At 35.7% G+C, this 57,044-nt stretch carries 62 protein-coding genes, 1 other RNA gene and 1 pseudogene (1 of these 64 cut by a window edge); 33 read left to right on the top strand and 31 right to left on the bottom strand.

Annotated elements, in window-relative coordinates; all coding sequences use genetic code 11:
* From KBP46_RS19650 to KBP46_RS19665, 4 genes and pseudogenes are all read right to left on the bottom strand, one after another.
* A protein-coding gene (locus tag KBP46_RS19650) for an NAD(P)H-dependent oxidoreductase (protein WP_216443962.1) crosses the window boundary here: on the bottom strand, positions 1–358 show its 5' portion. It extends 233 nt beyond the left edge of the window; only the first 358 of its 591 coding nucleotides appear in the window; its start codon is at positions 356–358; its stop codon lies off the left edge, out of view.
* 75 nt (positions 359–433) lie between these two features.
* Positions 434–1,252, bottom strand: coding sequence for a helix-turn-helix domain-containing protein (locus KBP46_RS19655; protein ID WP_216443963.1), 819 nt, complete (start codon positions 1,250–1,252; stop codon positions 434–436).
* Positions 1,253–1,263: 11 nt separating this feature from the next.
* Positions 1,264–1,757, bottom strand: a pseudogene (locus KBP46_RS19660) (GNAT family N-acetyltransferase).
* On the bottom strand, positions 1,735–2,355 hold the full coding sequence (locus KBP46_RS19665; RefSeq protein ID WP_062673882.1) for a TetR/AcrR family transcriptional regulator: 621 nt from the start codon (positions 2,353–2,355) through the stop codon (positions 1,735–1,737). Before KBP46_RS19665 ends, KBP46_RS19660 begins: the two are co-directional and overlap by 23 nt.
* 99 nt (positions 2,356–2,454) lie before the next feature.
* On the opposite strand from KBP46_RS19665, the gene KBP46_RS24065 reads away from it, so the two are divergent.
* The 4 genes from KBP46_RS24065 (at position 2,455) to KBP46_RS19680 (ending at position 4,823) form a co-directional block, all read left to right on the top strand.
* Positions 2,455–2,589, top strand: coding sequence for a hypothetical protein (locus KBP46_RS24065; RefSeq protein ID WP_262486814.1), 135 nt, complete (start codon positions 2,455–2,457; stop codon positions 2,587–2,589).
* The gene (locus KBP46_RS19670; RefSeq protein ID WP_216443965.1) at positions 2,589–2,963 is read left to right on the top strand and encodes a hypothetical protein; all 375 of its coding nucleotides are present in this window, start codon (positions 2,589–2,591) and stop codon (positions 2,961–2,963) included. The genes KBP46_RS24065 and KBP46_RS19670 overlap by 1 nt, the downstream gene beginning before the upstream one ends.
* Before the next feature lie 205 nt (positions 2,964–3,168).
* Complete coding sequence (locus KBP46_RS19675; protein WP_216443966.1) at positions 3,169–3,744, top strand: Crp/Fnr family transcriptional regulator; 576 nt, start codon at positions 3,169–3,171, stop codon at positions 3,742–3,744.
* 59 nt (positions 3,745–3,803) lie between these two features.
* The gene (locus KBP46_RS19680; RefSeq protein ID WP_062673886.1) at positions 3,804–4,823 is read left to right on the top strand and encodes an NAD-dependent epimerase/dehydratase family protein; all 1,020 of its coding nucleotides are present in this window, start codon (positions 3,804–3,806) and stop codon (positions 4,821–4,823) included.
* A gap of 13 nt (positions 4,824–4,836) precedes the next feature.
* Here the strand turns inward: KBP46_RS19680 and KBP46_RS19685 are convergent, their stop codons facing one another.
* Positions 4,837–5,460 carry a hypothetical protein gene (locus KBP46_RS19685; RefSeq protein ID WP_216443967.1) on the bottom strand — a complete coding sequence of 208 codons (624 nt, stop codon included), beginning with the start codon at positions 5,458–5,460 and terminating at the stop codon, positions 4,837–4,839.
* A 93-nt stretch (positions 5,461–5,553) separates the two neighbouring features.
* Positions 5,554–5,934: a VOC family protein gene (locus KBP46_RS19690; RefSeq protein WP_216443968.1), complete on the bottom strand. Its 381-nt coding sequence runs from the start codon at positions 5,932–5,934 to the stop codon at positions 5,554–5,556.
* Positions 5,935–6,135: 201 nt separating this feature from the next.
* Here KBP46_RS19690 and KBP46_RS19695 point away from each other — a divergent pair, with 201 nt between their 5' ends.
* On the top strand, positions 6,136–6,681 hold the full coding sequence (locus tag KBP46_RS19695) for a TetR/AcrR family transcriptional regulator (protein ID WP_253297098.1): 546 nt from the start codon (positions 6,136–6,138) through the stop codon (positions 6,679–6,681).
* A 60-nt stretch (positions 6,682–6,741) separates the two neighbouring features.
* Positions 6,742–8,148, top strand: coding sequence for an MFS transporter (locus tag KBP46_RS19700; RefSeq protein WP_216443969.1), 1,407 nt, complete (start codon positions 6,742–6,744; stop codon positions 8,146–8,148).
* Between the two features lie 14 nt (positions 8,149–8,162).
* Here the strand turns inward: KBP46_RS19700 and KBP46_RS19705 are convergent, their stop codons facing one another.
* The 10 genes from KBP46_RS19705 to KBP46_RS19750 form a co-directional block, all read right to left on the bottom strand.
* The gene (locus KBP46_RS19705; protein ID WP_216443970.1) at positions 8,163–9,266 is read right to left on the bottom strand and encodes a serine hydrolase; all 1,104 of its coding nucleotides are present in this window, start codon (positions 9,264–9,266) and stop codon (positions 8,163–8,165) included.
* A 108-nt stretch (positions 9,267–9,374) separates the two neighbouring features.
* Complete coding sequence (locus KBP46_RS19710; RefSeq protein WP_216443971.1) at positions 9,375–10,106, bottom strand: bifunctional 2-polyprenyl-6-hydroxyphenol methylase/3-demethylubiquinol 3-O-methyltransferase UbiG; 732 nt, start codon at positions 10,104–10,106, stop codon at positions 9,375–9,377.
* Positions 10,107–10,358: 252 nt separating this feature from the next.
* The gene (locus KBP46_RS19715) at positions 10,359–10,772 is read right to left on the bottom strand and encodes an SRPBCC family protein (RefSeq protein WP_216443972.1); all 414 of its coding nucleotides are present in this window, start codon (positions 10,770–10,772) and stop codon (positions 10,359–10,361) included.
* Positions 10,773–10,774: 2 nt separating this feature from the next.
* The gene (locus KBP46_RS19720) at positions 10,775–11,278 is read right to left on the bottom strand and encodes an SRPBCC domain-containing protein (RefSeq protein WP_216443973.1); all 504 of its coding nucleotides are present in this window, start codon (positions 11,276–11,278) and stop codon (positions 10,775–10,777) included.
* Positions 11,279–11,314: 36 nt separating this feature from the next.
* The gene (locus tag KBP46_RS19725) at positions 11,315–11,635 is read right to left on the bottom strand and encodes a helix-turn-helix transcriptional regulator (protein ID WP_047378845.1); all 321 of its coding nucleotides are present in this window, start codon (positions 11,633–11,635) and stop codon (positions 11,315–11,317) included.
* Positions 11,636–11,796: 161 nt separating this feature from the next.
* Positions 11,797–11,997, bottom strand: coding sequence for a YqaE/Pmp3 family membrane protein (locus KBP46_RS19730; protein ID WP_216443974.1), 201 nt, complete (start codon positions 11,995–11,997; stop codon positions 11,797–11,799).
* Positions 11,998–12,024: 27 nt separating this feature from the next.
* Positions 12,025–12,408, bottom strand: a complete 384-nt coding sequence (locus tag KBP46_RS19735) for a tetratricopeptide repeat protein (RefSeq protein ID WP_216443975.1) — start codon at positions 12,406–12,408, stop codon at positions 12,025–12,027.
* 50 nt (positions 12,409–12,458) lie between these two features.
* Positions 12,459–12,878, bottom strand: coding sequence for a DUF1801 domain-containing protein (locus KBP46_RS19740; protein ID WP_216443976.1), 420 nt, complete (start codon positions 12,876–12,878; stop codon positions 12,459–12,461).
* A gap of 88 nt (positions 12,879–12,966) precedes the next feature.
* Entirely contained in the window at positions 12,967–13,383 is a 417-nt protein-coding gene (locus KBP46_RS19745) for a hypothetical protein (RefSeq protein WP_123279262.1), read from the bottom strand.
* Between the two features lie 13 nt (positions 13,384–13,396).
* Positions 13,397–15,445 carry a M3 family metallopeptidase gene (locus tag KBP46_RS19750; protein ID WP_216443977.1) on the bottom strand — a complete coding sequence of 683 codons (2,049 nt, stop codon included), beginning with the start codon at positions 15,443–15,445 and terminating at the stop codon, positions 13,397–13,399.
* A 213-nt stretch (positions 15,446–15,658) separates the two neighbouring features.
* On the opposite strand from KBP46_RS19750, the gene KBP46_RS19755 reads away from it, so the two are divergent.
* The 7 genes from KBP46_RS19755 (at position 15,659) to rimM (ending at position 19,908) form a co-directional block, all read left to right on the top strand.
* A complete protein-coding gene (locus tag KBP46_RS19755) occupies positions 15,659–16,189 on the top strand; it encodes an SRPBCC family protein (protein ID WP_062673913.1) in 531 nt (176 codons plus the stop codon).
* A gap of 148 nt (positions 16,190–16,337) precedes the next feature.
* On the top strand, positions 16,338–16,787 hold the full coding sequence (locus KBP46_RS19760; protein ID WP_120232098.1) for a hypothetical protein: 450 nt from the start codon (positions 16,338–16,340) through the stop codon (positions 16,785–16,787).
* A gap of 108 nt (positions 16,788–16,895) precedes the next feature.
* On the top strand, positions 16,896–17,531 hold the full coding sequence (locus KBP46_RS19765; protein WP_216443978.1) for a DoxX family membrane protein: 636 nt from the start codon (positions 16,896–16,898) through the stop codon (positions 17,529–17,531).
* Between the two features lie 44 nt (positions 17,532–17,575).
* The gene (locus KBP46_RS19770; RefSeq protein WP_216443979.1) at positions 17,576–18,085 is read left to right on the top strand and encodes a nitroreductase; all 510 of its coding nucleotides are present in this window, start codon (positions 17,576–17,578) and stop codon (positions 18,083–18,085) included.
* Positions 18,086–18,670, top strand: coding sequence for a hypothetical protein (locus KBP46_RS19775; RefSeq protein WP_120232095.1), 585 nt, complete (start codon positions 18,086–18,088; stop codon positions 18,668–18,670).
* A gap of 114 nt (positions 18,671–18,784) precedes the next feature.
* A complete protein-coding gene (locus KBP46_RS19780; protein ID WP_120232094.1) occupies positions 18,785–19,351 on the top strand; it encodes a 30S ribosomal protein S16 in 567 nt (188 codons plus the stop codon).
* Between the two features lie 14 nt (positions 19,352–19,365).
* A complete protein-coding gene (gene rimM / locus KBP46_RS19785) occupies positions 19,366–19,908 on the top strand; it encodes a ribosome maturation factor RimM (RefSeq protein WP_062673923.1) in 543 nt (180 codons plus the stop codon).
* 70 nt (positions 19,909–19,978) lie between these two features.
* Here the strand turns inward: rimM and KBP46_RS19790 are convergent, their stop codons facing one another.
* From KBP46_RS19790 to KBP46_RS19810, 5 genes are all read right to left on the bottom strand, one after another.
* Positions 19,979–21,634: a serine hydrolase gene (locus KBP46_RS19790; RefSeq protein ID WP_216443980.1), complete on the bottom strand. Its 1,656-nt coding sequence runs from the start codon at positions 21,632–21,634 to the stop codon at positions 19,979–19,981.
* A gap of 96 nt (positions 21,635–21,730) precedes the next feature.
* Entirely contained in the window at positions 21,731–22,645 is a 915-nt protein-coding gene (locus KBP46_RS19795) for an AraC family transcriptional regulator (protein ID WP_216443981.1), read from the bottom strand.
* Positions 22,646–22,812: 167 nt separating this feature from the next.
* The gene (locus KBP46_RS19800; RefSeq protein ID WP_216443982.1) at positions 22,813–23,652 is read right to left on the bottom strand and encodes an SDR family NAD(P)-dependent oxidoreductase; all 840 of its coding nucleotides are present in this window, start codon (positions 23,650–23,652) and stop codon (positions 22,813–22,815) included.
* Between the two features lie 246 nt (positions 23,653–23,898).
* Positions 23,899–24,705, bottom strand: coding sequence for an AraC family transcriptional regulator (locus KBP46_RS19805; RefSeq protein WP_216443983.1), 807 nt, complete (start codon positions 24,703–24,705; stop codon positions 23,899–23,901).
* Positions 24,702–25,631 carry a helix-turn-helix domain-containing protein gene (locus KBP46_RS19810; RefSeq protein ID WP_062673932.1) on the bottom strand — a complete coding sequence of 310 codons (930 nt, stop codon included), beginning with the start codon at positions 25,629–25,631 and terminating at the stop codon, positions 24,702–24,704. The genes KBP46_RS19805 and KBP46_RS19810 overlap by 4 nt, the downstream gene beginning before the upstream one ends.
* Before the next feature lie 190 nt (positions 25,632–25,821).
* Here KBP46_RS19810 and KBP46_RS19815 point away from each other — a divergent pair, with 190 nt between their 5' ends.
* From KBP46_RS19815 to rpoN, 6 genes are all read left to right on the top strand, one after another.
* The gene (locus KBP46_RS19815; protein ID WP_216443984.1) at positions 25,822–26,460 is read left to right on the top strand and encodes a hypothetical protein; all 639 of its coding nucleotides are present in this window, start codon (positions 25,822–25,824) and stop codon (positions 26,458–26,460) included.
* 2 nt (positions 26,461–26,462) lie between these two features.
* The gene (locus KBP46_RS19820; RefSeq protein ID WP_216443985.1) at positions 26,463–27,536 is read left to right on the top strand and encodes a fatty acid desaturase; all 1,074 of its coding nucleotides are present in this window, start codon (positions 26,463–26,465) and stop codon (positions 27,534–27,536) included.
* A 7-nt stretch (positions 27,537–27,543) separates the two neighbouring features.
* The gene (locus tag KBP46_RS19825; protein ID WP_062673939.1) at positions 27,544–28,185 is read left to right on the top strand and encodes a hypothetical protein; all 642 of its coding nucleotides are present in this window, start codon (positions 27,544–27,546) and stop codon (positions 28,183–28,185) included.
* A gap of 156 nt (positions 28,186–28,341) precedes the next feature.
* On the top strand, positions 28,342–30,084 hold the full coding sequence (locus tag KBP46_RS19830) for a helix-turn-helix domain-containing protein (RefSeq protein ID WP_216443986.1): 1,743 nt from the start codon (positions 28,342–28,344) through the stop codon (positions 30,082–30,084).
* Between the two features lie 750 nt (positions 30,085–30,834).
* The gene (asnS, locus tag KBP46_RS19835) at positions 30,835–32,283 is read left to right on the top strand and encodes an asparagine--tRNA ligase (protein ID WP_216443987.1); all 1,449 of its coding nucleotides are present in this window, start codon (positions 30,835–30,837) and stop codon (positions 32,281–32,283) included.
* A 159-nt stretch (positions 32,284–32,442) separates the two neighbouring features.
* Positions 32,443–33,906 carry an RNA polymerase factor sigma-54 gene (rpoN, locus tag KBP46_RS19840; protein ID WP_062673944.1) on the top strand — a complete coding sequence of 488 codons (1,464 nt, stop codon included), beginning with the start codon at positions 32,443–32,445 and terminating at the stop codon, positions 33,904–33,906.
* Positions 33,907–34,013: 107 nt separating this feature from the next.
* On the opposite strand, the gene KBP46_RS19845 is transcribed toward rpoN, so the two are convergent.
* The 3 genes from KBP46_RS19845 to KBP46_RS19855 are packed head-to-tail and all read right to left on the bottom strand — an operon-like array spanning position 34,014 to position 36,838.
* Positions 34,014–35,621: an AMP-binding protein gene (locus tag KBP46_RS19845; protein ID WP_062673947.1), complete on the bottom strand. Its 1,608-nt coding sequence runs from the start codon at positions 35,619–35,621 to the stop codon at positions 34,014–34,016.
* A 58-nt stretch (positions 35,622–35,679) separates the two neighbouring features.
* Positions 35,680–36,354 (bottom strand): beta-carotene 15,15'-monooxygenase, encoded by a 675-nt coding sequence (locus KBP46_RS19850; RefSeq protein WP_120232084.1) that lies wholly within the window; start codon positions 36,352–36,354, stop codon positions 35,680–35,682.
* Positions 36,347–36,838 carry an RNA polymerase sigma factor gene (locus KBP46_RS19855; protein ID WP_062673949.1) on the bottom strand — a complete coding sequence of 164 codons (492 nt, stop codon included), beginning with the start codon at positions 36,836–36,838 and terminating at the stop codon, positions 36,347–36,349. The genes KBP46_RS19850 and KBP46_RS19855 overlap by 8 nt, the downstream gene beginning before the upstream one ends.
* 252 nt (positions 36,839–37,090) lie before the next feature.
* On the opposite strand from KBP46_RS19855, the gene rnpB reads away from it, so the two are divergent.
* An RNA gene (gene rnpB / locus KBP46_RS19860) (RNase P RNA component class A) lies at positions 37,091–37,414 on the top strand.
* 96 nt (positions 37,415–37,510) lie between these two features.
* On the opposite strand, the gene KBP46_RS19865 is transcribed toward rnpB, so the two are convergent.
* Together KBP46_RS19865 and KBP46_RS19870 are read right to left on the bottom strand one after the other, a co-directional pair.
* The gene (locus KBP46_RS19865; RefSeq protein WP_062673951.1) at positions 37,511–38,380 is read right to left on the bottom strand and encodes a polyphosphate kinase 2 family protein; all 870 of its coding nucleotides are present in this window, start codon (positions 38,378–38,380) and stop codon (positions 37,511–37,513) included.
* 237 nt (positions 38,381–38,617) lie between these two features.
* Entirely contained in the window at positions 38,618–39,082 is a 465-nt protein-coding gene (locus KBP46_RS19870; RefSeq protein WP_034699021.1) for a DUF1573 domain-containing protein, read from the bottom strand.
* Positions 39,083–39,210: 128 nt separating this feature from the next.
* Here KBP46_RS19870 and KBP46_RS19875 point away from each other — a divergent pair, with 128 nt between their 5' ends.
* The 7 genes from KBP46_RS19875 (at position 39,211) to KBP46_RS19905 (ending at position 46,242) form a co-directional block, all read left to right on the top strand.
* Positions 39,211–41,823, top strand: a complete 2,613-nt coding sequence (locus KBP46_RS19875; RefSeq protein ID WP_216443988.1) for a valine--tRNA ligase — start codon at positions 39,211–39,213, stop codon at positions 41,821–41,823.
* Positions 41,824–41,883: 60 nt separating this feature from the next.
* A complete protein-coding gene (locus tag KBP46_RS19880; protein ID WP_216443989.1) occupies positions 41,884–42,249 on the top strand; it encodes a GIY-YIG nuclease family protein in 366 nt (121 codons plus the stop codon).
* 5 nt (positions 42,250–42,254) lie between these two features.
* Positions 42,255–42,890, top strand: coding sequence for a DUF4241 domain-containing protein (locus tag KBP46_RS19885; protein WP_062673956.1), 636 nt, complete (start codon positions 42,255–42,257; stop codon positions 42,888–42,890).
* Between the two features lie 67 nt (positions 42,891–42,957).
* On the top strand, positions 42,958–43,848 hold the full coding sequence (locus KBP46_RS19890) for a ribokinase (RefSeq protein WP_034699029.1): 891 nt from the start codon (positions 42,958–42,960) through the stop codon (positions 43,846–43,848).
* A gap of 91 nt (positions 43,849–43,939) precedes the next feature.
* Positions 43,940–44,785, top strand: coding sequence for an alpha/beta hydrolase (locus KBP46_RS19895; protein WP_062673958.1), 846 nt, complete (start codon positions 43,940–43,942; stop codon positions 44,783–44,785).
* Positions 44,782–45,426 carry an HD domain-containing protein gene (locus tag KBP46_RS19900; RefSeq protein WP_120232081.1) on the top strand — a complete coding sequence of 215 codons (645 nt, stop codon included), beginning with the start codon at positions 44,782–44,784 and terminating at the stop codon, positions 45,424–45,426. Before KBP46_RS19895 ends, KBP46_RS19900 begins: the two co-directional genes overlap by 4 nt.
* A gap of 222 nt (positions 45,427–45,648) precedes the next feature.
* Entirely contained in the window at positions 45,649–46,242 is a 594-nt protein-coding gene (locus KBP46_RS19905) for a hypothetical protein (protein WP_082798780.1), read from the top strand.
* A gap of 44 nt (positions 46,243–46,286) precedes the next feature.
* On the opposite strand, the gene KBP46_RS19910 is transcribed toward KBP46_RS19905, so the two are convergent.
* The 5 genes from KBP46_RS19910 to KBP46_RS19930 all read right to left on the bottom strand — a co-directional run bounded on the left by KBP46_RS19910 (position 46,287) and on the right by KBP46_RS19930 (position 50,791).
* Positions 46,287–46,517 carry a hypothetical protein gene (locus tag KBP46_RS19910; protein WP_062673962.1) on the bottom strand — a complete coding sequence of 77 codons (231 nt, stop codon included), beginning with the start codon at positions 46,515–46,517 and terminating at the stop codon, positions 46,287–46,289.
* Positions 46,518–46,658: 141 nt separating this feature from the next.
* Entirely contained in the window at positions 46,659–47,549 is an 891-nt protein-coding gene (locus KBP46_RS19915; RefSeq protein WP_120232080.1) for a DUF72 domain-containing protein, read from the bottom strand.
* 163 nt (positions 47,550–47,712) lie between these two features.
* Positions 47,713–49,371, bottom strand: coding sequence for a ribonucleoside-diphosphate reductase subunit alpha (locus tag KBP46_RS19920; RefSeq protein ID WP_062673967.1), 1,659 nt, complete (start codon positions 49,369–49,371; stop codon positions 47,713–47,715).
* Between the two features lie 55 nt (positions 49,372–49,426).
* The gene (locus KBP46_RS19925; RefSeq protein WP_062673969.1) at positions 49,427–49,717 is read right to left on the bottom strand and encodes a hypothetical protein; all 291 of its coding nucleotides are present in this window, start codon (positions 49,715–49,717) and stop codon (positions 49,427–49,429) included.
* 99 nt (positions 49,718–49,816) lie between these two features.
* Positions 49,817–50,791 (bottom strand): ribonucleotide-diphosphate reductase subunit beta, encoded by a 975-nt coding sequence (locus KBP46_RS19930; protein ID WP_062674779.1) that lies wholly within the window; start codon positions 50,789–50,791, stop codon positions 49,817–49,819.
* 424 nt (positions 50,792–51,215) lie between these two features.
* On the opposite strand from KBP46_RS19930, the gene KBP46_RS19935 reads away from it, so the two are divergent.
* The 6 genes from KBP46_RS19935 (at position 51,216) to KBP46_RS19960 (ending at position 57,024) form a co-directional block, all read left to right on the top strand.
* Positions 51,216–51,905, top strand: a complete 690-nt coding sequence (locus tag KBP46_RS19935; protein WP_062673972.1) for an ABC transporter ATP-binding protein — start codon at positions 51,216–51,218, stop codon at positions 51,903–51,905.
* Between the two features lie 98 nt (positions 51,906–52,003).
* Positions 52,004–52,360, top strand: coding sequence for a four helix bundle protein (locus KBP46_RS19940; protein ID WP_216443990.1), 357 nt, complete (start codon positions 52,004–52,006; stop codon positions 52,358–52,360).
* Positions 52,361–52,490: 130 nt separating this feature from the next.
* Positions 52,491–53,720 carry an ABC transporter permease gene (locus KBP46_RS19945; protein WP_216443991.1) on the top strand — a complete coding sequence of 410 codons (1,230 nt, stop codon included), beginning with the start codon at positions 52,491–52,493 and terminating at the stop codon, positions 53,718–53,720.
* Between the two features lie 85 nt (positions 53,721–53,805).
* The gene (locus KBP46_RS19950; RefSeq protein WP_062673979.1) at positions 53,806–55,077 is read left to right on the top strand and encodes an ABC transporter permease; all 1,272 of its coding nucleotides are present in this window, start codon (positions 53,806–53,808) and stop codon (positions 55,075–55,077) included.
* 43 nt (positions 55,078–55,120) lie between these two features.
* The gene (locus KBP46_RS19955; protein ID WP_062673981.1) at positions 55,121–56,332 is read left to right on the top strand and encodes an efflux RND transporter periplasmic adaptor subunit; all 1,212 of its coding nucleotides are present in this window, start codon (positions 55,121–55,123) and stop codon (positions 56,330–56,332) included.
* Between the two features lie 125 nt (positions 56,333–56,457).
* The gene (locus KBP46_RS19960) at positions 56,458–57,024 is read left to right on the top strand and encodes a hypothetical protein (RefSeq protein ID WP_216443992.1); all 567 of its coding nucleotides are present in this window, start codon (positions 56,458–56,460) and stop codon (positions 57,022–57,024) included.
* The last annotated feature ends 20 nt before the right edge of the window (positions 57,025–57,044 follow it).

A 57,044-nucleotide genomic window follows, 5' to 3' on the forward strand; every position in this document is an offset into this window, starting at 1 on the left:
CTTTCAGAAGACCTTTCTGTATGCCCTGGTCATATCGGTAAGCAAAACCATAACTGAACACACGGTCTATATATCCTTTCATCATTGCTGGAAGACCGGTCCACCAGATAGGATAAATAAAAGTAATTTGTTCTGCCCACGAAATATGATCCTGTTCGGTTTTTACATCATCTGATAGTTTTCCCATCCTTTGTCCTTGTACATCATTCAAAGAAAGAACAGGATTGAAACCGATGTCGTAAAGATCTCTCACGATAATTTCCTCGTTGTGATATTGAAGGGTTTCAATAACAGTGTTTAGAAGATGATGATTTAAGCTGTTTTCATTAGGATGCGCGTAAATGATTAAATGTCTCATTGTTTTGATTGTTAAGATTAATGAGACAAAATTAGCGGAGTGCTCTTTTTAAAAATTGTAAGAAAACGAAACGGACTATTTAGATTTTGGATTACAGATTTCCTGTTGGAATTTTAAATACTGAGCCGGAGAAATGTTGATAAAATGCTTGAAATCATGGATGAGCTGGCTTTGATCATAGTAACCGCATTCATCAATAATGGTAAACCATTTGACCTGATTTTGTTTTTCAGTCTCTTTTTCGATGAGTTGTATAGCTTTTAAAAAACGGTTGTAGCGGGCAAGCTCTTTTAAAGAATAGCCAAACTGTTCTTTTTGTTTCCGTTGGATATTTCTTTCCGTCTGATGGGTTTGCTCTGCAATGACTTTTATGGGATTTAAAAGATCGTTTTCAAAACTGCTCAAAAGCTGGCTGGTGATATCCTGATCCTGGAGATAAGGCTTACAGAATTCAAGAATATGATTCACCTGTTTGGTGACTGAATCTAATCTGGTAAGCTGATGCCAAAGGTCTGTAAAGCAGTTTTCTTCCAGCAATTCATCCGGATGTCTTACCGATTGTTCAATGGATATTTTTCCGAAGAATCTGAAAAAAGCATCATCTTTAAAATTAACAACCAAAATAGAGCAGCCAGCGGGAAGTGTATATTCAAAGGCTTGTCTTACAGGCCCGAAAACCATACATTTATCAACACTTATGATGGTCTTTTCCCGGGTGGACATCGTGGCATTTTCTCCAAAACAAAATAAGAAAATCGTCTGATAAGTGGGTAAAAGCGTTTTGGTAATGGAGGATTCAGAAGTATTTGCAGCAAAGTAAAAATGAGTAAATATGTTTTCAAATTCCTTTGGAACTGAAATTCTATACTCGTTATATTCTGAACGTAATTCCATAATCCTGAAAGTTAAGAGATGAGATTTTTTACCATTTTATAGTTGGTCATAGCAATTCCTTTTACATGAACAGTCTGTTCCTGAACCACATGAAAACCTCTTTTTTTAAAAAAAGGTCTGGCCGTTTTACTGACATCAGCTGTAATTTTTTTTCATTATTCAGCAAAGCTTCCTTTTCAATGTGACGATAAAGCAGGGTTGCAATTCCTCTATGCTGACAATCTTTGTGTACAAAGAGCAGATCAATATAATTTCCCTGGTCGAGCGTACAGAAACCTGCTATTTTAGTCTCTGTAACAGCTACAACAACGTATTGATCTTTGATTACCTTCATCCATCTTTCTTCATTCTCGGCACCGGATTTCCAGGCTTCGAGCTGTTGTAGATCATAGTCTTTTTTGCACACCTCATCTATTGTTGCCGTAAACAGCTGCAGCATTGCCGGGAGATCATCGTAAACTCCTTTTCTAAGGATGATATGATTATCTGATGTATTGCTGTTCATAAAGTTTTTGCTGTTCTTTATTGAGAAGTGGGTAGAAAAGATTCATCTGCAGAAGGGTATAATGCTGAATAGCCTCATTCGGATTAAGTTTCAAAATAAGTCTGTTATGGGTAAGCCAGTTGTCGGCAATGATGAAAATCTGCTCAACAAGACCATCTATAATAAAATGAGGTACATCTTTCAAAAATATATTGTTCTTCTGAAGATCTGAAAAGATCAGTTGAAATTCCTCTTTTCTGCTGAAATTAATCCCTTCATAATTGGCTTTGATGTCAGGATTACGATTCAGAATATCTATAAAATTGATAAATATAAAGCGGTAAGAATAAAAAATTTCACAGGTAGAATAGGTAAACTGATAAAGATCTTCCAGACTTTTATTTTCCTTTTTTTTCATCTGGTTCAGTAGCTCATCCATTTCCAGGGTAAGCTCTGAGAATAGGATTGTAATGATGTCTTCAGAATGTTTGAAATGGTAGTGCAGATTTCCTGCACTGATGTGAAGTTCGGCAGCAATATGCCTTGTGGTAATATTGTTGTACCCTTTCTCATTAAATAATTCCAGTGCTTTAGACAGAATTTTATCCTTGGTCTTCATAACCCAAAGATAAGAATATCAGAGTGGATATAAATCATATTTTTAAAATTAGAACAATTGTTCTAATTTGATATCTTTGCAGTATCAAATCTTATGACAATGGAAGGTAAATCAAAATTCAATGATGAGTTGGCAGAAAGTACTGATCAAGAAACCCAAACAGATCCCGGGGAAGTTATATCAAAAATACTGCAGGTTATTCTTGGAGTAATAATGGCTGTTTTGCATATGTGATGAATAAACGAATTTCCTTTTGGTTCCTACTGGGACTGGCAACATGGGGAATTATTATTCTGCTGAGAACAAACAGAATTGTTATTCCCGTTATCAATGACCATTTTACAGATTGTATTACAATTCCCATGTATTGTTATCTGATAGAATATATCATGAATGGAATTCTCGGTTATCAATGGAAACCTGATTTGAAGTTTGTATTGACCTCAGTGCTGTATCTCTCTTTTTTGTTTGAAGTGATCTGTCCCAAACTATCAACTCATTTTACCGGAGATTTTTTTGATGTGCTGGCTTATGTTGCAGGAGGAGTAGGGTACTATCTTTTTGCAGTAAAGCAGATACATAAAAAAGCCAGCAGTTCTGCATCGTAAAAAGAGACTGCCGGCTGTGTTATAGTTTTTATCCTGGTTCAATAATTATTTTTACTGCATTTGGAGTAGCAGTTTTCTTTCGGTTATGTATAAAAGACAATTATTGAATGCAAGATGTTACATGGATAGGTGACTATTTTTTAAACTTGTAATTATTGAAATTTTCTTTTGGTATTTTTGTATGGGATTAAAAATATTCACTTCAATGCACGACAAGCTTTTACAATATATGTGTTCTGGTCATGATTTTACCCTGGAAGAAACTGAAGCAGTCAGGAAATATTTTGAGCCTGTAAAATTTTCAAAAAATACAATAATAGAAGAGGCCGGGAAAATCCCCGAATACCTTTACTATATCATTGAAGGTTATATTAGGCTTTTTTATATGGATGAGAATGGAAATGAAGTGACTACGCATATCAATTGTCCACCGGGATTTTTTACATCTTATTCAGATTTTACCAGCCAGACCCTTTCTGAAAATACTATAGAATCCATCACTAATTCTGAGCTTTTAAGAATTTCCAAAGAAAACCTGGACCAGCTGATCAGCCAAAGCCAGGCTATGAAAGATTTCAGTATTTCGGTTTTTCAGCAGTCGATTACCTATAACGAAAAACGTTCCAGAGAATTATCTGTTTTGAATGCTGAACAACGATATTTGAAACTGATGAATGATTATCCCGAAATTATTCAGAATGTTCCTATTCAGTATATCGCCTCATTTTTAGGAATGAAACCGGAAAGTCTAAGCAGAATCCGGAGAAAAATAATTAACTAACAAAAGTCAAGTGGTTCCGGTTTCTGGAAAATGAACTTTGCAAGATTAAAATTTATGCAATGACAAAAAATAATCTAAGCCTTGTTTCAGGAGCCAATGGACATCTGGGAAACAATTTAGTCAGATTCTTACTAAAACAAGGGCTTCCGGTACGGGCAGCTGTAAGAAATACAGAGAACAGAAAACCTTTTGAAGGATTGGATTGTGAGCTGGTGCAAGCCGATATTACTGATAAGACCTCTTTTTTAAAAGCACTTCAGGGAGTAGAAACATTTTACGCGGTAGGGGCTTCTTTTAAATTATGGGCTAAAGATCCAAAAAAAGAAATCTATGACGTGAATATCAAAGGTACCCGAAATACCATCGAAGCAGCGGCTGAAGCGGGTGTAAAAAAAATAGTGTACGTAAGTTCTATTGCAGCACTTAATTATACCCACTTGCCTACAAAAGAAAGTAAAGGTTATAATCCAGATCGTAGAGATATGTATTATAATTCTAAGAATGACGGGGAGAAGTTGGCTTTTGAGCTGGCTTCAAAACTGGGAATAGAACTGGTTTCAGTGATGCCTTCTGCGATGATTGGAAGTAAGGCATTTTTACCATTAAATGTTTCCTACGGAGTTCTCAAATTAATTTTGAATAGAAAAATTCCGGTAGATACTAAAATTACCCTGAACTGGATTGATGTAAAAGATGTTGCGGAAGGATGCTATCTGGCAGCTGAAAAAGGACGCTCCGGTGAACGTTATATTCTTGCCAATGAAAAATGCATGACAATCACGGATACCACCATTCTTGCCAATACCCTTTATCCGGAGCTGAAACTGAGTATTCCACGTGCCGTTCCCAAAGGGATCCTGTTTACGATTGCTGGTATCATGGAATTGACCGCAAAGCTGAGCAGAAAGCCACCGGTACTTACCCGAAAAGATATTGCAATGTTTTCAGGATTACAGCAGGATTTTGATATTTCCAAAGCCAGAAATGAACTGGGATTCAATCCCAAAAGCCCTGAACAGGCTGTGAGGGAAGCATTAGATTACCTTATGAAAAACCCTGAAATGTTGATAGAGGCGTGAAAAGCCTCTTTTTTTATTGATTTTCCAGTTTAATAATAGAACCTTTATAAAACTTGGTCAGATCATAGAGATCATTAAAATAGTGCTGAAGATCCGGAATGATGTTGGGATCAAAATCTTTCACCCCGCATTGGTCTTCTGCCAGAAGGTATAAAGACTGGTTATCCGGTTTCAGATATTCACAAAGGATATTATCAGGATGCTGTTTTCTGTTGACCATTTCTGTCAGAAAAATTCCGTAGATCAGAAACTGATTGAAATTTTTAGAATCCACAATATAATTCATGTCCTGTTTCAGCAGTTTTTCATAGTCCGAAAGAATCTGAAGAAAATTCTCAGCATGAACATTTGTTGGAATTTCATAAAAAAGATCTATACCATTGATGAAAAGCTGTGTTTTGGTCTCCTCATGATCTGAAGAATAGACTTTATGAAACCATTGAAAAATAAGCAGAAGTTCTTCCTGTGTAAGTTCTTCTACAGAATCCTTGATTTTTTCTTTAATGGTTTCAAGGGTGTTTTTCGCTTCAGGCTGAAGAAATTTCAGAATATTTTCTTCTTCACGGCTCAACTTATTGTACAAATTAATTTTGGCAATAGTTGGATTGGTCTTGATGAAATAAAGTTCTTCCGCCATAGTTCTTTACCCAGTTGGATTTCAAATGGTTGTTTAAATATACAAAATATGCAGTAATTCTGTTAAAAAAATAATATGCAATAAATGGTATGGCTATTTTACGGTTTCATGCAGTGCAATTCTGTTTCCTTCCGGGTCTTCAAACTCTGCTACAGCAAACCCATATTTTTCGTCAATTCTTTTAGGATAAAGAACCGAACCACCATGGAGAACGGCTTGTTCCAATGTTCTGTCAATATTTTCTGTTTTAAAATAGATAATGACTCCGTTTTTAGAAGGTTTGTAGACATCTCCTTTGGCTAAAGCTCCCGTAATACCACCGTTTTTTTCTTCAAAAGGAAAGAAAGCCATTTCATAGCTGTCTATAATTTCTTTTTCAAAACTAAAGTTGAAAACTTCAGAATAAAACTTTTCAGCACGTTCAAGATCATTCACAGGAATTTCAAAGTAGACAACAGGATTGGTAGGTTTCATATTTTTTACAGGATTGGTTTTGTTTGGCTGACTGCAAGATACGCCTATTAGCAATAAAAAGGTCAAAAAAAGGACAGCAGTTTCATGATTTCATAGTTTAAACAGAGCGGATGATTTACTGGATCTAAAATAAAGTTTTTTATCTTAATTTTAAAAATAGATAGACTTCTCTATTTTTTGTCTACATTTGTAAAAATTTTCATGATGAAAAAGGAAAAAGTACGCGAAAGAATTATCAGGGTTGCTTCGGATTTATTTTATAAACAGGGGTATAATTCTACGGGAATCAATCAGATTATTGCTGAGGCTGATATTGCGATTGGCTCTTTGTACAATCATTTTTCATCTAAAAATGATCTTCTTCAGGCTTATCTTATCAAAGAAGAATTGGATTGGTTTGAAGGATTTGAAAACAGCATATCCAAAATTTCAGACCCGAAAGAAAAGATTCTTGCACTTATTGATTACAGAAAAAAGCTACAGCAGACTTCAAAATTTGCAGGATGTCATTTCATTAAAATTGTTTCTGAAATAGGAGAAGGCAATCCTTCCGTTTCAGCTTTTGCCAGACAGCATAAAGAAAAGCAAAAAAATTTGATCAAAATCCTTGTCAATGAATGTGCAGCAAAAGGTCAAATAGCTGATCCTGATTTAATAGCCGAAAGTATTTTCCTTTTAATAGAAGGAGCGGTTGTCACCTCTACCATCAACAGACAAAATGATTCTTTTGCTATGGTAAAAAAATGACACAGGGTTTATTGCCCTGATTTTTTTTAATTATTTAAAAATAGATATATCTATATAAAAATGAAGAGTAAGTATTTGAAATTATTGGTGATATTGTTTGGTCAATTGTTGACGATTATGGATATTTTTATCATTAATGTGTCCATGCCTTCTATACAGCGTGATCTTTATGCCTCTAACGGGGAAATGCAGTTCATGATTGCTGCCTATCTTATTGGTTTTGCCTCTTTACTCATTACAGGTGGACGATTGGGTGATTTGTATGGAAGAAAAAAGATGTACGTGATTGGGTTATCAGCTTTTATGATAAGCTCTGTTGCATGTGGGTTTTCTGCAGGAGCTTACCAGTTGGTCATCGCAAGATTTGTACAGGGAATAAGTGCAGCTATAATGGCTCCTCAGGTACTTTCGATGATACAAATTCTGTTTCCTGATCATAAGGAACGTACCCAAGCGATGGGTTGGTATGGAATTACCATCGGAATAGGAACTGTCCTGGGTCAGTTTCTCGGAGGCTATTTTTCGTCTCTGATGATCATAGAAGAACCCTGGAGACTCATTTTTCTGATGAATATTCCCATATGTTTACCAGCTATTTTCTTTAGCTTAAGATTATTAGACGAATCAAGAATGGATGTGGAACAGTCTTTTGATTGGAGCGGAGTTTTAATTCTTTCTGCAGGATTGTTCTGTGCTACTTATGCTTTAACCCTCTCTGAACACGAAGGGTTTGATTTTAAGAATATTTCATTAATGATTATTTCTGTCGGAATTTTATTCATATTTATTAAGAATCAAAAGAAAAGAATCCAGAATGCACAAGCTTATCTGGTTGATTTTGAGTTGTTCCGTTATAAAAATTTCAATCTCGGAATTATAGCAGTTTCCTTCTTTTTTATCATGCTGGACTCCTATTTCTATATTCTATCCTTATTTTTTCAGGATGGTCTAAAGATCAGTCCATTAAAAGCAGGTGAGATTATTGTTTTTCAGGGACTCGGTTTTATTCTGGCTTCCGTTTTTTCAGTAAAACTGATTTTAAGATATGGAAAAAAAGCCCTGATGGCAGGACTTGGCTTTATTATTCTTATCCTTGTGCTCCAATTATTTTTGTTCAGGACACAGATCAGTTTTCCGGTTTTTTGTCTGCTGTTGTTTTTACATGGCTTGGGAATAGGATCTATCATTCCTTCCCTGGCAAACATAGCGATGTCGGGAATATCTGAAAAGCTGATCGGGAATGCGTCTGGTGTTTATAATACCATTCAGCAGATTGCTGCTATTGTGGGAATTGTTGCTGTAGGAAGTCTCTTCTACTATTTTCTTGGAGAAAAGCCTGATGTAAAATATTATTACAATGCCTTCTCTGTTGCTTTGCGGATTAATATTTTATGTCTGATCTTTGTAATGATCTGTATATATAAAGTTCCGGATCATGTTCTTCCTGAGATGAGGAGCAGCCAATAAAACAGATCTTGTTTTTAAGGTTGTTTTGATGAGGTTTTCATTTCATGTAAAGCTGCTTTTGCCATATTTTTGGTCACTTCGGTAGGAGAGTGGCAGTCGCAGTTGCTGAGCCCAATCACATAAACATCTTCAGCAGGAATGTAAACTCCCATACTTTTAAATCCGAAGACACTTCCTCCATGCTCACGGTCGGGAAATCCATTGATGTCTTTCAAATGCCAGCCGTAGCCATAAGTAAATTCTTCACCATTATTCAGTTTATATTTCTGAAAAGCCTTTTGAGTTTCTTTTAAATCCAATATTAAATTTTGATTTAGGGCCTGCTGCCATTTCAGCATATCATCTGCTGTAGACATTAGTGATCCGGAAGAGAATGGAACGCTGAAACTGATGACTGTCTTATTCACAAATCCCTGCTCTTTTTTGTGATATCCGTAAGCTCTTTGAGGAATAACTTTTCTGTCAGAAGCATAATAAGAGTGGTTCATTCCTGCTTTATCGAAGATATTTTTCTTAATAAAATCTTCATAAGAAGTTCCGGAGACAAGCTCAATGATATATCCCAAAACCACATAGCCGGAATTGTTGTAATCAAATTTTTCTCCAGGTGCGAAATCGACAGGTTCATTTTTGAAAAAATTCACCATTTCTTCAGGTTTCATTTCTTTTTGGGCAATGGAAGAAATAGACTTCATTTTGGTAAAATCTTTAATTCCTGAAGTATGCGTCAGAAGATGATGAATGGTGATCTTATCTCCGTTGGGATAATCTTTGATGTATTGGGAAATGGGATCGTTGACATTCAGTTTTCTCTGTTGCTCAAGCAGCAGAATAGCTACGGCTGTAAACTGTTTGGTCATTGAACCAATTTGGAAAACATTCTCAGGGGTCATATTGACGTTAAGTTCAAGATTGGCTTTCCCAAATGCTTTCCGATACAGATTTTTTCCGTTCTGACTAATGAGGAAAACGCCACCAGGCTCATTTTTATTCCCGAATTCAGTCTGGATAATGCTGTCAATCTTCTTTTCATATCTTTTTGATAGTGTCTGAGCATCGGTTGTATTGCTTAAAAGTGGAAGTAGAATAAGTGGGGTTATCAGTTTTTTAATAATCATATCTCTGTATTTTGTTATACAAAGATATTTATTATTTTAATTACTATGTTATACAATATAGCAAAGTATATTGTAATTTTAAAAACAATAAAGTTGATTTTCTGAAAATTATTTCAATACGGAGATGAGCAACATCATAGGTCTGCGGAGTTCTTCTTTCATCTCCGGAATTTCTTTCAACATTTCCTGACCTGGCTCCGGCTCGATAACTTCTTTGAGGGTGAAGCCGTGTTTTAATAATGTATTTAAATAAGAAGTTAAAGTGCGGTGGTATTTAATGACATTTTCACCCAGAAAAGTTGTATTCCTTTTTCCTTCTATAAAATAACGGTCTACCGGCCAGCAGATTTTTTCACCATTTTTATCATATATCCAGTCCTGACCACCTTCTGCAGTGAATACAGGATGTTCTACTGAAAATACAAAAGATCCGCCGGGTGTGAGCCATTTATAAATATTTTGAACAATACTATCGAAGGATTCTACATAATGTAAGGTGAGAGAACTGAGTATGATATCAAATTTTTCAGCAGGATAATCCACTTCTTCCAGAGCTATTCTTTCATATTGAATTCCAGGCAGACTATTGATTTCCAAAGCTTTTGCCAGCATTCTTTCTGAAAGATCAATTCCGGTAACCGTTTTGGCTCCGTTTTCTATAGCGAAACGACAATGCCATCCGAAACCACATCCTAAATCCAGAATGTTTTTTCCATGAAAATCCGGCAGCATATTTTTGAGAGTATGCCATTCTCCGGCTCCTTCCAATCCAATCTGAGAACGGAGCATTTTTTCATACTGGTCAAAAAATGATGGATGGTCGTATTTATTTTCTTTCATAGCTTTCCAAAAAATGTGGTTCTTTAATTAAAATCATTTTGATTTTTTCTGAATGATCCTCTATCCTTGTCAAGGTTCTAACCCTTGACTTATCACAAGGATTAAAGAAGTTTGTAGTTTTTTACTATCAATCCTTCAGAGTTTGAAATGTAAATTTACAACAATATCAGAGTTCAGAGATTTCTGATCCCAGAAAAATAAAAGCTGAATGTAAAACATCCAGCTTTTTATCAATTTTTGATTGAAATATTTTTAATTGGCTTCCGCATACTTTTTGAAATTATCAAGAATTGCCTGCCAGCCTCCTTTCTGCATTTCTTCAGGATTCTGGCTTTCAGGATCAAAAGCTACATGTACATGGGTTTGGCCATTGTTTTCTTTAAAGTCAACATGTACCTGTCTTCCGTCCGGCATGGTATAGGTAAAGTTTTCACCATCTTTTATTTCATTGTAAACGGCTTCAAAGTCGAAACCGAAACTTCCGTCTTTGGCTTCCATTCTCGCTGCATATTTTCCTCCTACTTTCATATCATTGGAAGCAGATGGGCATTGCCATGAAGGATCAGCAAAGTTCCATTGAGTGATGTGTTCAGGATGGGTGTAATAAGTCCATACTTTTTCTGCATCTGCACTGATGATGGCAGAAACTGTGATTTTGTGGCTCATTTTTATGGGTTTAATGTTAATAATAATTCGTCAAGCTTTTCAAGAGTAGCCATCATTCCCTGTTCCATTCCCATTTCGATAATGGTTTCCAGATCTGCTAAGGATTGATAGGTCACAATAGTTTCTACAAGGGTATTCTCATTTTTATCGCTGAAAGATACTACCCATTCTGCCTGGGGAAGATCTGTATTGATTTCTCCCTTTTCATTGCAAAACGCATCACTTGAAGTATAAGAATCAATTGGATTGATCTTGTGATAGCCAACCCAGCTCCAGTATTCTTTTCCGTCAGGTTCTACCATTGCATAATGCCAGTGTCCACCTTCACGGAATTCCATAGATTTTGTTTTGGTAGTAAATGGTTTGGGAGCGAACCAACGATCAAGAAGGTCACTTTTCGTGTAGCAATCCCATACCAATTGTCTGTTCGCCATAAACTCACGTCTGATGGTTAAGGTGTTCTTTTCCTTATCTGCAAGGAAATCGAACTGAAGAAGATGTTTCATATTAATATTTTTATAGTTTGGTTGTCGTATTAAACTTTATTTCTGCTGGCTTTTCAAAGTTGCCAGTAACGTGTCAAGCTGTTCGAAACGGCTTTCCCATATCTTTCTGAACTGTTCCAGCCAATGGTCTATTTCTTTCATTTTATCAATTTCTAGAAAGTAATAAATTTCTCTTCCCTGATGATTTTGAGTTACCAATTCACACTCTGTCAGAATTTTCAGATGTTTTGAAACGGCCTGTCTGGTCGTATCAAAATGCTCTGCTATGGCATTGGGCGTCATCGCCTGTACTGCGATCAGTGCAATAATAGCTCTTCGTGTAGGATCTGCTATAGCCTGAAAAATATCTCTTCTCATAGGTGATAATTTTTAAATGAAACTATATGGTTGCAAATATATGTGCAACTTTTCGGTTTCGCAATTTTTTTTGATGAAATTTATAAATCAGAAACTGAAAAACAATAGATAATGTTTATTAATTGATTTTAAATCAAGTGTTTGTGTAGTCTTGGTAAGTTTTATCTTTTATTTTCCCGCATGGCTTTGATCAATCGGTCATTTCTTTTGTCTGCTCTTTCATTATTTAAAGAAAGTACAGCCCAGATTGCCGCAGGAAGCCATCCGATCAGAGTGATCTGTAAGATAAGGTAGATAATTCCGGTTAAAACTTTTCCACGGACCATGAAAGATAAGAAGGGAAGTAAGATGGCTAATAACATGATTTTAAGTTTTTAATTAATTTGATTTTACCGGGACTGAGGATCAAAATACGCTTTAAAAGTGAGAGGATCTTCCGTTTTATCCTCTGCTTCTTCTAGATATTCCAAATACTCTTCCTGATGTTTCTCCATATAAACAAGCACAATAGCGAGGTTTACAAAGAGATTTTTGTCTTTTGAACCCAAATGTAATGCCATTTTTAAATACTCCAATGCCTTTTCATTTTCTCCCATATCCGAGTAAATAGCCCCAATATTGATTAAAGCCGAAGTGTTTTCAGGCTCAATCAATAAAATTTCATCTAATTCTTTAACCAACAGATCATTTAAAGTATCCCAATGGTCTTCATTTTCCCATCTTTTAGCCTGAAGTTTTTTTACGTTTTCTAATCTTGTTGTTATCGTACTCATTATTTAAAATTACAGAATGGATGTTTACTATAAGGTGCAAATTTAGCTTTTTACTCTTTAAGTCCATTCAGTATGGCAGCTTTCAGGATTTCAATGTTGATATCTTTCAACGTTTTGAATTTAATACAATATCCTGTTACACTGGCTTTCCCTATTTTATCTCCATATGTTTTGGCTAAATAGGCCTTATCACCGATATTCATGATGTAGATGGAAATTCCTGTGGTATTGGCACTCATCCCAATCTGATAAAAATCTCTGGTTTTTCCATCTGCATACTGCATGGTATATGATCCATACCCGATATTGGGATTGGAAACGGTTTTGTTTTCACTGTTTTTACCATCCAGAAACCACAGCTGGCATTCCGGCATGAGCTCCAGAATAATGTTGTGGATTTCCTGCATATCATTACGCTTCAGTTCCGGCTGGCTGCTGATGTAGTCCTGGATTTGTTCTTGGGTGGTCATGGATCAGGAATTGATTTTGAAATTATCGAGCAACTAATTTAAAACAAAAAGAACAGCAATCGCTGTTCTTTATATTGTAATTTCTGATCTATGGGATCAATTCTTTCATTGTTTTCTCTGTTTTCATCAGTTCACCTTGTGGAATCTGATGATGAAGATAGGTGAAAAGCAAATTGGTGACCCAGCTATTTTCAACCTGGTGAATGTAGTAAGAGCAAATCAAACCAAAATCATCCGAAATATAAGCCGGAAGATCTGAAGAACCGGTACTTCTGAACGTGGAAACAAAAATCTCCTTTCGGATATCACTTATCTGGTCTTCTGTTTCTTCATCAAAAGCTTTTTCTTCAATCACCTGATACGCTTTCATCCATTCATCAGAAAACTCTGCAGAATCTCGGTTGTCAAGAATTTCATCAATCTTTTCTGGAGTAGTATTGTCAAGAGCTGTTTTTAAAGATTGATTAAAAATAGCTTCCAGCATATTAATTTTTTCTGTCGTCATCTCAGTCTGTATTCTATCCAAACGCTCTTTTCAATAAGCTTTCCACTTTTGGTTCGCTGCCTCTGAAGCTTTTGTAAAGCTCCATTGGATCCTTTGTTCCACCTGAAGAAAGCAGTACTTTATACTTGGCTGCAATCTCAGGATTGAAGATTCCGTTTTCTTTGAAATACTGGAATGCATCGGCATCCAGAACTTCCGCCCATTTGTAAGAATAATATCCTGCGGAATATCCTCCCTGGAAAATGTGGGAGAAACTTGGACTCATTGCCGTTTCAGCGTTGGAAGGATAAAGAGTGGTTGCTTTGGTATATTTATCTTCAAACTCTTTTACACTTTCATGTTCCAGTTCTGCCACTTTAGTATGATAATTCATATCCAGAAGTCCAAAACCTAGCTGTCTTAAAGTCTGATATCCTTCCATGAAGTTTTTAGACTGCTCAATTTTTTTAATTTTTTCGTCAGGAAGTACTTCTCCGGTCTTATAATGTTTTGCAAACGTTTTTAAGAATTCCGGTTCATAGCAGAAGTTTTCCAGAAACTGTGACGGAAGTTCTACAAAGTCCCATTTCACAGAAGTTCCGGAAAGAGTAGCATATTGAGTATCTGCCATCATCCCGTGAAGTGCATGCCCAAACTCGTGGAATAAAGTAGTCACTTCCTGGAAAGTCAGTAAACTAGGTGTATCTTTTGTAGGTTTGCTGAAGTTGCAGACAATTGAAATATGCGGACGGGAATTTTCACCGTTTTGTTTGTACTGATTTTTGTAGCTGGTCATCCATGCACCGGCTCTTTTTCCCTTTCTTGGAAAATAATCAACGTATAATAATGCCTTATAATCAGATTCTGTCTTTCCTGTACTGGAAACTGCTATAATTTCTTTTACTTCATATACTTTTACATCGTCGTGGTATTTTGGAATATCATTTCTTTCCTCAAAAGTCAGTCCGAAAAGTTCTCCAGCCAGTCCGAATACAGCATCCTGTACCTGGTTTAATGGAAAATAGGGTTTTAGTTCTTCATCATTAAGATCGAATTTCGCCTTACGAAGTTTTTCAGCATAGAATGCATGGTCGTAACCTTGCATTTCCTCAATTCCGTCAGCTTTTGCTAAAGATTTTAATTCTCCAATTTCTTTATCAGCATAAGGTTTTGCTTTGGTAAGAAGTTCATTTAAAAAATCGAAAACTTTCACCGGAGACTTGGCCATTCTTTCTTCAAGAACGAAATCAGCGTAGTTTTTATATCCTAAAAGTTCAGCTTTTTGTTGTTTTAAATTCAGAAGTTCTTTAATCAAATTCTGATTGTCAAATTCTCCACCATCGAAAGACTTTTTGCCATTGGCTAAAGCCAGTTCTTTTCTCAGTTCACGGTTTTCAGCATAGGTCATGAATGGAATATAGCTTGGATACTGTAAAGTGACTACCCAGCCTTCAAGATTCCTTTCTTTCGCTTCTTCCGCATATTGATCAATGATCGCCTCAGGAATTCCTGCAAGATCTTCTTTATTAATGATATGTTTAAAATAAGCATTCGTAGAAGCCAGTACATTCTGTCCGAACTGTAAAGATTTTACAGAAAGATCCATGCTGATTTTCTTTAGTTTTTCTTTGTCTTCCTCATTCAATAAGGCTCCGCTTCTTACAAAACCTTTGTAGGTTTCATTCAAAAGCATTTCCTGCTCTTCATTCAGATTATATTTTTCCTTTTCATCATATACTTTTTTGATTTTGTTGAAAAGGGCTTCGTTTTGAGAAATTTTTGAAGAATATTCCGTTAAAATTGGTGAAACCTCCTGTGCAATCTGTTGGATTTCGTCGCTGGTTTCTGCAGAATTTAAGTTGAAAAAAATATTGGAAACCACATCCAGCTGCTCTCCGGAATATGCCAATGCTTCAATGACATTTTCGAAAGTAGGAGTTTCAGGATTGTTGACAATAGCCTCAATTTCTGCTTCAGATTTTTGAATTAACTCTTTAAATGCAGGAAGATAATCTTCATTTTTAATAAGGTTAAACGGTGCTGAATGATATGGTGTGTTAAATTTTTCGGTTAAAATATTCATTTTTTGATTTTTTTATATAAGGTAAATGTAATGATTCATCGGGAATCACAGCTGAAATGCTCAAAAATAATGCCTTACTGGCAAGTTATGACAAAAATACCTTATCTTTAATTAATCTTGTCATATGGAAAGAAGGAGTGATGTAGGAATATTTAATTTTGAGAACAGATTTAAAAGTCATCATTAAAATAAATAACCTTAAATATATAGACTATGAAAACACTCTTAAAAATTATCGGTATCATCATCGTACTGATTCTTATCTATGCTGTCATTGCTGTGCTGGCTTTCAGTAAAGACTATCACTATGAAAAATCTGTTGTCATCAACGCACCTCAGGAAAAAGTATGGACTTATACGGGGAACTTAAAAGGATATAACCAATGGGATCCTTTCTCCAAAGCCGATAAAAATATTGTGATTACCTATTCAGGAGAAGGAGATAAATTAGGAGATTCTTATCACTGGAAGGGTGATAAAAATGTAGGGGAAGGTGAACAATCTATTACCGAACTGATCCCTAATCAGAAAATGGCGACAAAACTTCACTTTATAGAACCTTTTGAAGGAGATGCAAAAGCTAATATTGTGCTGACTCGTGAAGGGAATGGAACCAGAGTAACCTGGATGATAGATAATGAACTGAATAGTATGATGAAGATTATGAAGCCTATGATGGATAATAACATGGATAAAATGTTTGGCCAGGGTCTGGATAATCTTAAGAAATTAGCCGAAAAATAATAAGAAAGCCTTGTAAATTTTGCAGGGCTTTTTTATGAGAACCTATTATTTGAATAAATCATATTTCTCTTTATTTTGTTATCGTTTTTGTATAAAGTCAAAGAAATATTATTCTAAAAATATTATCTTTATATAAAGAATAGATTGTATGGAGAAGATTGTATTTGAAAAAAGTGATATCAGAGACTTTGTGAAGACCACCATCGCAGAGAAAATTGAGAAGCTTAAAAACTTTATCGAATTTACCATGGAAGCCAGCCGTGACATCAAAAAAACTCCGAAATATGACAGCATGAGAGAAGAAATGCAGGAGGAAATTTATCAGATGCAGCGGCAACTCGGCGCATTGAATGATCTTAAGAGGAATATGGCAAAGGTTCTGAATACAGCTACAGAAAGGGTACAGCTCGGTTCACTGGTGATTACCAATAAAGCCAGGTTCTATATTTCTGTGTCGCTGGGAGAGTTCTTTTTTGAGGGCGACAGATTCTACGCTATTTCTCCGGAAAGCCCAATGGCCAGAAAAATGATGGGAATGAGACCCGGAGACGAGTTTACCCTGAATAAAATCCATCAGAAGATTGTAGAGGTATTGTAAATAAGATTCTGCAGTATCATATAGTTATTCATCTTAATAAGATTAACTTCAGATTTATATTTGAAGTTTTATTTTTATTTAGTACCTTGCTATGCAAAATACTATACTATGAAATTTGAACAATTAAGAACAGGCAGAATTAATCAGTGGATCATTATTCACCTTCGTTATCTCGTAGGCTCTGCTTTTTTTCCATCAGGTTTAATAAAGCTTATGGGAGAGAGGTTTACTAGAATTTCAGCTGATAACCCAATCGGATACTTTTTTGAAGCTTTATATCAATCCGGATTTTATTGGAATTTTTTAGGACTGGCACAGGTGGCAGCCGGAATTTTACTGATGACACAGCGCTTTGCAACATTGGGTGCATTGATGTTTCTGGCTATCTTGAGTAATATCTGGGTTATTACCCTCAGCCTTTCCTTTTCGGGGACCTGGATAATCACCTCCTTAATGATGATTGCCGTACTGATATTGGTCATTTGGGATCAACATAAACTGCTTCCTGTTTTTAATTACAATAAAGCAAGTACCGTGAAGGAATATCCTGATCCCGATAACAGATGGATCATTGCCGGGGTAGTATATTCCATAAGTTTTATTGTGTTATTTATGCTGAACCCGGCAAAAGGGGAAGTCTATGAAAAATGGCTGGGTATTCTGATTGCTTTAATCATTGCCGCAACATTTATCATAAGCAATTATCAGGCGTATAAAAATCGTAAACTGGCTATACATCCTTAACATTTTAAAATGAAGATTGAATTTCATGTTGTAAATTTGCAGGTATGAGTAAAGCAACCATTTTAAAAGAAATTATAGAGGAGAGAAGAAGTATTTTCCCGAAAGATTATACAGACACAGAAATATCTCAGGAAGTTTTGGAAGAGATTGTAAATTCTGCCACGTTTGCTCCCAATCACAAACGTACTAAGCCATGGCGTTTCAAAATATTCAACGGAGAAGAAAAAGCACAGCTGGCAGCAGAAATGCAGGCTATCTATAAGACCGTTACTCCAGAACAACTTTTTTTAGAAAAAAAATACAACGATATCGGTTTTAAAATCAATAAAGCCAATGTTGTGGTTTCTATTGTTGTCAACTTCAGCGGTATGGTTCCGGAATGGGAAGAAATAGCAGCGACTTCAATGGCGGTTCAGAATATGTATCTTAGCTGTACAGCAAATAATATCGGGTGTTACTGGAGTTCTCCTAAAATCGTGGACGAGCTGAAAGACTCTCTGACCATTGAGGAAAACCAGAAGTGCCTTGGACTTTTCTATATGGGAACGGTGTAGATGAAGAATATTTACAGAAATTATAATGAAGAAGATCTTCATGCTGCCTATCTTCATATGACTGATCATACTGGTAAAGTCAATGATGAACTGCGGGAAGCCATCAGTCAGCAATTCAATTATGATGAATTTGTAAAAGCAGCAGAATACAGGAAAGTTTTAGTCAAAGAAAAAGGGAGAATCTCATTTGAAGTACACAAAAGGGTACAAAAGGGAGAAAATATAGATGTTATCCTTGAAAATATTTCTTCAGAAATGATTAGCAGCAGCGATTTAAAGATTTTTATTCTGAATAAATTTGATCAGTTTTCAAAAGTCAAAGAAAATGATAAGATAGATGAGAAAATCATTTTTAAAAGTCTTTTAGGGCTTATCATAGCTTCTGTAACCGGGAGTCTTTTTTTTAAGGCTGTGCTTACATCTACCGGACAGTTTTCATTTTTTCTACTGGTGCCTGCGTATATCATCAACTATTTGGTGATCTATGGGATTACAGGAAAAACAAGAGATAATTTTGTTGTTTTTATGGCAGTTTTAATTTCTGTGATTATTTCAACAGTATTCTCTTTTGCACTGATTAGTTAAAAAATAATGAATTTTATAAAACTTTTTACTCAGAGCTCTTTACTTCAAACTTTTTTACTATCTTTGCACTCTTAAATATTTAACTGGGACGAGTTCCCGTAAAATTCAAACATTATGTCAGTAAAAATCAGATTACAAAGACACGGTAAAAAAGGAAAACCTTTTTTCCACATCGTGGTTGCAGATTCTAGAGCTAGAAGAGATGGTAGATTCATCGAAAAACTAGGTACTTACAACCCAATTACTAACCCGGCAACTATCGAATTGAACGTTGATTCTGCTGTAAAGTGGTTAAACAACGGTGCTCAGCCTACTGATACTGCTAGAGCTATTCTATCTTACAAAGGTGCTCTTTACAAAAAACACTTACAAGGTGGTGTCGCTAAAGGTGCTTTTGACGAAGCTGAAGCTGAAAAAAGATTCAATGCTTGGGTAGAAGCTAAAGATGCTAAAGTACAAGGTAAAGTAGAAGGTTTAGCTACTGCTAAAGCTGATGCTAAGAAAGCTGCTTTAGATGCTGAAGTAAAAGTAAACGAAGCTAGAGTTGCTGCTGCTGCACAAGCTGAAGCTGATGCTAAAGCTGCTGAAGAAGCTGCTAATGCACCTGCTGAAGAAGTTGCTGCTGAAGCTACAGAAGGAGAAGCTCCTGCTGCTGAAACTGAAGAAAACACTGAAGCTTAAGAGCAAAACCTGTTATGCGTAAAGAAGATTGCTATTTTTTAGGAAAAATCACACGCAGACATGGACTTGCGGGTAACGTGATCCTTAAATTGGATACCGATCAACCCGAGCTTTACAATAAATTGGAATCAATATTCGTTGAAATCAACGGATTATTGGTTCCATTTTTTATTGAAAAATCATCATGGAGCAAACTGGATGCTCTGAATCTTGCATTCAAAAACTCTTCTGAAGCGATGGTAGATCAGGTATTGGGTAAAAGTGTTTACCTTCCACTTGCTTCACTGCCTAAACTTTCAGGAAAACAATTTTACTACCACGAAATCATCGGATTTGAAATTTTTGACCAGAATGACAACAACTGTGGAGTGATCAGATCAGTAAACGATCAGACAGCACAGGTGTATTTCATTACCAATCTGGATGGAAAAGAAGTGGTAATTCCTATGATCAAAGACTGGATTCTTGCAGTTGACAGGGAAGAAAGAACAATCAAAATGGAACTTCCTGAAGGTCTTATTGATGTATTTCTGGTTCCTTCCAAAAAAGACGAATAGTATTGCAATAAGCAATAAGCAATAAGCAATAAGCTATTCTTTCTCACTTTTCTACATTACTCATTACTGATTATTCATTACTCATTTTTAAGGCGGGTAAAAGATAATCCTGTGCTATTTTTTCAGATTGCTGGTGTGCGTAGGGCTTGTTGTAGGCTTGCGCTGTAATTACTATGACAACTGGTATCTGAGTGAAAATAATAATTTTATTTCCCCCATTTCCACTGGATTGGAAAGCTTCATAACTTTTGTTTCCCACAGTATAAACTTTTCTCCAGAATAAATATCCATATCCTTCAAAATCAGGATTGTCTGTGAAGTAATTGGTGAAAGATTTCTGAATCCATTCTTTACTCAATAGGGTTTTTCCACTCCATACGCCATTATTTTGATATAATTGCCCGAATTTTGCAAAATCAAGTGCTTTCATGCGAAGTCCTCCTGCCAATGAAGGCTTTTGCTGGGGTGTAAACTGCCATTTGTAATTTGTAATTCCAAGAGGTTGAAACAACTTTTGATCGGCATAATTTTTTAATCCCTGTGGAACAGTTTTATCCAGAATATCTCCGGATACTACTACTCCTGCTGTGAAATAACTCCAATTTTTACCAATGGGATTTTCCGTCATAGGAAGATCCAGAGTAAACTTTACCCAATTTTCAGTAGGGTACATATTTTCTTCATTTCCGGGAGATTCGTAGTTCTCATCGTTTCCGTCAAACCCTGAACTCATCGTCAGTAAACTTTTGATAGTGACATTATCTTTTTGAGGAGAATAGTTTTTAAAGAGCTTCAGGTCATAAAATTCACTCAGTTTCTGGTTTTCACTTTTTAAATATCCTTCTTTAATAGCAATCCCCATTAAAGCTGAAGAAAAAGATTTTCCTACCGATCGTGTGTCCTGCAAAGAGTCTCTTCCGGATCCGTTGAAATATTCTTCCAGAAGAAGCTTTCCTTCTTTTATAATGACAATTCCGGTGATATTTTTGAACCTGTTCTCTGCAATTTTCTTATTCAGAGTTCTGATGCTTTCCGTATTGATTCTTTCCTGTGAAATATTCCAACCACTATTGGACTGAATAGGTTGAATGGCGATTTGCTGCTCTGTAGTGTTTTGAGCAGGAACAGTAAGATTGATTTGTCCTTCTGCAATGACTGATCCCGTTTGGATCGTAGAAGTATTGATATAAGGTCTGATTTCAATTTTTAAAATATGATTTCCTGCTGTCAGCGCATCAATTCCGTTATGAGCCATATAAAAACGCATCCATAAATACCTTCCCCAGGAATCTTCATTTTTGCTGCTGAGAAGAGGAATTCGTAAGCTGGTTTTGAATTTTTTATGGTCGGAAGTTCCCGCTCCTGTATTGAGATTTTCCTGATAAATAAGTTTTCCGTCTACATAAAATGAGAACTGATAATTTCCTTTTTTCAGCAGTTCATCCACAGAAAGAAGGGGTTCAAGCTGATGCAGATAATTAACCAGAGAGTTATCAAAGAAGGCATGAATACCAAGATCACCATTTTCCTGAAATATTGCAGAATTAAGAATATCCGAATCTCTCAGATTTTCCGTGGCTATGTTTTGGCTTAGAAAAACAATTTTTCCGGAATATTTTTTCTGAATTGGATTCTCTGTTTTTTCAACATTGATTATATCTTTTTTACTTTGTCCCTGATAGAAATAAAATGTGAAAATAAAGATCAATAATAGGATTGGTTTCATCTTAAAGAAGTATTTAAACAAAAATAATGAACTTCCTTATCACAAAATAGAATGAAATTAACATTGCTATTTTATAATGATCATTTCAAAGCAGTGCTAATTGAAAAGCTTTCTGAATTCTCCTGGTGACTGATTTGTTTTTTGCTTAAAAAGTTTGCTGAAAGACTGCGGATGCTCAAATCCCAGCTCATAAGCAATTTCACTTACGGATAAACTTGTAGTGCTTAATCGTTCTTTGGCAGATTCAATTAATTTATTCTGAATATGCTGTTGTGTATTTTGTTGGGTGTGAAGACGTAAAAGTGTTCCCAGATAATTGGGAGAAATATTCATCTGTTCAGCAATACACTTCACTGATGGAATCCCGTTTTCAAGGAGACTTCCGCCTTCGAAATATTGAGAAAGAATGTCTTCAAATTTATATAACAATTCATGACTTGATTTTTTTCTGGTGAAAAACTGCCTTTCATAAAAACGGTCAGAGTAAACCAGTAATAATTCAATTTGGGCAATAATCAGTTCCTGTGTGAATCTATCGGTATTGGTCTGATATTCACGTTCAATGTTTTTAAAAATATCAACCAGGATTTTCTCTTCTTTATCAGAGAGGAAAAGAGCTTCTTTTACCTGGTAGCTGAAGAAGTCATACGATTTTATTTTTTTGGTTAATGAAGTATTCCACAGAAAATCGGGATGAATCAACAATAAAAATCCTGTAGGCTCTACTTCTACTTCCGGGTTGATTTCAAGACTTAAATATTGCTGCGGTGAAACAAAACACAGCACTCCTGAATTAAAATCATATTGCTGGTGCCCGTAATTGAACTTTGGTGTGACATTTTTTTTCAAACCAATGGAATAAAAATTCTGAATCCACTTCAGTTCCTCATTTTCTACAACATAACGAACCTTGCTGTAATCGATCAAACTGATCAGCGGATGCTCAGGATTCGGAAGACTGCAGAAAGCATGAAAATCTGATATAGAATTAAAACGAACAGGTTGTTTCATAGAGCGAAGTTAGTTGTTTTTATAAAAAGTATAATACATTTCAAAAAGTCTTCGGCTCAGCTCATGCAGACTTCTCTAAAATTTTATATTTAATCCATGCATATAAATTAAAACATTCAGTATTAGAAATGTCATCCTGAGCGGAGTCGAAGGATATGATTATCATATTAAATTGCAGTAGAAACAGTAAGACTTTCCCATTGCTCAGCGTCTTTCTTTAAAATATCAATTTTGTTATTGAGAAATTCTATGGTTCCTACCCCTAATAATAAATGGACCGGAGGATTTTTCTCTTTACTGATCTGGATCAGAACATCGGCTGCTTTTTCAGGATCATTAGGCTGGTTTCCATTGATTTCGTTAAGGTGCGCCTGTTCCGAATTTCTTGCAGCTTCATAAGCCTGAATAGGATTTGAAGGCGTTTTCACAGAATCTTTGGTTAAGAAATCGGTACGGAAATATCCGGGATAAACAACCGTAGCATGAACTCCGAAGTCTTTTACTTCCTCTGCCAGCGCTTCCGTAAATCCTGCAACGGCAAATTTCGTAGAACAATAGATTCCCCATCCTGGAAAATTAGCAGAGTATCCACCAACAGAAGAAATATTGAAGATGTTTCCTGATCTTTGTTCACGCAGATAAGGCATTGCATTTCTGATCACATTTAAGGTTCCGAAAACATTCACTGCATAATTTTCTCTTGCCTCTTCATCTGTCAGTTCTTCCAGCGTTCCGATTTGTCCATAACCTGCATTGTTGACCACCACATCAATGCGTCCGAAATGATGAACTGTTTTTTCAATGGCAGATTTGATGTCATTATTGTCTGTGATGTTGGCGCTAAGAGGAAGAAAATTTTCTGAAGTTTCTCCGATGGTGGAGATCAGGGATTCAACAGTACGGCTAGTAGCTGCAACCTGAAACCCTTCGGATAGTAATTTTTTTACCAGCTCGAATCCTAATCCTTTTGAAGCTCCTGTCACGAACCATACTTTTCTTGTTTCCATTTTTAAATATTTTTTTGTTTAAATGATGGTACAAAGATGGAAACTTACGAAAAGGTAAATGTAGCCGAATCGGGGAATGATGTATCCAAATCGTGAATGGTGTTATTTAACGCGTGTCATTCTGAATGAAATATAATGAAGAATCTCAAACAATTGATGAATAACAAGATTCCTACCTTTTTAGAAATCGCAGATTGACCGTAGTCTATGACAAAATCCAAACCCCTCTTTAATTTCAAACAACTTTCAATGATTTTTCAGAAGATTTCTGTATTTCAGCGGTGTAATTCCTATATTTTCTTTGAAGCAGCGTGTAAAATGGCTTTGATCTGAAAAACCGCACCCTAATGCAATATCCGTTAAAGAATGGGATGAAGTGAGAAGTTCAAGAGACTTATTGAGTTTTAATTTTCTGAGATATTCACCCAGATTACAGTGGAAATATTTGTGAAAATCTCTGCTGAGATGAATAGGATGGATGTTCAGGGTTTTGGAAAGTTCTTTGAGATTAAGGCTTTCCGTAAAGCTTTCATGTAGAATTTCATTAATCTGTCCTACCCATAAAGGTTTTCTTTCTGTGCTTTCTTTTTGTTGGGTCAACTGGCTGAAAAGATGTAGCAATAGTTGATTAAAAGCCAGTTCAAGTGAAATATCATCACCTTTGGTTTCTTTGAACATCTGATAAACCAATAGTTTTAAAGCCGGATCTTTTATGTTAAAACTGCCTTCCACTTTACTTTTCTGAATATCAAACCGGTCAAACCAACTTTGTGAAAGCTCAATATGAAAGCCTCTTGTGAAAATATCCGGTTTAATATTATAATGCGGATCTTCCCAATGATGGTACAATAATGTTCCGGCAGAACAGTCGTAGGCTTCCTTTCTGTTTCCTTCCGTCATATTCCCCTGAAGAAGAAAAGTGAAATAAGCATTTTCATGATAATGCCAGTCTACATAAGAATGAGTATACTCCGTATCGGTGATGGTCAATCCTTCTAAATTGACCCTTTGATTGGTGTCTCCAAAATATTCGCCGTTACGAAGTGTATTCATGATAAATTTTGTTTTAATCGGTCAATCTGTTCATACATTTTATTAAAAAACATTTTCCTTTCTCTGTTTCCTGATTCATTAAGTGATCTGGAGTTCTTGATCTGATGCTCAAAATAGCTCAGCGAATCTTCACACGTTATTTTATCATTGGTCATCATATATCCGAACATGCTGAAAGGTACAAAAAAGGAACATTGTTCTTCATTTTTGAATAGAATAGCGTTGTTTAAAATGACTAAATCATTCACATAGATCTGAAAATTACTTTTTTCCAGTGTTTTAATTTCCAGTCCTACCAGTAACTTTTTCAGGTCTTCCAGAATAAGATCTGCATCATTCTTTTTCAATAATCCCATTTCATAATAAAACGAAATTTGTCTCAATGCACTCATAATGGTGGTATCATTCCAGATTTCCGTTACGTTTTGTTTGTCGTAAAGATCTTTCAGCATTTCATTTTTTACAGAATGATATTTCATTGTGAACTCGTCAAAGGGACTTAAAAATTTATCCTGGTTCAACAAATTCATCCAGACATAAAACTTAAAACGGGACAGAACAGAATCTGAAATGGTATAGAAAAAAGGGATGTCTTTTGCGGAATAAAATACTTTGGAATTATTGATATTCTGAAAAACATTCAAAATCTTCAAGGAGTTCTCGAAATAGTTTAAAAGATCTTCGGTCGTTCTTACAGGTTGTGTTCTCTTAACGACTAATTGATTTTCCGTTCCCAGAAACTGATCCAGTGAGATCTGATAGTATTTGGCAAGCTCCAGAGCTTCCTCAAAACTGAACTTGGCTTTCAAAGAAGTCCTTCTGTGAGCCGCATCATAGCTGATATTAAGAATGTTGGCAATCTCGTCATTTAAAGATTTCTCCCCTATTTTTCTTCGGATTTCTTTCAGCAGAGCTTCCTGGTGCATAGTTTTGTGATTTTCACAAATGTAGTGTTTTTTGTGGAACCACTGAGAGTAACTTCCAGCCTCCTTCTTCAGGCTTTCAACCCGTATTTTGTGATTTTCGCAAACACGATGTTTTTTTTAATTTTTTTTCACATTCGGAACTGGAGTTTCTGCGGATAATTTTGAACTGTAATTTTTAAAACAACGAGTTATGAAAACACGAATTATATTATTAACAGCAGTTCTTTTAGTCAATAGTCTGGTTTATGCATCAGATAATCTGAAAGTGGATTCTTTGAAACCAAGAATGATTGCAGCTTCACCTTCAAAGACTACCAGAAATGTCAACGGAATTTTATTTAAATATTTTGACGAGGAAGAATATTTTAAGCCTAAAAAAGTAAATGGCTTAGCCATGGGATTCAATTTTGTAGGAATTTTTCTTCCGCCATTAATGCTTTTCAATTTACAACCGCCAGTTAACGATGATTATGTAATTGTTCCCCGCGAAAAGATGAATACCATTAACGGACTTCAGCTGTCGCTTATTAACCTGGAACCCACTGTTACCAATGGTTTGGAGATTAATGTTTCAAGTAATGTCAACACATATGCAGTGACTAACGGAATGTCTGTTTCTCCGTTTTTTAATCTGCATCATGAGATGAAAGGGGTTTCTGTAGCGCCATTGGCGAATATCGGGCAGAAATGCCGGGGAATACAGATCGGTTTGTACAATCAATGTAAGGATTTCCGTGGAATACAGATTGGAGGATGGAATGAGAACGGAAGAAGGAAACTGCCTTTGATCAACTGGAATTTTAAGAAACAGAAAGTAAATAAAAAGTGATTATGAAACCCAAAATCAGATTTAAAAAAGCAACCTCTTCTTTCTACTCGGAATTGCGTAAAGAGGTGGATCTATTGCTGACGGATGAAGTGATGAAAAAGGCCGGAAGATTGATGATCATAAAATTCCTGTTGTATGCTCTGGCCTTTCTGCTTCTTTATGCTAATCTTTTCAATCCTTATATATCAGATAAGAACTGGCTGGTAACTTTGAATTATATTGCTTTAGGACTTACCGGAATATTGCTGGCTTTTAATTGTGCTCATGATTGTGTGCACAATACATTCTCAAAGTATAAACAACTCAACAGGATTATTTACTATATCACTTTTAATTTGCAGGGCGTAAATGCAAGACTGTGGAGGAAGAGGCATATTGCTTCTCATCATGTGTTTCCTAATGTGGATGGCTGTGATGCTGATATCGATGATAATATTTTTTTGCGCCTGTCTGTACATCATCCCAAAAGAAGAATCCATACCTACCAACATGTATATGCTACTGTGCTGTATTGTTTTTACACCTTGCATTGGATTATGATCAAAGATTTTATGTATGTAAGGAAGAAAGACCTGGCTAATCTCAGAAATCAGAAACATTCTATTCTATCTGTAGCAGAAGTTATCCTGCTAAAATTAGCTTACTTCGGCTATATGCTGATGTTGCCAGTGCTTTTTACAGATATTTCGCTCATGACAATTTTCATCTCTTTTATTATCATGCATGTGACCATTTCACTGTTTTTTGTTCTGACCCTGATTATTTCTCATCTGAGTCTTGAAACTGATTTCCCCCAGGCAGATGAAAATGGATATCTGCCATATGATTATTATGAGCATCAGTTAGCCGTCTCCTTGGATTATCATCCAACCTGCAGTTTTGCCAACTGGATTTTCGGAGGGTTCAATTCCCATGCGGCGCATCATCTTTTTCCAGGTTTGCCACACACAGTCTATACCATTATTACTCCTGCAATCAAAAAAGCAGCTGCCAGAAACAATTTTCCATACCATGAGAAAAGTATTGTGAATGCCGTGGTTTCACACTATCAATACCTGAAACAATTAAGTAAATAATCAAGCCATGAAAAATTATCAACTAATAGTATTTTTATTCCTGTTTTCAGTACGTATTTTTTCACAAAATACAGCAAATGACACAGTAAATACCCAAACAGAAGAGCCTTTTGATTATAAAAAATATTATGACTGTGATTTCGGAGAAGGAAATGTTTTGATTGTTGTTAAAAAAGGAAAGGAATTTACAGATCTTACTGATTTGAGAAAATCCGGGAAAGGTTTTGCTATTAAAATGGAAGCCATATACAGTATGGAATTTGCGGATGGTCAGAGATATGAATCAAGTGTGGTGAAAACTATTACACAGGATAGTATTTCGATCACGAATTTTTTCAATGAGAATGCTGCAAAGCTTGCAGGAAAGCCTTTTCAATTGATTACTTATCCTCTTTCATCTTTGAAATATATTCGTTTTATTAATGATCGGATGTTATCTCTGTACAGTAAAAAAAATATTCAGAAGGATTTTAATCTTATTGTAAAGAAAATGGATCAGGCTAAAATGTGTCCTGCAGTTCTTCAGTTTAAAGACAGAAATGGTGAAATGAAGGTATGTCATTTTTATCTGACCTCTCAAGGATATGATCTTCTTTATGAGAGCAATGGAAGAGTGTACTATCTGGAAGGTAAAGTAGAATGGAAATGATATTAGAAAAAATTATAATATTCAGAATGTATTCACTTTTTATTGAATTATTATCCCGAATTTTAATAAAAATATGGATGAATACATGGAAAAAAAGCAAAAGGAGTGGTGTATCTACTGAAGAAAAATAATATTTTTGTAATATAGCTAGGATGAATGATGAAAATAAAATCTTTACTACTGTTTTTGATTATAGGGGTTGTGTTTTATCATGCACAAACCCTGAATATTAGAAAAAATTCTCTGGAAGAACGGACTTATGAGGAATTGGAAAAAGAATTCTATAACAGTCCTGCGGGAGAAATAAACAGTAAAAGTATTGCCGATTATTATCTTAAAAAGGCAAAATCTGAAAAAAACACCACTCAGATTGCTGAAGGATATGTAATGCTTCATTTTGCAGAAGACTTACCCAACGCATTAAAATACTTAGACAGCTTACAGTACATCACAAAAAATTCCAAAGAAAATATCTATCCGGCGAGAATTTATTTGCTAAGAGGAAATTTATACTCTAAGAATGACAATCTTCAATCTGCATTCAATAATTATATCCTCGGACTGAAATATGCAAAAGAAAAAGGAAATAAAAGGCAGATTGCTATGGCCCATATCAGTATTGCCCACCTGAACAATTATATAGGAAAACATGCAGAGACAGCAAAAGTACTGAGACACTATGCTTATGATACAGATTATATGAATGAGGATGAGAAAAATTCTCTCAAACTGAATCTGGCAGATGCTTACATAGAGATCAATAAAATGGATTCTGCTTATGTACTGATAAAAGACGGGTTGCTGGATTCTAAAAAAAATAAAGATGTTTACCGATATCATCAGAATCTTGGGCTGCTTGGATATTATCATCTGCATTCCAGAAATTATCAGAAAGCCATTGATGGCTTATTGGAATGCGAAAAATATTTCTTTACAAATCATAATGGAAGTAAAAGAAACCAGAATTATACACTTTTGTATTTAGGAAAGTCCTATGCCGGACTTCAGGAAAAAGAAAAAGCCGTTGGCTTTTTCAGGAAAATAGATTCTCTAGTTCTTAAAACCAACTATATCTATCCTGAGCTGAGAGATGTATATACTTACCTTATTGATTATTATAAAGAAAACGGTGATAAGGAAAAGCAGCTGTATTATGTAGACCGTTTTTTAAAAGTAGATCAGGTGCTGGATATGCAGTTCAGGTATATTTCCAGAGAGCTTCCGAGAAGATATGATACTCCGGAACTTCAGCAGGAAAAAGAAAGCATAACCAATGAGCTTACGAAAAGAAAAAGTCTTTTCTATATTGTTTTAAGTCTTTTGCTGATTTCACATTTATTATTTATCAACGTTTATTTTAAATATAAAAAATCTGAAAAGAACTACAAGAAGATTGCCCAGGATCTTATTCAATCTGTTAATGAAAATAAAAGCGAAAAAAACAGAGATCCGGAAATTAAGAATGAAATTTCAGCAGTACCTGTTCAAACAGTCAGTACAGAAAATGTTGAGGACAAAATATCGAGAACTATTTCTGAAGATATTGCCCAGACTATTTTAAAAGAACTTGAAATATTTGAAAACAATGATCAGTTTTTGAATAAGGGTATCACATTGGGAAGTCTTGCCAAAAAAATAAAAACAAACTCAAAATATCTGTCAGAAATTATCAATACTCACAAAGGGAAAAACTTTGCAACCTATCTCAATGATCTTCGTATTGATTATGCCATCAGCAGACTGGCCAATGACAAAAAATTCAGGTCTTATAAAATTCCTTTTATCGCTGAAGAATTAGGATATAATAATGAACAGGCCTTCACTTTAGCCTTCAAAAAACGAACCGGAACACCACTTTCTATCTACTTGAAAGAAATTGAAAATATGTCTTTGGGTTAATATTAAGTTATTGATATTTAGTTTTTTATTGTTTATAAATTCATGTTTTTAGGTATATAAATTTATGAATCTATAAAGCATTCCCTTGTTTCATTCTTCCACATCCTGCATCTTTGCTTCAGGTAAAAACACAACCATTTATTTTGTATGTGCACAATACAAGATATCAGTTCCAAACTGTTGATCATAAAAAAAGCAAGTCGGGAATTGTATCATAAAAACTAATAATGAAGGAGAGGATAAAAACTAATAACCAAGAAAACTAAAAAGTAAATCATGAAGTAATTGTTCAGAATTTAGAGATGTAAAGTGTAGTGATCATTTAAAAATCATTAAACAGTAAATCCGGTTAATCCGCCACACAGTTTAAAAGTATAGTATAGTCTAAAAATGGATGTATAACCCGGTAATTTACCACGAACTTATCACTTAAAAACTAATAACCATTTCAATAAAACTAATTCCATGAAAACTCAGAGTAAAATCATATTTTATTCTTTTTAAAAGTGATAGTGTAAGTGTGTTTATTCCGGAGGTATTCCGGATATTATTGAAGTTCAGGACAATATTGAGTGGAAATGTAACCCTGAAATGCAGAAGATTTTGCAGAAGAAAAAAGGTGAATTTACTGAACGGAGAGTTTAAATACCTGTTAAATGATTTTTAAAGACAGCGCAATCATCAAGTTGCGCTGTTTTTTTGTAACTTTGCAGACATTAATTTTTATATAAAAAAATTTATCATCAACAAATGAAAAAGCAAACGATCAAAGAAATCCTAAAGGATTACAAGAAAGTATTACATCATGACATTACAGTTTACGGATGGGTAAGATCCTTCCGTGCTAATCGCTTTATTGCGCTTAATGATGGTTCTACGATTAATAATTTGCAGATAGTTGTTGATTTCGAAAATTTTGATGAGGCTATTCTTAAGAATATCAGTACAGCTTCTTCCCTGAAAGTAGTAGGAGAAGTGGTGGAAAGCCAGGGAGCGGGACAATCTGTGGAAATTATCGCTAAAAAGATCATTATTTTAGGAGATAACTTTACAGAAGAACTTCAGAGTACAATTCTTCAGCCTAAGAAACACAGCCTTGAGAAACTTCGTGAGCAGGCTCACTTAAGATTCAGAACAAACCTTTTCGGAGCGGTGTTCAGAGTGCGTCACGCAGTAAGTTTTGCAGTTCACTCATTCTTCAACCAGAACCAGTTTTTCTATATCAACACACCGGTCATTACAGGAGCAGATGCGGAAGGAGCAGGTGAAATGTTTGGCGTAACGAACTTCGACCTGAACAATATGCCGAAAACGGAGGAAGGTGAAATTGACTTCTCTCAGGATTTCTTCGGTAAAAAAACAAACCTTACCGTTTCAGGACAATTGGAAGGTGAGACCGCTGCAATGGGATTGGGAAGAATTTATACTTTCGGACCTACTTTCCGTGCTGAAAATTCTAACACAACAAGACACCTTGCCGAGTTCTGGATGATTGAGCCGGAAGTAGCATTCAACAACCTTGAAGATAACATCGACCTTGCGGAAGATTTCTTAAAATATGTGATCCAGTATGTATTGGATAACTGCAAAGATGATCTTGAGTTCCTGGACAACCGTTTTGCGGAAGAACAAAAGACAAAACCGGAAAAAGAAAGAGCAAAAGAGGGTCTTATCGAAAAACTTCAGAATGTAGTAGCGAAGCGTTTCAAGCGTGTAAGCTATACGGAAGCGATCGAAATTTTATTGAACTCTAAAGAAAATAAAAAAGGAAAATTTGTTTACCCTGTTGAAAAATGGGGAACAGACCTTCAGTCTGAGCATGAAAGATATCTTGTTGAAAAACACTTTGAAAGCCCGGTAGTATTATTTGACTATCCGAAAGAAATCAAAGCTTTCTATATGAAACTGAACGATGACAACAAAACCGTTGCTGCTATGGATGTTCTTTTTCCTGGTATCGGTGAAATCATCGGAGGATCTGAGAGAGAAGCAAGATTAGATGTTTTAAAACAGAAAATGGCAGATATGCACGTAGATGAGCACGAACTTTGGTGGTATCTTGATACCAGAAAATTCGGTTCTGTACCGCATGCAGGCTTTGGTTTAGGACTTGAAAGATTAGTTCTTTTCGTAACAGGGATGACGAATATCAGAGATGTAATTCCTTTCCCTAGAACACCGAAAAGCGCTGAATTCTAGAACAATAAAAAAAGCCTTAATCACAAGTTAAGGCTTTTTTTATTATTTAATAGTTTATTATATTAGGATAAGTAATGCAAAAATCATGCTAAATGTGTTTTTTATCAAATAAATTTATTAAATTCGTAGAATATGTTATGTTAAAACGCAAATAAGAATATGCTTAAACAACACTTACAACTTAAATTAGGACAGAAGCTGGCCCCTCAGCAGATCCAGTTGATGAAGCTTATTCAACTTCATACTCTTGAATTTGAAGAGGAGCTGGAGAGAGAGTTAGAAGAAAACCCGGCTTTGGAAATTGCAAAAGAGGATTCTAAGGAAGATGATTATTCTTCCCTGGAAGATGCTTATCAGGATGAGGGTACAGAAAGCATTGAAACAGATTTCGACGTCAATGAATATATCTATGACGATGAACCGAGCTATAAAACCGCATCCAGCAACTACTCTCCGGATGATGAAGAATTCGATAACGAGAGTCTTTTAACGGAAGGCCAGTCCTTATATGATTATCTTACAGAACAGATTCACCTGGTGAATATTGGTGATGAAGATCTGAAGATTGCAGAATACCTGATCGGAAATTTAGATACAGACGGATATCTGAGAAGAGAGATCAAATCTATTGTTGATGATCTTGCTTTCTCACAGGGAATTTATACTACTAAAGAAAGAGTAGAGGATATCCTTGAAAATTATGTTCAGAAACTGGATCCGCCAGGAGTAGGAGCAAGAGGTCTGCAGGAATGCCTTTTACTACAGATTGAAAAGAAGGTAAGCTCAGATAAAGCAGTTTCTCTGGCTGCCAATATCTTAAGACATCAGTTTGAAGCTTTAACGAATAAGCATTATAACAAGATCATTCAGAAATATGATATTGAAGAAGACGATCTGAAAGATGCTCTGGATGAGATCTCAAAACTTTCTCCTAAAGTAGGTGGAAACTTTGATACACAGACAATTACCATCAATCAGGAAATTATTCCGGACTTTGTCATTCAGGTGAAAGACGGGCAGGTAATCCCTATGCTGAACAGCAAGAATGCACCTACACTAAGAGTTTCTGAAGAATATAAAGATATTCTGACTACCTATTCCCATGATAAGAATTCATCGGAACACAAGCAGGCTGCTTTATTTATCAAGCAAAAACTGGATGCAGCAAAATGGTATATTGATGCCATTAATCAGCGCCAGAATACCTTATTACAGACGATTACAGCCATTGTAAAATTTCAGAAGGATTATTTCATCACCGGTGACGAAAAGTCTCTGAAACCAATGATTCTGAAGGATGTTGCAGATATTACAGGTTTTGACATCTCTACCATTTCAAGGGTGGTAAAAAGTAAGTATGCAGATACCCCTAATGGGATTGTATATCTTAAAGATCTGTTCTCAGACAGTTTAACAAATGACGATGGAGAAGAAGTTTCTACAAAGGAGATCAAAACCCATCTTCAGGAAGTTATCAGTAAAGAAAATAAGAGAAAACCACTTACAGATGATGCATTAGTAGTCATTCTGAAAGAGCAGGGTTATAATATTGCCAGAAGAACGATTGCAAAATATCGGGAACAGCTCAATATTCCTGTCGCGAGGTTAAGAAAAGAACTTTAACAATAAAAAAAAGCATTTCAATTTGAAATGCTTTTTTTATCATAAGTAAAAATGGGATAGCTATTTATCATTTTATCTCTTTAAGTTAATTAGCTCAGTTTTACATTTTACAGCCCAAGCTCCTTCATAGAAATTTCCCGCATTTCAACCTTTCTTATTTTTCCGGAAATAGTCATTGGGAATTCATCTACGAATTTCCAGTATTTTGGAACTTTATAATGGGCAATTCTTCCTTTGCAGTATTCCTGTAGTTCTTCAGCAGTGATGGTAAATCCTTTTCTCACTTTTACCCATGCCATTACTTCTTCTCCGAATTTTTCACTGGGAACACCAATGATCTGGACATCAAGAATGTTGGTATACGTATATAAAAAATCTTCAATTTCCTTAGGTGAGATATTTTCTCCACCACGAATGATCAGATCTTTTATCCTTCCTGAAATGGTAATATAGCCGTCTTTATCCATTACTGCCATATCTCCGGTGTGCATCCAGCGGGCATCATCCAATACTTTCCTGGTGTTTTCAGGATCATTCCAGTACTTTAGCATGACGGAATAGCCTCTGGTACAAAGTTCCCCATGCTCCCCACGTTTTAAAGTTCTGCCACTTTCATCAATGATTTTTATCTCAAGGTGATCCTGAACCGTTCCTACGGTGCTGACTTGTTTTTCCAGCGGTGTTCCTATTAAAGTCTGAGTAGATACAGGTGAAGTTTCTGTCATTCCGTAGCAGATACTCATTTCTTTAATATTCATTAGATTTTCCACTTTTTTCATGATTTCGGGAGGGCATACAGAGCCCGCCATAACACCGGTTCTTAAGCTTGAAAAATCATAGGTGTCAAAATCTTTTACTGCCAGTTCGGCAATAAACATCGTAGGTACTCCATACAAAGAAGTACATTTTTCATCTGAAACAGCTTTTAAAGTAATCTCCGGATCAAAACTGTCATTCGGAATTACCATACAGGCTCCGTGAGCTGTGCAGCACATATTTCCGATGACCATCCCAAAGCAGTGGTAAAAAGGTACAGGAATGCAGACGCGGTCTTTTTCAGTATATTTTAGTCTGATCCCAATAAAATAACCGTTATTGAGAATATTATGATGGGAAAGAGTAACCCCTTTCGGAAAACCGGTAGTTCCGGAAGTATATTGAATATTAACAGGATCATCAAACTGTACATGCTCTTCAAAACTGTGAAGCACTTCATCCGAGATTTCCTGTCCGTTATTCACAAACTCTTCCCAGTTTTCATCAAAGAATATTTCGTGATCAAGGGTTGGGCATACTTCTTTCGCGTATTCAACCATCTCTTTATAATTGCTGGTTTTAAAGCTTAAAGAAGAAAAAATAAAACGAACTTCAGACTGATTGAGGACATAAGTCAGTTCATGAGTTCTATAGGCCGGATTGATATTCACTAAAATAGTTCCTATTCTTGCAGTTGCATACTGCAAAAGTACCCATTCATAGCGGTTAGATGACCAGACTCCGATTCTGTCGCCCGCTTTTGCTCCTAAAAATAATAAAGCTTTTGCAACAGCTGTTGTTTGATTGTAAAATTCCTGATAAGTAGCTCTGTAATCCTGATGAACGCAGACTAATGCTTCCTGATGGGGATATTTTTCGACAGTATTTTTAAGATTGGCTCCGATGGTCTGGCCTAATAATGGAACCTCAGAAGTTCCATACACATAAGATAAGGGCATAGTTTAAGATTTGGTGGAATAAAATTAACAATTATATCCCGAACTATGCCTATGTATATTAATTTTCCTGAGAATCTATTTCTTTAAGTTGTTTTAGATTTTTATCAAGTTTTTTAATAATAGTACCATATACCAGTCTGTAATATAACCAGATCATAGAAATCGCAAGCAATGTACTTACGGCAATTCCCACAATAATAATGGTAAGATTGGAACCACTTGGCTGGATATTCTGAGAATCTAATATGTAAAAGATAAAAGCAACCAATACAAAAGTGAATATCAGTAATAATACAATGCTGATGAGAATGAAAGCATTAACTGTTGTTTTGAACTTAATGATTCTGGTGATAAGTCCCTTCAGATTTTCCTCAATCTTGATTCTTCGGTAATTCTGATAGAATTTTAGTACGAAATATGCCGTGATCAATAAACTTAAGACTTTTATTGCTAAATAAGCATGCCCGAAGTTGTTTTCTACCTCCGGAGCTTCCTGGGCACCTAATCTTTCAAGCATTTTACGGAAGCTGTCTGATTCCTCTTCCGGAAAAAAGTAAAACAGTCCTAGTACTGAAAAGAAAAGTAATTCTACGACGCTGATCCAGAAAATATATTTCACATAGTTACGCGACTTTCTGTTCAACATCTGAAGAATCTCAGTGTTGTCATATTTATGCTGGACAGGTTGTTCCTGCCATGTTTTCTTAAAGCTATCTAAATCAAATTCAGGCATATTTTTCCATCTGTTCTTTAAGGGTTTTCTTTAATCTGTTCATTTTCACACGTGCATTAACTTCAGTGATTCCGAGGTTTTCTGCAATGTCCTTGTAAGGCAGATCGTCAAGATACATCATGACAATGGCTCTTTCTACATTAGGAAGAGTCTTGATTACCGTATACAAAAGGGATACCTGCTGCTGTTTTTCATCGTCATCTTCCACAAAATCCTTGTGGTTGATGTCCAGTTCATTTGTAGGAAGGCTTTTGCTTTTTTTTCTAAAGAGGGTAATGGCTGTATTGAGCGCTACACGGTACATCCATGTGGAAATTTTGGAGTTTCCTTTGAAAGAATCATAACTTCTCCAGAGCTGTAACACGATTTCCTGGAAAAGATCCTCTTCATCTTCCAGAGAATTGGTGTACAAACGCGATACTTTAATAATCAGTCCTTGATTATCTTTGATAAGCTGCGCAAATTCTTTTTCTCTGGAATCCATAGATATATAATGCCACGAAGATAATAATAAAGTAGTAATTGGTGAAAATTATAATTAAAAATCGTAAAACGGTAAAAAAAGGAAAATCGAAGAAGAGCTAAAGGTCCAGGCTTATATTTGAATAATACTTCATATTTTCATCAAAAAACATGGAAAGATATTTTCAATCAATATTGTTTACATGAGGCTAAAAACTCTTTAGTCCTGTTGCTCTTATCTTTTTACCACAAAATTTGTGTACCTTTGCCTCCGCGAGAAAATCGGCTTGTTGATTCTTGTTTCGGCAAGGGTAGGAAAGTCCGGACACCATAGAGCAGCAAAGCGGATAACATCCGTCACCCGTGAGGGTAGGACAAGTGCAACAGAAAGCAAGTACAGTTCGGCTGTAGTGAAACCAGGTAAACTCTTTGCGGTGCAATGGTAAGTATATCGGTTCTTTTCAGCAATGGAAATAGGGGTGGCTCGTCCTGAAAACCGAGGGGTAATCAGCTCAAGTATTGCAGCAATGTAATACGTAGATAAATAACAGGCACTTCTTCGGAAGTACAGAATCCGGCTTATAGATTTTCTCGTGATTTTTTTTAAAGCTGGAATTTAGAGGCTGGAAGAGTGAAATTTTTTAACGTAATGATTTTAAACCTCCATCTTCAAGCCTCTAAATTTTAACCCAATTTATTCATTTTCTAATAGTTTTTTAGATTCCTGTAATTCCTGTCTGTCTTTATCAGAAAGAGTAGGATATTTAAGATTCATTTTCTCCAGAGTATCAATAATGATCTGAATGGCCGCTACTCTTGCAAACCATTTACTGTCTGCAGGAAGCACATACCAGGGTGCATAATCTTTTGAGGTTTCATTGATGGCAGTTTCATACGCCTCCATATACTGGTCGAATAACGCTCTTTCAGGGAGATCTCCTGCTGAGAATTTCCAGTTTTTTTCCTGTTCATCAATTCTGTCCAGAAGCCTTTTTTTTTGTTCGTCCTTAGAGACATGTAAAAAAATCTTCACAACTGTTGTTCCGTTTTGAGAAAGGTGTTTTTCAAAATTACGGATACTTTCATATCTGTTTTCCCAGAATTTAGTATCAAAATCTTTTACGGAAGACCATGTTTTTTCGCTCAGATTATATTCAGGATGTACTTTGCACACCAGAACACTTTCATAATGGGATCGGTTAAAAATTCCTATCATTCCTTTCTGTGGCAGTGCCAGATAATGTCTCCATAAAAAATCATGAGAATATTCTTTGGAGCTTGGTGTTTTAAAACTGGTTACATTACATCCCTGAGGATTCACTCCTCCGAAAACATGCTCTATCATACTGTCTTTTCCTGCTGCATCCATAGCCTGCAATACAACCAGCAAAGACTGGCTTCCGTCAGCATATAATTTTTCCTGCAGTTCACGAAGTTTTTCTTTCTCCTGAATCAGCATTTGCTCTCCTTCTTCTTTAGTGAGCTTTCCATTATAAGACGTTGATGCTTTTTTTATCGAAAATTTTCCACTTACCTTAAAGTTATCTGAGAAATCGGTGTCCATATTTTTTTTATTTAAAGATAAAAGTAAAAAGATAAAAGTGAAGATGTTATTACAATTCAATAGGGTAGACCTTTGCCCAGCCATTAAAAAAAATCCGTCGAAACCTAAATAATAAATTTGATAAACGTCAATACATTTACTACCATCTATTACCTATCATCTTCCACCTAATCAAATATAAATGTAATAAAAAAACCGCCTCAATGGAGACGGTTCTTTTATTTTTTTGAGTAGAGATTACTTCGCAGCAGCCTTTTTTGCAAGTTTCGCAGCTTTTTTCTCAGCTTTAGCAGCTTCTTTTTGTTCAGCAGGAGTCAATACTTTTGGCTCAGGAGCGTTAGCATCTACGTTACCTTTGATGTAGATTACACTTCTGCTGTTTGCAGGGTCATTAGAGAAAACCTCAATCATTTTGTTGAAAGGGCCAGGGATTGCTGTATTGTATCCAACCTTGATCTTTGCAGACTTTCCAGGCATGATAGGATCTTGGCTGAATTCAGGAGTCGTACATCCACAAGAAGGCTTTACATTTGAAAGAATCAAAGGCTTATCACCTGAATTCGTTACAGTAAAGAATCTTGTACCATCAGCACTAGGCTTAATAGTTCCGTAATCGAAAGTTGTTTTATCAAATGTAATAGTTTGTGCAGATGCAAGAGCAAATGTCCCGAATAGTGCAATTCCTGCAATTAATTTTTTCATATTCTTGAATGTTAATACGTTTGTTAGATAAATTTTGTGAAACAAAGTTAAAAATTATTTTAATTCATGCTTAAAAATTTTTTTCTTTAGACTATTTTTGCAAATTGCAAGCCAAAGAAATAGAATTTATGCAGATTTCAGAAAAGTACAATCCACAGGAAACAGAACAAAAATGGTACAATTACTGGTTGGAAAACAAATTTTTCCACTCAGAACCTAATGACAAACCACCATATACCATAGTCATTCCTCCACCAAACGTGACGGGGATACTACACATGGGACATATGTTGAACAATACCATTCAGGATGTTCTGGTCCGTCGTGCAAGAATGCGCGGGTTTAATGCTTGTTGGATTCCGGGAACAGATCACGCTTCAATTGCTACTGAAGCTAAAGTTGTTGCTAAACTGAAGTCTGAAGGAGTCAATAAGTCAGATATTACCCGTGAGGAGTTTTTAACCCACGCATGGGACTGGACTAATAAATATGGAGGAACTATCCTTGAGCAGTTGAAAAAACTGGGATGTTCTTGCGACTGGGACAGAACCCGTTTCACCATGGAAGATAAACTTTCTCAGCAGGTTATCAAAAGTTTCGTAGACCTTTATAATAAAGGATTGATCTACAGAGGCTATAGAATGGTCAACTGGGATCCGGAAGCGAAAACCAATATCTCTGACGAAGAAGTAATCTTTAAAGAACAAAACGGAAAATTATATTTCCTTAAATATAAAATTGAAGGTTCAGAAGAGTTCCTTTCAGTAGCAACTACGCGTCCTGAAACTATTTTTGGGGATACAGCAGTATGTATCAATCCGAATGATGAAAGATATGCACACTTAAAAGGTAAAAATGTAATTGTACCTATCGTTGACAGAGTGATTCCGATTATTGAAGATGAGTATGTGGATATTGAATTCGGAACTGGAGCTTTGAAAATTACTCCTGCTCACGATATTAATGATTACGAAATCGGACAGAAACATCAATTAAAAATGATTGATGCGCTGGATGATGACGGAAATCTTAATGAGCATGGTTTACATTATGCAGGGAAAAACAGATTTGATGTAAGAAAGCAGATTGCAAAAGAACTTGAAGAAAAAGATCTTTTGCTGAAAGCTGAAGACTACGTAAATAAAGTAGGAACTTCCGAGAGAACTGGTGCGGTTATTGAGCCTAAAGTGTCTGTACAATGGTTCCTTAAAATGTCTGAAATTGCCAAGCCAGCTTTGGATGTAGTAATGGATGACGAGGTTAAGTTCTATCCAGAGAAGTTTAAAAATACCTACAAGCACTGGATGGAGAACATTCGCGACTGGAATATTTCCCGTCAGCTTTGGTGGGGACAGCAGATTCCTGCCTATTACTATGGAGAAGGAGAGAATGACTTCGTAGTTGCTGAAGATAAGCATCAGGCTCTTGTAGTATTAGAAGAACAAAAAGGAATTATTGCTAATCTTGAAGATTTAAGACAGGATGATGACGCATTAGACACATGGTTCTCATCATGGTTATGGCCAATGTCTGTATTTGACGGATTACTGGATCCTGAAAATAAAGATATCAACTATTATTATCCAACATCTGATCTGGTTACAGGTCCGGATATTATTTTCTTCTGGGTAGCCAGAATGATTATGGCCGGATTGGAATACAGAAAAGAAGTTCCGTTCAAGAATGTTTATTTTACAGGAATTGTAAGAGATAAGCAGAGAAGAAAGATGTCAAAATCTCTTGGAAACTCTCCAGACCCTCTTGAATTAATGGATAAATATGGAGCAGATGGAGTACGTGTAGGTATTCTATTGAGTTCTGCTGCGGGTAATGATCTTCTTTTTGATGAAGATTTAATGCTTCAGGGAAGAAACTTCATGACCAAGATCTGGAATGCCTTCCGTCTGATCAATATGTGGAATCATGAAGATAAGCCAGCTATTGCAACCGATAATCAGGCAATTGAGTGGTTTGAAAACAAGCTTAACAAAACAATTGCTGAAATTAATGATCAATTCGAGAAATTCAGAATTTCTGATGCATTGCATTTGATCTATAAATTAATTTGGGATGATTTTTGCGGTTGGTATCTTGAAGCGATCAAGCCTAACTATGGAGAGGGAATTTCTAAAGAAGTATATAATAAAACCATCTATTTCTTTGAAGAGCTGATGAAGCTGCTTCATCCGTTTATGCCATTCCAGTCTGAAGAGATCTGGCAGTTGATTTCTGAAAGAAGCATTGATGAAGCGCTTGTTATTGCTCAGCAGAAGAAGGCGGATAGCTTTAATGAAGAAGTTATTAAAAACTTTGAAATCACAGCTGAATTGATTTCAGGAGTTAGAAACTACCGCCAGACAAAAGGAATATCACCAAGAGAAGCAGTTGAGGTTTATACCAATGCATCTGAATTTGCCAATGAAGCTGTAGTAAGAAAGCTTGCTAATGTTTCTGAAATCCACTTCGGACAGAAAACAGATAAACCGAGCTTTACATTCCTGGTAGGAGCAACTGAAGTTTCTATTCCTTTAAGTGAAAACTTAGATTTAGGAGAGGAAAAAGCTAAAACTGAGGAAGAACTGAAATATTTGAAGGGATTCCTGGTTTCAGTAGAGAAGAAGCTTTCCAATGAAAAATTTGTTGCGAATGCAAAACCAGAAATCGTAGAAGTAGAGCGTCAAAAGCAAAAAGATGCTCAGGATAAGATTGCGATCCTTGAAGAAAAACTGAAAAGTTTATAAAGTATAGACAATAAATTTTGTCAAAATCTCAGGCTGAGCGAAGTCGAAGCCTTTTTAGAGATGAAACAATATTTTGTATATATTTTAAAATGTTCCGATAATTCCTATTATACAGGAGTTACCAATGATATTGAGTTGAGATTCTCTCAACATCAGTCAGGGAAATTTCCTGAAAGCTATACTTATAAAAGAAGACCGGTTGAGCTGGTCTTCTTTTATCTGTTTAATGATATTATTCAGGCAATTGCATTTGAAAAACAAGTGAAAGGCTGGAGTCGTAAGAAAAAGGAAGCTATTATAAATGATAATTGGGAGAAATTGAGAGAATTATCTATTTGCCAGAATGATAGTCATTCTGACAATTGTAAAGATAAAAACTCACAAGGCTTCGACTCCGCTCAGCCTGACACAGAAAACAAAGAATAAATACAATGACACATATAGAAAACATACAAAAACTATTCTCGAAAGACTTTGTAGAGAGCCCGTTACTTGAAAGTTTTGAAGTAGGAAAGATTTACCTTTCCAGTGGGAAACTGGTTGCCTGTGATCCCTTGATCACCAATGATATGCTACCTTTTACTACAGAATTTCCAAAAGGAGACTTTTCGGTAATGCTTCATAAAGAAAGAGAAAGTAACTGTGTGGCCTATGCAGAGATTATATTCAGTGATTCTGAAGTTAAAGAATGGAAACTGGCTACCACAGCAGGACAAAAATTAAAAGATCTTGAAGAAGGAGAAGTTTTCGGATATCCTGTAGAAAGCGGGATGGGATGTCTGATGGATGTTGATACCCAAAACAGCCTTAATGAACTGGAACAAAGATTATATCAAAATAAAGGAGGTGATTTTATGGGAATCTATGAAGAATTTTTCCATGACTATTTCTTTGATGAAAACGGTGCCATAGATCAATATGCCTTTCTTAAACCGGCAAAAGAACATCCTGGAACCATCTTTGCTTTTGAAACCGGATATGGAGAAGGATTTTATGCCAGCTATATCGCTTATGATAAAGATCAACAACCCGTGAAAATAATTACTGAATTTATTGAAATAAGTTAATTATAAATTAGTTATTTTTGAGACACAATTTTGTCAGTTATTAATATTAAAGCTAATACAAAACACAATGAATTTCTCATCAGAACAACCTCGTATTATTGTTGTGGGCAGCTCATCGATTGATTTGGTTCTTGAAACCGAAAAACTTCCTTTGCCTAATGAAACCGTCTTAGCTATCAAATCAGATAGTTACTTTGGTGGTAAAGGTGCTAACCAGTCAGTAGGTACGGCCAGGTTGGGTGCAAGTGTATACTTTATAGGATGCGTTGGGATGGATCCTCTTGGACAACAGATCATGAGGAATCTGGTAAGCGAAAATGTAAATGTAGGATTTGTTCATGAAACAGATAAAGAAGCTACAGGAACTGCTTATGTAACAACTTCTCATGGAAATGCTGCTATTGTGGTAGTACCCGCAGCCAACAAGCATCTTAGCAAATCACATATAGACGAAGCCGATAAATATTTTCATACCACCGATCTTGTGCTGGTTCAGCTTGAAGTTTCTATGGATGTTGTAGAACATACCGTTAGAAAAGCTAAGAAATATGGGAAGAAGGTAGGGTTGTATGCTTCTCCGGCAATGAGAGTCAACGAAGAAATTTTAGAAATGGTTGACTTTATTGTGGCTAAAAGTAATGAACTGTATGTTATTTTTGGGGAAGAGAAAAGGGAAGAAGTTCTTAAAAAATATTTTAATAAAGTGTTTGTACGAGATGATACCAATTCTACCATTTATTTTGATGGTACCGAAATGAAATATTACCGAAACGATAAGGACGAAAAAGTATATAAAATGGGGATGGGGGATGCCTTTACATCAGGATTTGCCATTGCATTATGCCACGGGAACTCTATCGAAGAATGTGTGAAATTCGGAAATGAAGTTTCATCAAGAGTTTCAGGGGGTAAAGGATCTCAGACAGGACTTCCGAGAATCTCAGATTTCTTTTCTTAAAGCTATTTACAACATATCAAAAGTTTGAAACTTAACATAAAGATATAAGTAAAATGTCCACTTTTATAGTGGATTTTTTCTTTTTTATATTATGGAAAAACTAATATTGACCACAGAAGACCATATTAATCTTGTTGCCCATTTATTTAAGCCGGAAAGAGATAATGGTAAACTATTACTGATTAACTCAGCAACAGGGGTAAAGCAGCAGGTCTATTTTTCTTTTGCCAGCTACTTTTGTGAACAGGGATTTACAGTTATTACCTATGATTACAGAGGAATAGGACTTTCCAAGCCGAAAAATATGAGAGGGTTTCAAGGTTCTATGAGGCTTTGGGGCTCAAAAGATTATAAAACGATAACTCAATATATCAAGTCAGCATTTAAAGAATACAAAAAGTATTGTTTAGGCCATTCTGTAGGTGCACTCATTCTGGGAATGAATGAAGATTCCAACATTTTTGAAGAGTTTGTTTTTGTAGGAACACAAAATGCTTTTGTAGGAAACCTTAAAGGAAGAACAAAAGTTGAAGCGTATTTAGGTTTTGGAATTGCCCAACCATTAACAACTTCATTGCTAGGATATTTCCCCGCACATTGGTTTGGATTGGGAGAAAGTCTTCCAAAAAATTGCGCATATGACTGGAGAACCTTAATTTTAAACAAGAAATCAACCAATAAGCTGTTGGAAAAAATTGATGACTTTTCTAAAAATTTAACCCAGAAAGTATTTGTAATCCGGGCTGAAGATGATATATGGCTTACAGAAAAAGGAGTATTAAGTTTATTAAATAATACCTATTCAAATCTCAAACCTACATACAGGCTGATCGCTGCTTCAGAATCAGATAAAAATGAAATCGGGCATATCAATTTTTTTAGAAGTTACAACAGCAAACTATGGGATATTATTTTAAATGAACTGATAGATAAATGAAAAGTACGATTGACAACACAGTAGCATTTGTAAAAGAAAAATTAGAAGGAGCAGAAGCCGGGCATGACTGGTTCCATATTGAAAGAGTCTGGAAGCTGGCCGCTCAGATAGCAGAAACAGAGGATTGTGACAAAGAAGTAGTAGAATTGTCCGCACTTCTTCACGATATTGCCGATCCTAAATTTCATAACGGAGATGAAACCATTGCTCCCAAAATATCAAGAATCTTTCTTGAAGAACAGAACGTATCTGAAGAAATCATCCAGAAGGTCTTATTTGTCATTGAAAATATTTCGTTCAAGAACAGAGATCAGGCTCCGGTAAATCCACCCATTGAACTACAGATTGTGCAGGATGCCGATCGTATTGATGCCATAGGTGCTATTGGAATTGCCAGGACATTCAATTTTGGAGGTTTTAAAAATAACCTGATGTATCATCCCGATATGAAACCCAAGTTAGGGATGTCAAAAGAAGAGTATAAAAAATCTAACGGGACAACGATCAATCATTTCTATGAAAAGCTCCTTCTCCTGAAAGATATGATGAACACTGAAAAAGGAAAACAAATGGCAGAAGAAAGACACAATTATATGCTGAATTTCCTGGACCAGTTTTATAAAGAATGGAATGTAGAGTAGAAAATAGGATCAGAATGAATTGAATCTGATTCTGCTTGTCAAAAATTAACTATCCGAACAAATATTGTATGTGACATTATTAGTTCGGATATTTTCTATGAACAGATATACCAGTTCAGTTCAGAGGTTAATAAAGGTAGAAAACTATTTTTTAGGATGGTTAAAATTAAAAATTGGCCTCGGACATGGATAAAATAGAGAGAAGGAGTATCTTTGTAAAATATGACACTCATTATTTTTATCATATTTCTGGCTTGTGTCCTTTCATTGGTCCTGTTTAAGATTAAATCAGGAAGTATGGCCAAGTGGGCAAAGCTGTTTCGTATTGTAACAGTTGTTTTTTCAATTTCTGTATTTACGTACTGGTTTATCAAGAAAAGTGCTGTGGCATTTGTTGATAATTCTGTGGGGCTTCAGGTGGTTAATAAACTTCCACAGGCATTGGATTTTTACTTAATCAAAGTAGATAAAACAGATCAGAATACAACCCTTGAGCCTAAACATATTGGAAAAATACGCCCGGAATATTACAGAATAGAATACCTGAAAATGGATAAGTCTGATGAATACTGGATTGCAGGCTATCTTGGAAAGAAAAACTTAGTCTATTTTTCTCAACATTCTGTACCTAATAAAAATATTGATCAGATTGTAGAAGTACAGAACTACATCAATCAAAGTATGAAGCTGTCTGATGCGGCCAAAAAGCAGGTAGACGCTTATAATTATGAGAATACCAAACTGGGAATCTGGATTACGCTGGACTTTCTGCTTCTGTTTCTCAATCTTGTGCTGCTGATTAGAAAAAATAAATAAAAAAGGTAATGAGTTTCCAATACTCATTACCTTTTTAGTTTCTGTCAAGGATAATCCAGAATCTGCATAATCCGTTCCTTGAATTCTTCAGGACAGGCTTTGATAAGTTTATCCTTATTTTGTTTACTGATTTCTTTAGGCTCAAGCCATTCGCTCTTATTGGAATTCAAACTGTGGCTGTCATATACTCTTTTTATGGTATGATTTTCATAAAAAATATATTCATCACCAAGCCAGTTGCTAGCAATGCTGATTGTACAAATTTCCTTTTCCATAATTTATGTTTTAAAGCATAATGTTTAGTGAAATACATTATACTCTAATATACAAATTTTTTTGTTACAGAGAGGAATGAATCGGGTGTAAGAAATTAACTGAATGTAGCCTATTTAATTTTATCTCAGCAATCCTTTGTACTAAAAAAGTGTTCCGGTACTTTCTGTTGCCATTTGCGGAATATGAATATCAGTTTTCCATTCTTCATTCATCTTCCTGATAAAATAAGCGGATAATAAAGGAGAAGCTTTTTCAATGTTCTGGTGTACGAAGAAATAAAGATTCTGAAGACCTGCTTTTTTCCATTGGGTAAGATGTTTCAACCAATCATCCAGTCTTTCGTAGTCACTTTCAGCATTGGCTCCTACATAGCGGATAAATGCATTAGGGGTAGTAAGTCGCATATGAAGCATATCTCTTCTTCCGGCGGTATCTACAATGATATTGGTGATGTTATGGGCTTCAAAAAGTTCACAGGTTGTATTCAGAATTTCTTCATCGGTAAACCATTCCGTATTTCGGAGTTCTATGGCTAATGGAACTTCTTTAGGCCATTCTTTTACGAATTTTTCCAGCCTGTCATAGTCCTTAGGCTTAAAATTATCGTGAAGCTGAAGAAAAGCCATTCCCAGTTTCTCATCAAAATTGATAATAGCAGAAGCAAAATGAGTCACGGGATCCGTCACATCAATCAGCCTTCTGAAATGGGAAACCGTATTGGTGATCTTAGGGAAGAATTTAAAATTTTCCGGAGTTTTTTCTTTCCAGGTTTTTACCTGATCAGGAGTGGGCATTCCATAGAAAGTAGCATTCAATTCGATAGAATTAAACTGAGTAGCATAATAAGTCAACTCATCCTTAGTTCCTTTAGGATAGAATCCCTTAAGGTCTGTTTTATTCCATTTTGCACACCCGATAGAAATATTTTCCAGCCCTTTTTTATTAAGAGACAGTATTTCTTTGGTTTTGGGATGGTCTTTAGGTAATGTGAAATCTATTTTTGATGGGTCTTCTACTTGTCCGAATTTCATATCTGTAGTTTTGGGTGTTAAACAATAAACACAAATATAAACCAAAAATCTCAGAGCATTTCATGATTCCTACGGAAAGTAATTAGACAGAATCAGCATTGAAAACGACAAAAGCACACCTTTCGGTATGCTTTTGTAAATATAGCGTGTTTATTACTTGGTCTTATGCTTCGCAGCTTGAACATGATACGAAGTTAACCATCATTTCTTTTGAAACAGATGAACTTCTTTGGTAGTAAAGGGTTTTTACTCCTTTTTTCCAAGCTTCAATGTAAAGGTAGTTGACATCTTTTACAGGCATTGTAGAAGGAATCTGAAGATTCAGTGACTGTGCCTGATCAATATATTGCTGCCTCTGTGCTGCCTGAGAAATAATCTCCATTGGAGAAATTTCTTTGAACGTTTTGAATACTGCCTTTTCTTCAGGAGTAAGCTCGTTCAGGTGCTGTACCGATCCGTGGTTCAGCATGATTGTTCTCCATGTTTCTTCGTTATCCAGTCCTTTTTCTTTCAATAGTTGTGCAAGGTATTTATTCTTACGCATAAAGTTTCCTTTCGCAAGACCTGCTTTATAATAGTTGGAAGAGAAAGGCTCAATTCCAGGAGAAGTCTGTCCTAAGATGGCAGAACTTGAAGTGGTAGGAGCAATAGCCATTGTTGTGGTATTTCTTAATCCGTAACCTTTCAATACTTCTGGTTCTCCATAGATGTTGGCAAGTTCTCTTGAAGCCTGCTCAGCCTGCTCTTTGATATGTCTGAATGCTCTGGCGTTGAACTGAGTCGCTTCAAAACTTTCAAACGGAATCATGTTTTTCTGTAAATAAGAGTGGTATCCTAAAACTCCTAATCCAAGAGCTCTGTGACGCATCGCGAAGTTTCTTGCTCCCTGTAGGTAATAGTTTCCTTCAGTTTTGTCAATGAACTCTGATAATACAGCATCAAGGAAGTATACTGCCAGTTTTACAGCATCGGTATCTTTCCACTCATCATACAATTCCAGGTTCATGGAAGACAGACAGCAGATGAAAGATTCTTCCATTGTTGACGGAAGCATGATTTCAGAACAAAGGTTACTTGCATTCACCGTCATTCCCAGGTCTTTATAAACCTGAGGTTTATTTCTGTTCACGTTGTCTGTGAAGAAAATATACGGAAGACCTTTTTGCTGGCGGCTTTCCAATACTCTTGCCCAAACTTTACGTTTTTCCATATCACCGTCAATCATATCCTGCATCCAGTAATCCGGTACACATACTCCGGTAAACAGGTTCTGAATCGGGCTGCCGATATCTTTAATGGATAAAAATTCTTCAATATCCCCGTGGTCAATATCTAAGTAAGCAGCAAAAGCACCTCTTCTTACTCCTCCCTGAGAAACCACATCCATAGCCGTATCGAAAAGCTTCATGAATGAAACTGCTCCTGAAGATTTTCCGTTATCCGTTACAGCAGTTCCTCTGTTTCTCAATTCTCCAAAATATCCTGAAGTACCACCTCCGATTTTAGTCTGCATGATGACTTCACCCATTTTATGAGTAATTCCTTCAATGCTGTCCGGAATGTGAACGTTGAAACAGGAGATAGGAAGACCTCTTTCTGTTCCCATATTAGCCCATACAGGAGAAGAGAAGCTGATCCATCCTTTCGTGATCATTTCTTTGAATGCCGGTTGAAGTTCAGGCTTGTATAACCTTTTTGCAGCAGCAGTGGTAATTCTGTCGATAGCTCCGTCTACCGTTTCACCTTTCAACAGATATCCTCTGTTCAGCATTTGCTCAGACTCTTCATTGAGCCACCATATATTTGAATTTTGCTCTTCCATAGATGTTATATTTTCGAATTCCGGAATGAGAGAATCACTCCGGAATTTTGTTTTTTTATAATATTGATTGTAAAATTTCTACTTTGTGGGAACCGTTCAGCCCGCTTTCGTCTCTTAATCTCTGAAATTCTTTAAAAGACGGAACATTCAAAACCTCATGCTGAACTTCTTCATTGATGTAGTTTGAATAATGTACAAAAGTAACACCATCTTCCTTTACAAAAACTTTATATTCAAAGGTGGAAGGATCTAAATTTTTGAAATCTTCCAGAAACTTTTGGATATTCGTTTTATTGTTTGGAACAAATTCGGGGTTTACCGTATAGGTTACTATTACATTAATCATTTCTTTTGTATTTGTGCTTTACTGATGAACAACAATTTCACTTATTAATCAGAAAAGGGTAGTCCTGATACTGACCGCTTTGACGCTCGCTCGTCAATATTAGAACAAGTCGTTTGCTGTAATACTTTTATCGTGTTTTGTATAATCAACAGGTCTTTTAGCAAAGAAATCATCTAATGAATTGGCGAAAACTTCTTCCTCGAACCATACCATTGGTCTGTATTGTTCAGGAGTAATGTTGTATTTTGTTTTCATGTTGATTTTCTTCAAGCTGTCATCTACACGGTATTTCATGAAGTTAAGAAGATCTTCTTTAGAAACGTTGTCGATTTCTCCCAGTTCAAAGATCCAGCTAAGAATGTCTCCTTCTCTTGCGATAGACTCATCTACCAAAGTGTAAATGTCTTCGATATCGCTGTCTGTTAATAAGTCAGGCTGCTCCTCACGGATTTTGTTGATCAGGTAAATTCCTGCATTAGCGTGAATCTGCTCATCTACGGAAGTCCATGCGATGATATTGGAAACGTTTTTCATGAATCCTTTGAATCTTGTGAAAGAAAGGATGATGGCAAACTGCGAGAAAAGAGAAACATTTTCTACTAAAATACTGAATAATAGTAAAGCAGAAACATACTCTTTAGGGGTTGCAGAATTAGCGTGTTTTAAAGCATTTCCCAGGAACTCGATTCTTCCTTTTACAGCAGGAATTTCGATAACATTAAGGAATTCGTCATTGTATCCTAATACCTCTAATAAACGGGAATATGCTTCAGAATGACGAAACTCGCATTCTGCAAAAGTAGATCCTAATCCATTGAATTCCGGCTTTGGTAGGTGGTTGTATAAATTCCCCCAGAATGTCTTTACAGACACCTCGATCTGTGCAATGGCTAACAGCGCATTTTTCACAGCATGTTTTTCATGTGGTTCCAACTGCGAATGAAAATCCTGAACATCTGCAGTAAAGTCCACTTCCGAATGTACCCAGAACGATTTGTTGATTGCCTCTACAAATTGAAGAACCTCCGGGTATTCAAATGGCTTATAACTTACTCTTTTATCAAAAATTCCCATATTAAATATCTTTATAATTAAATAATTTAGATCTCTGTGGATAACGTTCAGGAAATACTTAACTTTTTGTTTATCTGCAAGTTGTGGATTAAAGTTATTCACTTCCGCAAATTCATATTTCTTGTAAAGAACTAATAGCAAAGTTCGAAAAAAAGAACTGATTTTGAAAGAGGTAAATACTAATAGGCTGACTTTTAGCCTGAAAAGTTTTCCACATTTACATGAAACTGGCTCGGATAATAGGCTAGACAGCAATCTTGAGGATAAATAGATACAAATACAGAGTTACAGTTAAACAATATTTTGTAAAGTATTATAAATAAAGCTCTATTGTGTTAAACAAAAAAATATTTGAATAAATTTTTATTCTTGTAACAATTTGAAAATATCATCTACTTATTGGGTATAAAACATACATCACTTAATGTTAGTAATTCAGGATTTAAATAAGTCATACGATACAGGGAAAAGCAAACTTCATGTTCTCAAAGGAATTAATCTGAATATTTCTGAAGGGGAGTTTGTTTCTATTATGGGAAGTTCCGGTTCCGGAAAATCCACGCTTCTTAATATTATTGGGATTCTGGATGAAAAAGATTCAGGTATCTATGAATTGGATGGAGTTCCTATCGAACATTTATCTGAAGTAAAAGCTGCGGAATATAGAAGCAGGTTTTTAGGATTTATTTTCCAGTCTTTTAACCTTATCAATTATAAAACGGCTTTAGAAAATGTAGCACTTCCTCTGTACTATCAGAATGTACCGAGAAAAGAGCGAAATCAGAAAGCGATGGAATATCTGGAGAAAGTAGGATTGGCACAATGGGCCAACCACCTTCCGAGTGAACTTTCCGGAGGACAGAAACAAAGAGTCGCTATTGCAAGAGCTTTGATTACAGATCCAAAAGTAGTACTGGCAGATGAACCTACAGGAGCATTGGATTCCAAAACTACTCATGATATTATGAAACTGCTTCAGGATATCAATAATGAGGGGAAAACAATCATCGTTGTAACCCATGAACCTGATGTAGCTGCACAAACCAAAAGAAATGTAGTACTGAAGGACGGGATTATTGAAAGTGATGAGTTTATTAAGCAGATTGTATTATAAGTGAATCGTGAATGGTCAATTTTGCTTTACAAGTGAATTGATAATGAAGAGGGAAAATAATTAATAACACACACGAATGAATATGAAAAAAAATAAAAATGTTTTTAAATCTGAACCATTATAAGCTTGACGTATATCAGTCAGCCAGAGAATTAAGAATAGAATGTTATAAAATTTTATCTAAAATCCCTGATCATGAAAAGTTTAACATAATCGATCAGATACGAAGAGCTTCTACTTCAGTTGTATTAAATATTACTGAAGGATGTTCAAGAAAATCTGAACTGGAAAGAAAGAGGTATTTTGAAATTGCCAGAGGTTCGGTTATTGAGTTGGATTCTTGTTTTGATATCGTTATAGAATGTAATTATATTAGAATAGAGGAATTAACAAAAATTGGAAATTTAATAAAAACAGCATTTATCTTGTTAAGTAAAATGTTAAAAAAAGATTAGAAATGTGAAAATTAGTCAGGTTCGTAACTAAAGTTTTGCGAAGAATAAATTGACAACAAAGTTAATTGACTTCGAAGAAAATTGAGAGCGCAGCTAATTGACTTTTTTACAAAGTAAAAAAATAAAAACTATGTTTGACCTAGATCGTTGGCAGGAAATATTCAGTTCTATCCGGAGCAATGTGCTCAGGACGGTACTTTCAGGGTTTACGGTAGCCCTGGGGCTGTTTATTTTCATTGTACTTTTTGGAATTGGAAAAGGACTTCAGAATGCTTTCTCAGAAGGATTTGCCGGAGATGCTAAGAACCTTATTATTATTTCAACAGGGAAAGCCACTTTAGCGTATAAGGGATTACAGTCTGATAGAAATATTTCAATGAATAACGCAGACTATGATTTTTTGATAAATGCAGATAAGAAAAAAGCGGGTCCTTCAAGTCCCAGGTATAGCGCCAATTTAATGGTGAAATATGGGAAAGAGAGTGGTCTCTATCAGATCAATGGTGCTGAGCCGGGAGAGCAGGTTATTGAGAATAGAAAAATTATTGATGGTCGTTATCTGACATCTATGGATTTGACAAGGAAATTAAATGTTGCCGTAATCGGAAGAATGGTTCAGCGGGATTTGATCAAAAATGGAAATCCTATTGGAAAAGAGCTGGATATTAACGGAACGATGTACAAGGTGATCGGAGTCTTTTCAGATGATGGAGGAGACCGGGATGAAAGACATATTACAGTGCCTATTACCACTTTACAGCAGATGAAAAAGGGTTCTGACACAGTGAATATAGCTTATATCACCTATAATGATAAGTTGACTCCGGATCAGGCCATAAAATATGGTGATGAGTTACAAGATAAACTGAAAGCCAGAAAAAATGTTTCTCCTGATGATGAAAATGGAGTTCGTGTCTGGAATAACGCCAAAAATATGAATGATACATTTACGTTTATGGCAGTCCTTACCGCTATTGTTGGATTTATTGGTCTGGGAACATTGCTTGCGGGAATTATCGGGATCAGTAATATCATGGTGTATATCGTGAAAGAAAGAACCAAAGAAATCGGAGTACGAAAAGCTATTGGGGCAAAACCAAGTGGAATCGTAGGACTGATTGTTCAGGAAAGCGTTGTGATTACAGTGGTATCCGGACTTGTAGGAGTAGGAGTAGGTGTTTTGACATTAAGCCTTATTGGTGACAGTCTTGAAGAATTCTTCATTAAAAGTCCAAGTGTAGGTTGGGGGGCTATTATTATGGCATTTATTGCCCTGATTTTTTCAGGATTGATTGCTGGATTTGTACCTGCGTACAGAGCTTCAAGAATCAAACCTATTGAAGCATTGAGAACAGAATAATATAAACTAAAAAACAAAAGCAAATTTTTAGTTAAAAGAATGAATGGAATTCATAACTCATATTTATAACTTATAATTCAAAAAGGTGAATATCATATTTAAAAAAGATACTTGGCAGGAAATTTATTATTCATTGAGGAATAATAAACTCCGAACATTTCTTACCATGATTGGCGTAGGATGGGGAATGTTTTTGTATGTAAGCCTTCTTGGAGCCGCAAAAGGGATGGAGAATGGTTTTGATAAATTATTTTCCGGTTTTGCCACCAATTCAATCTTCTTATGGGCACAGAAAACATCCATTCCATATGAGGGATTTCCTAAAGGAAGAGAAGTTCACTTGAACTTAACCGATATGGATATGCTGAAAAGGAAAGTAACAGCCATAGATTATATATCGCCACAAAATGCCAGAGGAAGCTTTACCGGAACACCGGGAGAATCAATGTCAAGAAACGGGAAAAACGGTACTTATTCATTAACGGGAGATTACTCTGTAGGAAATAAAATTTCAGAAAAGAAACTGATCTACGGACGCTATATCAATGATGCCGATGTTTCCGGAAATAAAAATGTAGTAGTTATTGGAGAAGAGATTTATAAAAACTTCTTTGATTCCAAGAAAAAAGAAAATCCAATAGGAAAATCAATCAATATTAAAGGTCTCTTCTTTAATGTCATCGGAGTTTTTCGTGTGAAAAAAGGAGGCGGCTTTGAAAATGATCAGACCGCTTTCATTCCACTTTCCACTTATACGAAAATGTATAATGCAGGAGACCAGATAGACCTGTTTGCGATTGTAAGTAAGCCTAATGCTAACGTTAATTCCGTGGAAGAAGATGTAAAACAGGTTTTAAAAACCAAAAATAAAGTTTCACCTGAAGACACCAATGCTTTCGGAAGTTTCAACCTTGGAAAAGAGTTTAAAAAACTAACCGGTTTTCTTACTGGGATGCAGCTACTGACCATTATTGTTGGTACACTGACGATTCTTGCAGGAGTAATCGCTATCTCCAATATTCTTTTGATTACAGTAAAAGAGAGAACCAAAGAAATCGGAATCAGAAGAGCATTGGGAGCAAAGCCTGCTGAAGTAAGAAATCAGATTTTGCTGGAAAGTGTTGTGATTACACTCTCCTCAGGATTAATAGGTTTTATGTCTGGAATTTTTGTACTCATGATCCTCAATGCGGCTACCCAGGGTCAGGATTCATTTCCTTTTTATAATCCGACCGTTAACTATGGAAACGTATTTGCGGCGATGGCTGTAATGGTGGTTTTAGGATTGATAATCGGAATGATTCCTGCGCAGAGAGCGGTAAAGATCAGACCTATTGAAGCATTAAGAACAGAATAATTAATTTTCACATCATTCAATTTAAAAAAAATAAACTATACATATGAAAAAGAAATTCACCTGGAAAAAAGCCATTTATATAGTCTTGGGGCTTTTATTTGCAGTGGCATTGTTCTCAGGGCTTGGCTATTTTATCAAATCAAACTCCAAAGAAAGTGAGGCTTTCCTTACCCGCAAACCTACTATCCAGAATATGGATGATAAAGTAATGGCTACAGGGAAAATCGTTCCCAAAGAAGAAATTGAAATCAAACCCAATATTGCTGGGATTATCGATAAGATTTTAGTAAAAGAAGGAGATAAAGTAGAAGTAGGACAGCTGATTGCTACCGTAAAAATTGTTCCAAGTATCTCCGAAGTAAACGCTGCTCAGCAGGAAGTTCAGAATGCGCAGATCCAGATCAGCAATGCTCAGATGAATGTAGGGAATATGCAGAAACAGTTTGAAATGCAGGATAAGCTATACAAACAAGGAGTCGCTTCTAAACAGGAGTATCTGAACGCCCAGCAGCAATTGTACTCTCAGCAACAGACTTTAAAAAATGCCCAGCAGCAATTGAATACCGCTCAAAAAAGATTACAGATTGCTAAAACAGGTGCCACTCCTGAACTTAAAGGACAAGGGTTAGCGACTACAGAAATTCGGTCCAAAGCTTCAGGTACTGTACTGGAAGTTCCTGTAAAAGCAGGAAGCCAGGTGATTGAAGCCAATAACTTTAATGCCGGAACTACAATCTGCTCAGTGGCTGATTTAAATGTTTTGATTTTTAAAGGTGAAATTGATGAAGCACAAGCCGGAAAACTAAGTGAAGGGATGGATATGAACATCGTGATCGGTGCTCTTCAAAATAAAACTTTCCCTGGAAAACTAACGATGATTGCTCCAAAAGGAAAAGATAATGCAGGAACAATTAAATTTCCGGTAGAAGGAAACGTAACTAATCCTAATAATGAGTATATTAGAGCAGGTTTTTCTGCGAATGGTGAAATTGTATTGAGTTCTCAGAAAAATGCATTATTATTGGATGAGTCTTTAGTTCAGTACGAAAAGAAACAAGGAAAAGATGTACCTTTCGTAGAAGCAAAACAAAAAGATGGGAAATTCAAAAAAGTATATGTGAAACTGGGAGCTAGTGACGGGATCAACGTTCAGATTCTTCCGGGATCAAATATCACAAAAGATACCGAAGTAAAAGTTTGGAACCCTTCTGATAAAGACAAAGAAGAGCTTAAAGAAAAAGCAAATAAAAAATAATAAACTACACTATACACTTTTAAACTGTGAATCCCGGAGGAATTTTTTTCGTCCGGGATTCTTTTTTTAGATCAAAACTTTTGCAAGTGTAAATTCCTATATTTGAATTGGATAATCTATGAAAAATGTGCAGATACGCTGGGAAAACCTATAAATCACATTACGTATGCTTCAAATGCAGAAAATCATTTAAACAACAGAATGTATACGATATTATAAAAAGAGTAGAAAAAGAAAAAGTATACCATGAGCCTAATGGGAAGGTAATTCGTAAAGTGGTATATGTTTTCACAAAAAGAGAAACAGAAGAATTACAAAAAATTGTTTCAGAGATTGAAAACAGAACTATAAAATGTCCTGAGTGCAGCAACGTAATGGCTGATCTGGGGAAAGATTTCAAAGCTCCAAAAAAAACAGCAGTCAAAGAATGGAAAATTATAGAAAGTCTTTTAAAAACAGGAAAATGCTTTCATACATGCGGCTGTGATGGAATTGGATATATTCCCAAAAATCCTAATGACTATGAAATGTATTTAAAAACCATCTTGCAGTCTTATCAGGAATCATTGATTTCATGTCAAAATAAATCTATAGAAGAATTCCCGGATAAAAATGAGGAAATTAATTATTGGTCAGACAAGATTCAAAAAGTAAAAACTGAAATTGCTGATAATAAATTCGGAAAGGTGTAACAAAAAGTAATTTTAAAATG

It is taken from the genome of Chryseobacterium sp. PCH239, from assembly GCF_018924625.1.
GTDB lineage: Bacteria > Bacteroidota > Bacteroidia > Flavobacteriales > Weeksellaceae > Chryseobacterium > Chryseobacterium cucumeris.

Coding starts and splice junctions, on each gene's coding strand:
- KBP46_RS19665 (WP_062673882.1), bottom strand. CDS start 2,355: ATGAAGACCAAGGATAAAATTCTGTCTAAAGCACTGGAATTATTTAAT.
- KBP46_RS19770 (WP_216443979.1), top strand. CDS start 17,576: ATGAGTAAAGCAACCATTTTAAAAGAAATTATAGAGGAGAGAAGAAGT.
- KBP46_RS19925 (WP_062673969.1), bottom strand. CDS start 49,717: ATGATTAATGTAATAGTAACCTATACGGTAAACCCCGAATTTGTTCCA.
- KBP46_RS19945 (WP_216443991.1), top strand. CDS start 52,491: ATGTTTGACCTAGATCGTTGGCAGGAAATATTCAGTTCTATCCGGAGC.
- KBP46_RS19685 (WP_216443967.1), bottom strand. CDS start 5,460: ATGGCGGAAGAACTTTATTTCATCAAGACCAATCCAACTATTGCCAAA.
- KBP46_RS19890 (WP_034699029.1), top strand. CDS start 42,958: ATGAATTTCTCATCAGAACAACCTCGTATTATTGTTGTGGGCAGCTCA.
- KBP46_RS19825 (WP_062673939.1), top strand. CDS start 27,544: ATGAAAAATTATCAACTAATAGTATTTTTATTCCTGTTTTCAGTACGT.
- KBP46_RS24065 (WP_262486814.1), top strand. CDS start 2,455: ATGGAAGGTAAATCAAAATTCAATGATGAGTTGGCAGAAAGTACTGAT.
- KBP46_RS19755 (WP_062673913.1), top strand. CDS start 15,659: ATGAAAACACTCTTAAAAATTATCGGTATCATCATCGTACTGATTCTT.
- KBP46_RS19695 (WP_253297098.1), top strand. CDS start 6,136: ATGATGAAAAAGGAAAAAGTACGCGAAAGAATTATCAGGGTTGCTTCG.
- KBP46_RS19920 (WP_062673967.1), bottom strand. CDS start 49,371: ATGGAAGAGCAAAATTCAAATATATGGTGGCTCAATGAAGAGTCTGAG.
- KBP46_RS19735 (WP_216443975.1), bottom strand. CDS start 12,408: ATGAGTACGATAACAACAAGATTAGAAAACGTAAAAAAACTTCAGGCT.
- KBP46_RS19855 (WP_062673949.1), bottom strand. CDS start 36,838: ATGGATTCCAGAGAAAAAGAATTTGCGCAGCTTATCAAAGATAATCAA.
- KBP46_RS19870 (WP_034699021.1), bottom strand. CDS start 39,082: ATGAAAAAATTAATTGCAGGAATTGCACTATTCGGGACATTTGCTCTT.
- KBP46_RS19955 (WP_062673981.1), top strand. CDS start 55,121: ATGAAAAAGAAATTCACCTGGAAAAAAGCCATTTATATAGTCTTGGGG.
- KBP46_RS19820 (WP_216443985.1), top strand. CDS start 26,463: ATGAAACCCAAAATCAGATTTAAAAAAGCAACCTCTTCTTTCTACTCG.
- KBP46_RS19780 (WP_120232094.1), top strand. CDS start 18,785: ATGTCAGTAAAAATCAGATTACAAAGACACGGTAAAAAAGGAAAACCT.
- KBP46_RS19810 (WP_062673932.1), bottom strand. CDS start 25,631: ATGCACCAGGAAGCTCTGCTGAAAGAAATCCGAAGAAAAATAGGGGAG.
- KBP46_RS19830 (WP_216443986.1), top strand. CDS start 28,342: ATGATGAAAATAAAATCTTTACTACTGTTTTTGATTATAGGGGTTGTG.
- KBP46_RS19775 (WP_120232095.1), top strand. CDS start 18,086: ATGAAGAATATTTACAGAAATTATAATGAAGAAGATCTTCATGCTGCC.
- KBP46_RS19805 (WP_216443983.1), bottom strand. CDS start 24,705: ATGAATACACTTCGTAACGGCGAATATTTTGGAGACACCAATCAAAGG.
- KBP46_RS19915 (WP_120232080.1), bottom strand. CDS start 47,549: ATGAAATTCGGACAAGTAGAAGACCCATCAAAAATAGATTTCACATTA.
- KBP46_RS19880 (WP_216443989.1), top strand. CDS start 41,884: ATGAAACAATATTTTGTATATATTTTAAAATGTTCCGATAATTCCTAT.
- KBP46_RS19680 (WP_062673886.1), top strand. CDS start 3,804: ATGACAAAAAATAATCTAAGCCTTGTTTCAGGAGCCAATGGACATCTG.
- KBP46_RS19765 (WP_216443978.1), top strand. CDS start 16,896: ATGAAATTTGAACAATTAAGAACAGGCAGAATTAATCAGTGGATCATT.
- KBP46_RS19850 (WP_120232084.1), bottom strand. CDS start 36,354: ATGCCTGAATTTGATTTAGATAGCTTTAAGAAAACATGGCAGGAACAA.
- KBP46_RS19760 (WP_120232098.1), top strand. CDS start 16,338: ATGGAGAAGATTGTATTTGAAAAAAGTGATATCAGAGACTTTGTGAAG.
- KBP46_RS19845 (WP_062673947.1), bottom strand. CDS start 35,621: ATGCCCTTATCTTATGTGTATGGAACTTCTGAGGTTCCATTATTAGGC.
- KBP46_RS19910 (WP_062673962.1), bottom strand. CDS start 46,517: ATGGAAAAGGAAATTTGTACAATCAGCATTGCTAGCAACTGGCTTGGT.
- KBP46_RS19715 (WP_216443972.1), bottom strand. CDS start 10,772: ATGAGCCACAAAATCACAGTTTCTGCCATCATCAGTGCAGATGCAGAA.
- KBP46_RS19790 (WP_216443980.1), bottom strand. CDS start 21,634: ATGAAACCAATCCTATTATTGATCTTTATTTTCACATTTTATTTCTAT.
- KBP46_RS19935 (WP_062673972.1), top strand. CDS start 51,216: ATGTTAGTAATTCAGGATTTAAATAAGTCATACGATACAGGGAAAAGC.
- KBP46_RS19720 (WP_216443973.1), bottom strand. CDS start 11,278: ATGAAACATCTTCTTCAGTTCGATTTCCTTGCAGATAAGGAAAAGAAC.
- KBP46_RS19960 (WP_216443992.1), top strand. CDS start 56,458: ATGTGCAGATACGCTGGGAAAACCTATAAATCACATTACGTATGCTTC.
- KBP46_RS19905 (WP_082798780.1), top strand. CDS start 45,649: ATGACACTCATTATTTTTATCATATTTCTGGCTTGTGTCCTTTCATTG.
- KBP46_RS19800 (WP_216443982.1), bottom strand. CDS start 23,652: ATGGAAACAAGAAAAGTATGGTTCGTGACAGGAGCTTCAAAAGGATTA.
- KBP46_RS19895 (WP_062673958.1), top strand. CDS start 43,940: ATGGAAAAACTAATATTGACCACAGAAGACCATATTAATCTTGTTGCC.
- KBP46_RS19655 (WP_216443963.1), bottom strand. CDS start 1,252: ATGGAATTACGTTCAGAATATAACGAGTATAGAATTTCAGTTCCAAAG.
- KBP46_RS19740 (WP_216443976.1), bottom strand. CDS start 12,878: ATGACCACCCAAGAACAAATCCAGGACTACATCAGCAGCCAGCCGGAA.
- KBP46_RS19710 (WP_216443971.1), bottom strand. CDS start 10,106: ATGAAAGAAAATAAATACGACCATCCATCATTTTTTGACCAGTATGAA.
- KBP46_RS19900 (WP_120232081.1), top strand. CDS start 44,782: ATGAAAAGTACGATTGACAACACAGTAGCATTTGTAAAAGAAAAATTA.
- rpoN (WP_062673944.1), top strand. CDS start 32,443: ATGCTTAAACAACACTTACAACTTAAATTAGGACAGAAGCTGGCCCCT.
- KBP46_RS19690 (WP_216443968.1), bottom strand. CDS start 5,934: ATGAAACCTACCAATCCTGTTGTCTACTTTGAAATTCCTGTGAATGAT.
- KBP46_RS19700 (WP_216443969.1), top strand. CDS start 6,742: ATGAAGAGTAAGTATTTGAAATTATTGGTGATATTGTTTGGTCAATTG.
- KBP46_RS19730 (WP_216443974.1), bottom strand. CDS start 11,997: ATGTTATTAGCCATCTTACTTCCCTTCTTATCTTTCATGGTCCGTGGA.
- KBP46_RS19875 (WP_216443988.1), top strand. CDS start 39,211: ATGCAGATTTCAGAAAAGTACAATCCACAGGAAACAGAACAAAAATGG.
- KBP46_RS19705 (WP_216443970.1), bottom strand. CDS start 9,266: ATGATTATTAAAAAACTGATAACCCCACTTATTCTACTTCCACTTTTA.
- KBP46_RS19865 (WP_062673951.1), bottom strand. CDS start 38,380: ATGGACACCGATTTCTCAGATAACTTTAAGGTAAGTGGAAAATTTTCG.
- asnS (WP_216443987.1), top strand. CDS start 30,835: ATGAAAAAGCAAACGATCAAAGAAATCCTAAAGGATTACAAGAAAGTA.
- KBP46_RS19750 (WP_216443977.1), bottom strand. CDS start 15,445: ATGAATATTTTAACCGAAAAATTTAACACACCATATCATTCAGCACCG.
- rimM (WP_062673923.1), top strand. CDS start 19,366: ATGCGTAAAGAAGATTGCTATTTTTTAGGAAAAATCACACGCAGACAT.
- KBP46_RS19940 (WP_216443990.1), top strand. CDS start 52,004: ATGTTTTTAAATCTGAACCATTATAAGCTTGACGTATATCAGTCAGCC.
- KBP46_RS19815 (WP_216443984.1), top strand. CDS start 25,822: ATGAAAACACGAATTATATTATTAACAGCAGTTCTTTTAGTCAATAGT.
- KBP46_RS19725 (WP_047378845.1), bottom strand. CDS start 11,635: ATGAGAAGAGATATTTTTCAGGCTATAGCAGATCCTACACGAAGAGCT.
- KBP46_RS19795 (WP_216443981.1), bottom strand. CDS start 22,645: ATGAAACAACCTGTTCGTTTTAATTCTATATCAGATTTTCATGCTTTC.
- KBP46_RS19675 (WP_216443966.1), top strand. CDS start 3,169: ATGCACGACAAGCTTTTACAATATATGTGTTCTGGTCATGATTTTACC.
- KBP46_RS19745 (WP_123279262.1), bottom strand. CDS start 13,383: ATGACGACAGAAAAAATTAATATGCTGGAAGCTATTTTTAATCAATCT.
- KBP46_RS19930 (WP_062674779.1), bottom strand. CDS start 50,791: ATGGGAATTTTTGATAAAAGAGTAAGTTATAAGCCATTTGAATACCCG.
- KBP46_RS19885 (WP_062673956.1), top strand. CDS start 42,255: ATGACACATATAGAAAACATACAAAAACTATTCTCGAAAGACTTTGTA.
- KBP46_RS19670 (WP_216443965.1), top strand. CDS start 2,589: ATGAATAAACGAATTTCCTTTTGGTTCCTACTGGGACTGGCAACATGG.